At 71.7% G+C, this 55,571-nt stretch carries 55 protein-coding genes and 5 tRNA genes (1 of these 60 running past the window's edge); 18 read left to right on the forward strand and 42 right to left on the reverse strand.

Going from position 1 to position 55,571, the window contains the following annotated elements:
* The 3 genes from ACRWNP_RS09650 to nsdA form a co-directional block, all read right to left on the reverse strand.
* Window positions 1-312, reverse strand: a 312-nt coding sequence (locus ACRWNP_RS09650; RefSeq protein ID WP_431960642.1) for a P-II family nitrogen regulator, incomplete at its 3' end; no start/stop codon positions are given.
* Window positions 309-1,667 carry an ammonium transporter gene (locus ACRWNP_RS09655; protein WP_431960643.1) on the reverse strand — a complete coding sequence of 453 codons (1,359 nt, stop codon included), beginning with the start codon at window positions 1,665-1,667 and terminating at the stop codon, window positions 309-311. The genes ACRWNP_RS09650 and ACRWNP_RS09655, both read right to left, overlap by 4 nt.
* A gap of 405 nt (window positions 1,668-2,072) precedes the next feature.
* On the reverse strand, window positions 2,073-3,521 hold the full coding sequence (nsdA, locus tag ACRWNP_RS09660; protein WP_431960644.1) for a transcriptional repressor NsdA: 1,449 nt from the start codon (window positions 3,519-3,521) through the stop codon (window positions 2,073-2,075).
* Between the two features lie 298 nt (window positions 3,522-3,819).
* On the opposite strand from nsdA, the gene ACRWNP_RS09665 reads away from it, so the two are divergent.
* Window positions 3,820-4,494, forward strand: coding sequence for a bifunctional DNA primase/polymerase (locus ACRWNP_RS09665; RefSeq protein WP_431960645.1), 675 nt, complete (start codon window positions 3,820-3,822; stop codon window positions 4,492-4,494).
* Window positions 4,495-4,578: 84 nt separating this feature from the next.
* Here the strand turns inward: ACRWNP_RS09665 and ftsY are convergent, their stop codons facing one another.
* On the reverse strand, window positions 4,579-5,805 hold the full coding sequence (ftsY, locus tag ACRWNP_RS09670; RefSeq protein WP_431960646.1) for a signal recognition particle-docking protein FtsY: 1,227 nt from the start codon (window positions 5,803-5,805) through the stop codon (window positions 4,579-4,581).
* Between the two features lie 97 nt (window positions 5,806-5,902).
* Between ftsY and ACRWNP_RS09675 the strand changes: the two genes are divergently transcribed.
* The gene (locus tag ACRWNP_RS09675) at window positions 5,903-6,892 is read left to right on the forward strand and encodes an LLM class flavin-dependent oxidoreductase (RefSeq protein ID WP_431960647.1); all 990 of its coding nucleotides are present in this window, start codon (window positions 5,903-5,905) and stop codon (window positions 6,890-6,892) included.
* 81 nt (window positions 6,893-6,973) lie between these two features.
* Here ACRWNP_RS09675 and smc read toward each other — a convergent pair whose 3' ends face one another.
* The 3 genes from smc to ACRWNP_RS09690 all read right to left on the reverse strand — a co-directional run bounded on the left by smc (window position 6,974) and on the right by ACRWNP_RS09690 (window position 11,591).
* Window positions 6,974-10,531 (reverse strand): chromosome segregation protein SMC, encoded by a 3,558-nt coding sequence (smc, locus tag ACRWNP_RS09680; protein WP_431960648.1) that lies wholly within the window; start codon window positions 10,529-10,531, stop codon window positions 6,974-6,976.
* Window positions 10,532-10,707: 176 nt separating this feature from the next.
* Window positions 10,708-10,896, reverse strand: a complete 189-nt coding sequence (locus tag ACRWNP_RS09685) for a hypothetical protein (RefSeq protein ID WP_319131640.1) — start codon at window positions 10,894-10,896, stop codon at window positions 10,708-10,710.
* A gap of 413 nt (window positions 10,897-11,309) precedes the next feature.
* Complete coding sequence (locus tag ACRWNP_RS09690; RefSeq protein WP_431960649.1) at window positions 11,310-11,591, reverse strand: acylphosphatase; 282 nt, start codon at window positions 11,589-11,591, stop codon at window positions 11,310-11,312.
* Window positions 11,592-11,715: 124 nt separating this feature from the next.
* On the opposite strand from ACRWNP_RS09690, the gene ACRWNP_RS09695 reads away from it, so the two are divergent.
* Complete coding sequence (locus ACRWNP_RS09695) at window positions 11,716-12,621, forward strand: CAP domain-containing protein (protein WP_431960650.1); 906 nt, start codon at window positions 11,716-11,718, stop codon at window positions 12,619-12,621.
* Window positions 12,622-12,846: 225 nt separating this feature from the next.
* On the opposite strand, the gene ACRWNP_RS09700 is transcribed toward ACRWNP_RS09695, so the two are convergent.
* The 11 genes from ACRWNP_RS09700 to ACRWNP_RS09750 form a co-directional block, all read right to left on the reverse strand.
* A complete protein-coding gene (locus tag ACRWNP_RS09700) occupies window positions 12,847-13,725 on the reverse strand; it encodes a phosphotransferase (protein WP_431960651.1) in 879 nt (292 codons plus the stop codon).
* 260 nt (window positions 13,726-13,985) lie between these two features.
* Complete coding sequence (gene mutM / locus ACRWNP_RS09705; protein ID WP_431960652.1) at window positions 13,986-14,882, reverse strand: bifunctional DNA-formamidopyrimidine glycosylase/DNA-(apurinic or apyrimidinic site) lyase; 897 nt, start codon at window positions 14,880-14,882, stop codon at window positions 13,986-13,988.
* 95 nt (window positions 14,883-14,977) lie between these two features.
* Complete coding sequence (gene rnc / locus ACRWNP_RS09710) at window positions 14,978-15,727, reverse strand: ribonuclease III (RefSeq protein ID WP_431960653.1); 750 nt, start codon at window positions 15,725-15,727, stop codon at window positions 14,978-14,980.
* A 19-nt stretch (window positions 15,728-15,746) separates the two neighbouring features.
* Window positions 15,747-15,920, reverse strand: a complete 174-nt coding sequence (gene rpmF / locus ACRWNP_RS09715; RefSeq protein WP_026251550.1) for a 50S ribosomal protein L32 — start codon at window positions 15,918-15,920, stop codon at window positions 15,747-15,749.
* A gap of 2 nt (window positions 15,921-15,922) precedes the next feature.
* Window positions 15,923-16,549, reverse strand: coding sequence for a YceD family protein (locus ACRWNP_RS09720; RefSeq protein WP_431960655.1), 627 nt, complete (start codon window positions 16,547-16,549; stop codon window positions 15,923-15,925).
* A 91-nt stretch (window positions 16,550-16,640) separates the two neighbouring features.
* Window positions 16,641-17,720: a cell division initiation protein gene (locus ACRWNP_RS09725; protein ID WP_431960656.1), complete on the reverse strand. Its 1,080-nt coding sequence runs from the start codon at window positions 17,718-17,720 to the stop codon at window positions 16,641-16,643.
* 10 nt (window positions 17,721-17,730) lie between these two features.
* Window positions 17,731-18,210 carry a pantetheine-phosphate adenylyltransferase gene (gene coaD / locus ACRWNP_RS09730; protein ID WP_431960657.1) on the reverse strand — a complete coding sequence of 160 codons (480 nt, stop codon included), beginning with the start codon at window positions 18,208-18,210 and terminating at the stop codon, window positions 17,731-17,733.
* A 35-nt stretch (window positions 18,211-18,245) separates the two neighbouring features.
* Complete coding sequence (rsmD, locus tag ACRWNP_RS09735; RefSeq protein WP_431960658.1) at window positions 18,246-18,827, reverse strand: 16S rRNA (guanine(966)-N(2))-methyltransferase RsmD; 582 nt, start codon at window positions 18,825-18,827, stop codon at window positions 18,246-18,248.
* A gap of 67 nt (window positions 18,828-18,894) precedes the next feature.
* The gene (locus ACRWNP_RS09740; RefSeq protein WP_431960659.1) at window positions 18,895-19,440 is read right to left on the reverse strand and encodes a helix-turn-helix domain-containing protein; all 546 of its coding nucleotides are present in this window, start codon (window positions 19,438-19,440) and stop codon (window positions 18,895-18,897) included.
* 95 nt (window positions 19,441-19,535) lie between these two features.
* Window positions 19,536-21,734, reverse strand: coding sequence for an ATP-dependent DNA helicase RecG (gene recG / locus ACRWNP_RS09745; RefSeq protein ID WP_431960660.1), 2,199 nt, complete (start codon window positions 21,732-21,734; stop codon window positions 19,536-19,538).
* A gap of 222 nt (window positions 21,735-21,956) precedes the next feature.
* Window positions 21,957-23,639 carry a DAK2 domain-containing protein gene (locus ACRWNP_RS09750; protein ID WP_431960661.1) on the reverse strand — a complete coding sequence of 561 codons (1,683 nt, stop codon included), beginning with the start codon at window positions 23,637-23,639 and terminating at the stop codon, window positions 21,957-21,959.
* Window positions 23,640-23,909: 270 nt separating this feature from the next.
* Between ACRWNP_RS09750 and rpmB the strand changes: the two genes are divergently transcribed.
* Window positions 23,910-24,095, forward strand: a complete 186-nt coding sequence (rpmB, locus tag ACRWNP_RS09755) for a 50S ribosomal protein L28 (RefSeq protein WP_014628431.1) — start codon at window positions 23,910-23,912, stop codon at window positions 24,093-24,095.
* 94 nt (window positions 24,096-24,189) lie between these two features.
* Here rpmB and thiD read toward each other — a convergent pair whose 3' ends face one another.
* Window positions 24,190-24,978 carry a bifunctional hydroxymethylpyrimidine kinase/phosphomethylpyrimidine kinase gene (thiD, locus tag ACRWNP_RS09760; RefSeq protein WP_431960662.1) on the reverse strand — a complete coding sequence of 263 codons (789 nt, stop codon included), beginning with the start codon at window positions 24,976-24,978 and terminating at the stop codon, window positions 24,190-24,192.
* A gap of 19 nt (window positions 24,979-24,997) precedes the next feature.
* Window positions 24,998-25,957, reverse strand: coding sequence for a thiamine-phosphate kinase (locus tag ACRWNP_RS09765; protein WP_431960663.1), 960 nt, complete (start codon window positions 25,955-25,957; stop codon window positions 24,998-25,000).
* 155 nt (window positions 25,958-26,112) lie between these two features.
* Here ACRWNP_RS09765 and ACRWNP_RS09770 point away from each other — a divergent pair, with 155 nt between their 5' ends.
* Window positions 26,113-26,346 carry an Lrp/AsnC family transcriptional regulator gene (locus ACRWNP_RS09770; RefSeq protein WP_431960664.1) on the forward strand — a complete coding sequence of 78 codons (234 nt, stop codon included), beginning with the start codon at window positions 26,113-26,115 and terminating at the stop codon, window positions 26,344-26,346.
* A gap of 50 nt (window positions 26,347-26,396) precedes the next feature.
* Window positions 26,397-26,861, forward strand: coding sequence for a DUF3515 domain-containing protein (locus ACRWNP_RS09775; RefSeq protein ID WP_431960665.1), 465 nt, complete (start codon window positions 26,397-26,399; stop codon window positions 26,859-26,861).
* Window positions 26,862-26,895: 34 nt separating this feature from the next.
* On the opposite strand, the gene ACRWNP_RS09780 is transcribed toward ACRWNP_RS09775, so the two are convergent.
* The 3 genes from ACRWNP_RS09780 to ACRWNP_RS09790 are packed head-to-tail and all read right to left on the reverse strand — an operon-like array spanning window position 26,896 to window position 29,784.
* Window positions 26,896-28,032, reverse strand: a complete 1,137-nt coding sequence (locus ACRWNP_RS09780; protein ID WP_431960666.1) for a D-alanine--D-alanine ligase family protein — start codon at window positions 28,030-28,032, stop codon at window positions 26,896-26,898.
* A gap of 28 nt (window positions 28,033-28,060) precedes the next feature.
* Complete coding sequence (locus ACRWNP_RS09785; protein WP_431960667.1) at window positions 28,061-29,062, reverse strand: NAD(P)H-dependent glycerol-3-phosphate dehydrogenase; 1,002 nt, start codon at window positions 29,060-29,062, stop codon at window positions 28,061-28,063.
* On the reverse strand, window positions 29,059-29,784 hold the full coding sequence (locus ACRWNP_RS09790) for a lysophospholipid acyltransferase family protein (protein WP_431960668.1): 726 nt from the start codon (window positions 29,782-29,784) through the stop codon (window positions 29,059-29,061). Before ACRWNP_RS09790 ends, ACRWNP_RS09785 begins: the two co-directional genes overlap by 4 nt.
* Window positions 29,785-30,075: 291 nt before the next feature.
* Here ACRWNP_RS09790 and cofC point away from each other — a divergent pair, with 291 nt between their 5' ends.
* Window positions 30,076-30,801: a 2-phospho-L-lactate guanylyltransferase gene (gene cofC / locus ACRWNP_RS09795; protein ID WP_431960670.1), complete on the forward strand. Its 726-nt coding sequence runs from the start codon at window positions 30,076-30,078 to the stop codon at window positions 30,799-30,801.
* Between the two features lie 10 nt (window positions 30,802-30,811).
* A complete protein-coding gene (locus ACRWNP_RS09800; RefSeq protein ID WP_018562077.1) occupies window positions 30,812-31,030 on the forward strand; it encodes a hypothetical protein in 219 nt (72 codons plus the stop codon).
* A gap of 76 nt (window positions 31,031-31,106) precedes the next feature.
* Here ACRWNP_RS09800 and ACRWNP_RS09805 read toward each other — a convergent pair whose 3' ends face one another.
* From ACRWNP_RS09805 to leuC, 4 genes are all read right to left on the reverse strand, one after another.
* Window positions 31,107-31,706: an HU family DNA-binding protein gene (locus ACRWNP_RS09805; RefSeq protein ID WP_431960672.1), complete on the reverse strand. Its 600-nt coding sequence runs from the start codon at window positions 31,704-31,706 to the stop codon at window positions 31,107-31,109.
* Between the two features lie 123 nt (window positions 31,707-31,829).
* The gene (locus ACRWNP_RS09810) at window positions 31,830-32,063 is read right to left on the reverse strand and encodes a hypothetical protein (protein WP_361012465.1); all 234 of its coding nucleotides are present in this window, start codon (window positions 32,061-32,063) and stop codon (window positions 31,830-31,832) included.
* 132 nt (window positions 32,064-32,195) lie between these two features.
* Window positions 32,196-32,789: a 3-isopropylmalate dehydratase small subunit gene (gene leuD, locus ACRWNP_RS09815; RefSeq protein ID WP_431960674.1), complete on the reverse strand. Its 594-nt coding sequence runs from the start codon at window positions 32,787-32,789 to the stop codon at window positions 32,196-32,198.
* Window positions 32,790-32,794: 5 nt separating this feature from the next.
* Window positions 32,795-34,216 (reverse strand): 3-isopropylmalate dehydratase large subunit, encoded by a 1,422-nt coding sequence (gene leuC, locus ACRWNP_RS09820; protein ID WP_431960676.1) that lies wholly within the window; start codon window positions 34,214-34,216, stop codon window positions 32,795-32,797.
* Between the two features lie 159 nt (window positions 34,217-34,375).
* Here leuC and ndgR point away from each other — a divergent pair, with 159 nt between their 5' ends.
* Window positions 34,376-35,092 carry an IclR family transcriptional regulator NdgR gene (ndgR, locus tag ACRWNP_RS09825; RefSeq protein WP_431960678.1) on the forward strand — a complete coding sequence of 239 codons (717 nt, stop codon included), beginning with the start codon at window positions 34,376-34,378 and terminating at the stop codon, window positions 35,090-35,092.
* 16 nt (window positions 35,093-35,108) lie between these two features.
* Here ndgR and ACRWNP_RS09830 read toward each other — a convergent pair whose 3' ends face one another.
* A complete protein-coding gene (locus ACRWNP_RS09830; protein ID WP_431960680.1) occupies window positions 35,109-35,609 on the reverse strand; it encodes a DUF4188 domain-containing protein in 501 nt (166 codons plus the stop codon).
* A gap of 82 nt (window positions 35,610-35,691) precedes the next feature.
* Between ACRWNP_RS09830 and ACRWNP_RS09835 the strand changes: the two genes are divergently transcribed.
* The gene (locus ACRWNP_RS09835; RefSeq protein ID WP_431960682.1) at window positions 35,692-36,336 is read left to right on the forward strand and encodes a MerR family transcriptional regulator; all 645 of its coding nucleotides are present in this window, start codon (window positions 35,692-35,694) and stop codon (window positions 36,334-36,336) included.
* Between the two features lie 99 nt (window positions 36,337-36,435).
* On the opposite strand, the gene ACRWNP_RS09840 is transcribed toward ACRWNP_RS09835, so the two are convergent.
* The 10 genes from ACRWNP_RS09840 to ACRWNP_RS09885 all read right to left on the reverse strand — a co-directional run bounded on the left by ACRWNP_RS09840 (window position 36,436) and on the right by ACRWNP_RS09885 (window position 41,269).
* A tRNA-Glu gene (locus tag ACRWNP_RS09840) sits at window positions 36,436-36,508 on the reverse strand.
* Window positions 36,509-36,526: 18 nt separating this feature from the next.
* Window positions 36,527-36,598: transfer RNA gene (locus tag ACRWNP_RS09845), tRNA-Gln, on the reverse strand.
* Between the two features lie 12 nt (window positions 36,599-36,610).
* Window positions 36,611-36,683, reverse strand: a tRNA-Glu gene (locus ACRWNP_RS09850).
* 27 nt (window positions 36,684-36,710) lie between these two features.
* A tRNA-Glu gene (locus tag ACRWNP_RS09855) sits at window positions 36,711-36,783 on the reverse strand.
* A 17-nt stretch (window positions 36,784-36,800) separates the two neighbouring features.
* Window positions 36,801-36,872, reverse strand: a tRNA-Gln gene (locus ACRWNP_RS09860).
* Window positions 36,873-36,960: 88 nt separating this feature from the next.
* On the reverse strand, window positions 36,961-37,680 hold the full coding sequence (locus tag ACRWNP_RS09865) for an HAD family hydrolase (RefSeq protein ID WP_431960683.1): 720 nt from the start codon (window positions 37,678-37,680) through the stop codon (window positions 36,961-36,963).
* A gap of 9 nt (window positions 37,681-37,689) precedes the next feature.
* Window positions 37,690-38,658, reverse strand: coding sequence for a pseudouridine synthase (locus tag ACRWNP_RS09870; RefSeq protein WP_431960684.1), 969 nt, complete (start codon window positions 38,656-38,658; stop codon window positions 37,690-37,692).
* A 68-nt stretch (window positions 38,659-38,726) separates the two neighbouring features.
* Complete coding sequence (gene gltX / locus ACRWNP_RS09875) at window positions 38,727-40,211, reverse strand: glutamate--tRNA ligase (RefSeq protein ID WP_431960685.1); 1,485 nt, start codon at window positions 40,209-40,211, stop codon at window positions 38,727-38,729.
* Window positions 40,204-40,995, reverse strand: a complete 792-nt coding sequence (locus tag ACRWNP_RS09880; protein ID WP_431960686.1) for a fumarylacetoacetate hydrolase family protein — start codon at window positions 40,993-40,995, stop codon at window positions 40,204-40,206. The genes gltX and ACRWNP_RS09880 overlap by 8 nt, the downstream gene beginning before the upstream one ends.
* An 85-nt stretch (window positions 40,996-41,080) precedes the next feature.
* Entirely contained in the window at window positions 41,081-41,269 is a 189-nt protein-coding gene (locus ACRWNP_RS09885) for a hypothetical protein (protein WP_354795788.1), read from the reverse strand.
* 566 nt (window positions 41,270-41,835) lie between these two features.
* On the opposite strand from ACRWNP_RS09885, the gene ACRWNP_RS09890 reads away from it, so the two are divergent.
* The 8 genes from ACRWNP_RS09890 to ACRWNP_RS09925 all read left to right on the forward strand — a co-directional run bounded on the left by ACRWNP_RS09890 (window position 41,836) and on the right by ACRWNP_RS09925 (window position 52,016).
* Window positions 41,836-45,321, forward strand: coding sequence for a sensor histidine kinase (locus tag ACRWNP_RS09890; protein WP_431960687.1), 3,486 nt, complete (start codon window positions 41,836-41,838; stop codon window positions 45,319-45,321).
* 9 nt (window positions 45,322-45,330) lie between these two features.
* A complete protein-coding gene (locus ACRWNP_RS09895) occupies window positions 45,331-45,744 on the forward strand; it encodes a roadblock/LC7 domain-containing protein (protein ID WP_431960798.1) in 414 nt (137 codons plus the stop codon).
* A 76-nt stretch (window positions 45,745-45,820) separates the two neighbouring features.
* Window positions 45,821-46,228, forward strand: coding sequence for a DUF742 domain-containing protein (locus tag ACRWNP_RS09900; RefSeq protein WP_431960688.1), 408 nt, complete (start codon window positions 45,821-45,823; stop codon window positions 46,226-46,228).
* Complete coding sequence (locus ACRWNP_RS09905) at window positions 46,209-46,820, forward strand: GTP-binding protein (protein ID WP_431960689.1); 612 nt, start codon at window positions 46,209-46,211, stop codon at window positions 46,818-46,820. The genes ACRWNP_RS09900 and ACRWNP_RS09905 overlap by 20 nt, the downstream gene beginning before the upstream one ends.
* Before the next feature lie 462 nt (window positions 46,821-47,282).
* Complete coding sequence (locus ACRWNP_RS09910) at window positions 47,283-50,396, forward strand: nitrate- and nitrite sensing domain-containing protein (protein ID WP_431960799.1); 3,114 nt, start codon at window positions 47,283-47,285, stop codon at window positions 50,394-50,396.
* A gap of 9 nt (window positions 50,397-50,405) precedes the next feature.
* Complete coding sequence (locus ACRWNP_RS09915; protein WP_018562059.1) at window positions 50,406-50,819, forward strand: roadblock/LC7 domain-containing protein; 414 nt, start codon at window positions 50,406-50,408, stop codon at window positions 50,817-50,819.
* Window positions 50,820-50,890: 71 nt separating this feature from the next.
* Entirely contained in the window at window positions 50,891-51,457 is a 567-nt protein-coding gene (locus tag ACRWNP_RS09920; protein ID WP_431960690.1) for a DUF742 domain-containing protein, read from the forward strand.
* Window positions 51,438-52,016 (forward strand): GTP-binding protein, encoded by a 579-nt coding sequence (locus ACRWNP_RS09925; protein ID WP_360911084.1) that lies wholly within the window; start codon window positions 51,438-51,440, stop codon window positions 52,014-52,016. The genes ACRWNP_RS09920 and ACRWNP_RS09925 overlap by 20 nt, the downstream gene beginning before the upstream one ends.
* Window positions 52,017-52,184: 168 nt before the next feature.
* Here ACRWNP_RS09925 and ACRWNP_RS09930 read toward each other — a convergent pair whose 3' ends face one another.
* From ACRWNP_RS09930 to ACRWNP_RS09945, 4 genes are all read right to left on the reverse strand, one after another.
* A complete protein-coding gene (locus ACRWNP_RS09930) occupies window positions 52,185-52,403 on the reverse strand; it encodes an acyl-CoA carboxylase epsilon subunit (RefSeq protein WP_089224994.1) in 219 nt (72 codons plus the stop codon).
* A 16-nt stretch (window positions 52,404-52,419) separates the two neighbouring features.
* The gene (locus ACRWNP_RS09935) at window positions 52,420-54,042 is read right to left on the reverse strand and encodes an acyl-CoA carboxylase subunit beta (RefSeq protein WP_431960691.1); all 1,623 of its coding nucleotides are present in this window, start codon (window positions 54,040-54,042) and stop codon (window positions 52,420-52,422) included.
* A gap of 167 nt (window positions 54,043-54,209) precedes the next feature.
* The gene (locus tag ACRWNP_RS09940; RefSeq protein WP_431960692.1) at window positions 54,210-55,082 is read right to left on the reverse strand and encodes an HpcH/HpaI aldolase/citrate lyase family protein; all 873 of its coding nucleotides are present in this window, start codon (window positions 55,080-55,082) and stop codon (window positions 54,210-54,212) included.
* A protein-coding gene (locus tag ACRWNP_RS09945) for an HpcH/HpaI aldolase/citrate lyase family protein (protein WP_431960693.1) crosses the window boundary here: on the reverse strand, window positions 55,079-55,571 show its 3' portion. Its footprint extends 584 nt past the window's final position; only the last 493 of its 1,077 coding nucleotides appear in the window; its start codon lies off the right edge, out of view; the stop codon is at window positions 55,079-55,081. The genes ACRWNP_RS09940 and ACRWNP_RS09945 overlap by 4 nt, the downstream gene beginning before the upstream one ends.

The following is a 55,571-nucleotide window of genomic DNA, read 5'->3' on the forward strand; positions in this document are numbered from 1 at the left end:
GGTCCGGACCCGTACGGCGGTGTCGACGGGGATGCTCCAGACCTTGCCGTCACCGATCTTGCCGGTGCGGGCCGCCTTGACGATGACGTCGATCAGCTGGTCGGCGTAATCGTCCTCGACGAGCACCTCGATACGGATCTTGGGCACGAGGTCGACGGTGTACTCGGCACCGCGGTAGACCTCGGTGTGGCCCCGCTGCCGGCCGTAGCCGCTGGCCTCGGTGACCGTCAGACCCTGGACGCCGAAGGCCTGCAGGGCCTCCTTGATCTCGTCCAGCCGGTGCGGCTTCACGACCGCGGTGATGAGCTTCACGCGTCCACCTTCTTCGACGGGGCGTCGGTCACCTGGGTGCCGGTGCCACTGCTGCTGTCCAGGGAGGTCAGGGCGGAGCGGACCGCGCCGGCCACGCCCGCGAAGTCGTAGCCGGTCTCCGCGTGCTCGGCCTGGTCGATGCCCGCGACCTCGGTGTCCTCGCTGACGGTGAATCCGATCACCAGGTCGATGAGCTTGGCAAGGATCGCCGACGCGACCAGCGAGTAGGCCAGGACCACACCGACGCCGAGGAACTGCTTCCACAGCTGGTCGAAGCCGCCGCCGTAGAACACGCCCTTGGCCGTCTGGCCGACCCCGCCGGTGGCGAAGAAGCCGATGAGCAGCGAGCCGATGATGCCGCCGACCATGTGGACGCCGACCACGTCGAGGGAGTCGTCGTAGCCGAACTTGTACTTCAGGCCGACGGCGGCGGCGCAGCCCACACCGGCGATGACACCGACGGCGATGGCGCCGAGCGGGCTGACCGAGCCGCAGGCCGGGGTGATGGCGACCAGACCGGCGACCGCACCGGAGGCGGCGCCCAGGGTGGTGAAGGAGCCGTGCTTGATCTTCTCGTAGGCGAGCCAGCCGAGCATCGCGGAGGCGGTGGCGACCTGGGTGTTGGTGAAGGCCACGGCCGCGACGCCGTCGGAGGCGAGCCAGGAGCCGGCGTTGAAGCCGAACCAGCCGAACCACAGCAGACCGGCGCCGAGCATGACCAGCGGCAGGTTGTGCGGCCGGAACGGGTCCTTCTTGAAGCCCACGCGCTTGCGGATGACGAGGATCACGCCGAGCGCCGCGGCACCGGCGTTGATGTGCACCGCGGTTCCGCCGGCGAAGTCGATCACGCCGCGGGTGAACAGGAAGCCGTCGGACGCCCAGACCATGTGGGCGACCGGGAAGTACACGACCGTCGCCCACAGGGCCACGAAGAGCGACCAGGCGGTGAACTTCACCCGGTCCGCCAGGGCACCGCTGATCAGGGCGGGTGTGATGATCGCGAACATCAGCTGGAAGACGGCGAAGACGTACACCGGGATGGTGTAGCCGTCCCACAGCTGGGCGATCCCGATGTTGCGCATGCCGGCCCACTCGAAGCCGCCGAAGAAGGCGTTCCCGGAGTCGAACGCGACGCTGAAGCCGTAGAGCGTCCAGAGCACCGTGACGATGCCGATGGCGATGAAGCTCATCATCAGCATGTTCAGGACGCTCTTGACCCGGACCATGCCCCCGTAGAAGAAGGCCAGGCCGGGGGTCATCACGAGCACCAGTGCCGCGCTCAGCAGCATGAACGCCGTGCTACCGCTGTCGAGCGTGGGCGTGTCTGCGGCAAGCGTCAAAAAGCCTGCTGCCATCGGCGTCTCCTCGTCATCCGAACGGCCCGTGCGGGATGCGGGCTCGGTGGGCCGGTTTTCGCCACGAGGTTGTCCCAGCCGGGTTTCCGTCGACGCCATCGGGTGTTTCGGAACCGTGACGAAGAAGTCGTCCGTGTTACGGGGCGATGAACCGCCACCCCAGCGGACGCCGCCATGACGACACCGTCATGACTCCGTGACCCCTCGGGCGGGCCGACGAGCTGTATACGTGCCGCGCGGGCCGGGGTGTACAAACCTCGCCACGCCGTCGAAGGCAGGCGTGGGTGATCGAGGAGATGCACGAGGACCGGCCGCGGCGAGCCACCCGGTTGACCTGGCATGGGGGAGCCGAGTCGGGCTGTCGGGATGGCCGGCCGCGGCCGGGGTGCGGGGTGGACCGCCGGGTCAGGCGGTCGCGGCGACCTCGGGGAGGTCGGACGCCAGGCGCTCGCTGAGCTGGGCGACCTCGGCGACCTTGCCGTAGTCGCGCAGCGCGCTGTCCGCGGTCTTGCGGATGCGGGTGTTCACCCGCTCGGAGCGGACGTGCTTGGCGACGTCGATGGCCTGGACGGTGAGGCTTGCGGCCTCCTCCGGGTTGCGCTGGAGCAGGTGCACTGTGGCCATGCCGATCAGGTTGAGGGCGTAGGCGCGCTGGTGGACCCCGTCCCCGGCGAAGAGTTCGACCGCCCGCTGCATCACCGGGTGGGCCAGCGAGGCGTACGTGGGGCTGCGGCCGGCCACGTACGCCAGGTCGCGGTAGGAGTGGGCGTTCTCCGCGTTGAGCTCGGCCTCGTTGAAGAAGCTGATCCAGTCCGGGTCCTCGGCGGGGCGGGAGTCGGTGTAGGAGTCCTCGGCCAGCCGCACGGCGCGGTGGCACTTGCTGACCTGGCCCATGTTGGCGTAGGCGCGGGCCTCCATCGCGTACAGCATCGCCTGGGTGGTGGCGGTCGCGCTGTCCCTGCTGCCGTACTGCGCGAGGTGGATGAGCTCCAGTGCGTCGTCGGGCCGGTCCAGGTGGATCATCTGGCGGCTCATGCTGGACAGGATGAAGGCGCCCAGCGGGCGGTCGTCGGCCTCCTTGGCCGCGTGCAGGGCCAGGACCAGGTACTTCTGCGCCGTGGGGTGCAGGCCGACGTCGTACGACATCCAGCCGGCGAGCGCGGCGAGCTCGGCGGTGACCCGGTAGAGCCGCTTGGCGACGGGTTGCGGATGGGTCTCCTGGAGCAGGTCGGTGACCTCGTGCAGCTGACCCACCACGGCCTTGCGGCGCAGGCCGCCGCCGCACTGGTTGTCCCACTGCCGGAACATCACCGTGGTGGCCTCCAGCAACTCCAGCTCGGGCTCGGAGAGCCGGACCCTGGCCCGGGCGTCGCGCGGCGGGGGGACATCGGCACCGGACGCGGGGGTGGGCACCAGCCAGCGCTGCATCGGCTCGACGAGGGCGGGGCCGGCGGCCAGCGCCAGGGAGGTCCCGAGGAAGCCGCGGCGGCCGAGCATCAGGTCACTGCGGGAGAACTCGTTGATCAGCTGGACCGTCTGCGGCCCCGCCCACGGCAGGTCGACTCCGGTCGAGGCGGGCGGCTGGTGGGCGGGGCGCAGCCCCAGGTCCTCCACGGGGACGACGGTGCCGAAGCGTTCGGAGAACAGCTCGGACAGGATGCGCGGAATGGGTTCGCGCGGCTGCTCGCCGTCCAGCCAGCGGCGCACCCGTGAGGTGTCCGTGCTCACGTGCAGCGCACCCATCTGGCGTGCTCTGCGGTTCACCTGACGGGCGAGTTCGCCCTTGGACCAGCCGCTGCGCACAAACCAAGAGGTCAACTGCGCGTTGGGCTGCTTGTCCTGTGTGCCGCCCACCGTGACGCCCCCATTCCGTCGCCCAACACCTCCGGGGATGAGGGCCGTTGCCTGCCTGGCCCCCAGTGCCTCAGTGTCCTGTGAGTCTTGCCTCCGGCATACCCGCCGGCCCGCACACTTCCGGGGCTTGCAAACCGAAAGTAATCCTACGATCACCCATCCGGCGATGCCTCCAGCGAAAACGCCACCATTCGCCACCCCTTCGAATGAACTACATGTGCACACGGCGCGATTCACTTGACACATGCCGATCAGGCACGGGCGTAACCATCGGCAACTGCGACCCGTTGGGGGTGTCATGGGCTTCACGATCGGCAGCATGCGGGAGATGCGTCACATCCGCTCCGGCGCGCGCCGCCGGACGCACGCCTCGGCGTGCACCACCGTGGCGGAGTACACCGGGTTGTGCGGATGGGCGGTGGCGCCGGGTGCGCGCGCCACGCGCGGGGGCGGGCACTGCTCCTGCGGTGACCCGGGGTGCGAGGCACCGGGCGCCCACGCACTGGAGTTCGCCGGCGAGGTGCCGGCCGGGGCCACCCTCGAGGAGGCCGTGGCCGCCTGGGAGCGCGTGCCGGGCGCGGCGCTCATGCTGCCCGTGGGGCGCGCCTTCGACGTGATCGACGTGGCGGAACGATCCGGCGTGCGCGCTCTGGTGCGCCTGGAGCGCATGGGACTGCGACTCGGCCCGGTCATCGCCACCCCGGACGGCCGGGCCCAGTTCTTCGTCGCGCCGGGTGCCGCCGCCGAGCTCCCGCACCTGCTGTACCGCATGGGCTGGGACGACGCCGACCTCGACCTGCGCTGCCTCGGGCCGGGCGACCACGTCACGGCCCCGCCCTCCGACCTCGGCGGCCTCGGCCCGGTCCGCTGGCTGCGGCCGCCGGCCCTGGACGCCGCCCGCCAGCCGCCGGAGGCACGGCTGCTGCTCGGCACGCTGGCCTACGTCTGCCACCGGGACCGCGCGCACGCGTGAACAACGGGCAAGGGGCGCACTCCCGTGAGTGCGCCCCTTGCCCGCTTGACGTCCCCTCGGCCACGTGCCCGCGGCCGCCGCCGGCTACGAGCCGATCAGCGCGTCCACGAAGGCCTCGGGCTCGAACGGCGCGAGATCGTCCGCTCCCTCGCCCAGGCCGATCAGCTTGACCGGTACACCCAGCTCCCGCTGGACGGCGACGACGATGCCGCCCTTGGCGGTGCCGTCGAGCTTGGTGAGCACGATGCCGGTGATGTCGACGACCTCGGCGAAGACCCGGGCCTGCACCAGGCCGTTCTGCCCCGTCGTGGCATCCAGCACCAGCAGGACCTCGTTCACCGGGCCGTGCTTCTCCACGACGCGCTTGACCTTGCCCAGCTCGTCCATCAGGCCGGTCTTGGTGTGCAGCCGGCCCGCGGTGTCGATGAGCACGACGTCCGCGCCCTCGGCGATGGCCTCCTTCACCGCGTCGAAGGCCACCGACGCGGGGTCGCCGGCCTCGGGCCCGCGCACGGTGCGGGCGCCGACGCGCTCGCCCCAGGTCTGCAGCTGGTCCGCGGCCGCGGCACGGAAGGTGTCGGCGGCGCCCAGCACGACGCTGCGGCCGTCGGCCACCAGGACGCGGGCGAGCTTGCCGGTGGTGGTGGTCTTGCCGGTGCCGTTGACGCCCACCACCATCAGCACGGCCGGCTGGTCGGCGCCGTCCGCGTTCGGCAGCCCGTCCGTGTGGAGGGTGCGGTCCAGGTCCGTGCCGATCAGGGCCAGCAGTTCCTCGCGCAGCAGCTGCCGCAGGTCGGCGGGGGTACGGGTGCCGAGCACCTTCACCCGGGTACGCAGCCGTTCCACCAGTTCCTGGGTGGGGGCGACACCGACGTCCGCGGTGAGCAGGGTGTCCTCGACCTCCTCCCACGTCTCCTCGTCGAGGCGCTCGCGCGAGAGCAGCGTGAGCAGCCCCTGCCCGAGCGCGTTCTGCGAGCGCGAGAGCCGGGAGCGCAGCCGCACCAGGCGGCCGGCGGTGGGCTCGGGCCGCTCGATCTCGGGGGCGGCCGGGCGCTCCTCGACGAGGACACCGCCGGCGGGGGCGTCCTCGGACTCGGGGAGCTCGACCTCTTCGATGGTCCGGCGGGGCTCGTCCCGCGGGGCCTCCGCCTCGTCGCCGACGTGCGGTTCGGCGGGGGGCGCGGTGATCGTCGGCTGCTCGGTGGGCGGCGCGGGGGGCAGCTGCTTCCTGCGGCGGCTGCCCACCACCAGCCCGCCGGCCGCCAGGATCACGACCAGGGCGATGACTACGGCAAGAATGACGGTTTCCATAACCCGTCCAGTATCGGTCACGCGACCCGCCCTCCCGGGAGCCACCCGGCGGGCGTCCGCGACTCTGTTCTGATGATTCCTCAGCTAACGTCGGCGCATGCCCGCCACTGTCGTACGCTTCAACCTCGTCGACCCCACGGCCTCGCCCGGGGCGCTCGGCCACCGCTACCGGGCGGCCCTGGACATGGCCGCGTACGCCGACGAGCACGGCATCGCCACCCTCCAGACCGAGGAGCACCACGGCTCACCCGACGGCTGGCTGCCCTCGCCGCTCACCTTCGCGGGGGCCGTCCTCGGCGCGACCCGCAGGATCGCGGTCACCGTCTCCGCCCTGATCGGGCCGCTGTACGACCCGCTGCGGCTGGCGGAGGACCTCGCGGTGCTCGACCACATCGGCGGCGGACGCCTGGTCACCGTCGCCGGCATCGGCTACCGACCGGAGGAGTACCAGGCCCTCGGGGTGGACTGGCACCGGCGCGGCGCGCTCCAGGACGAGCTGCTGGAGACGTTGCTCACGGCGTGGACCGGTGAGCCCTTCGTCTTCCGCGGCCGGACCGTGCGCGTCACACCCCGCCCCCACAGCTCCCCGCACCCGCTGCTGATCGTGGGTGGCAGTTCGCGCGCCGCGGCGCGCCGGGCGGCGCGGTTCGGACTGCCGTTCTTCCCCAGCGCCCACCTCCCGGAGCTGGAGACGTACTACCGCGGGCAGCTCGCCGAGCACGGCACCGAGGGCTGGTGCCTGATGCCCGCGCCGCAGGTGCCGATGCTGCACCTGTCCGAGGACCCCGACCGCGCCTGGGCCGAGTACGGCCGGCACCTGTTCCACGAGGCCGCCACCTACGCCTCCTGGCAGTCCTCCGGCATCCGCTCGGCGGTGCGCTCCACGGCGGCCTCACCGGAGGAACTGCGCCGCGAGGGCGTCTACCGCGTGGTCACCCCCGAAGAGTGCCTCGCCTTCGCGGAGGCGAGCACCGAGCCGGCCATCGCCCTCGTGCTGCACCCGCTGTGCGGGGGCATGCCGGTCGAGGAGGGCTGGCGAAGCCTGCGCCTGTTCGCGGAGCGGGTCCTGCCCCGGCTCAAGGACTGACCGGGCCCGGCCGCGAGCGGCCCGGCGCGCCCTTGGAGATCCCCTCCATGCGTTCACCACATGAAGCCTGGCCTCGCTCGATCAGGCCTTGAGCCGCTGGCTGATGACCTTCGACACGCCGTCGCCCTGCATGGACACGCCGTACAGCGCGTCGGCGACCTCCATGGTGCGCTTCTGGTGGGTGATCACGATCAGCTGCGAGCTCTCCTGCAGCTCCCGCATGATGCCGATGAGCCGCTGCAGGTTGGTGTCGTCCAGCGCGGCCTCGACCTCGTCCATCACGTAGAACGGGCTCGGCCGGGCCTTGAAGATCGACACCAGCAGCGCCACGGCGGTCAGCGAGCGCTCGCCGCCCGACAGCAGCGACAGCCGCTTGACCTTCTTGCCCGGCGGACGGGCCTCCACCTCCACGCCGGTGGTGAGCATGTTCTCGGGGTCGGTGAGGATCAGCCGGCCCTCGCCGCCGGGAAAGAGCCGGGAGAACACGCCCTCGAACTGGCGGGCCGTGTCGTGGTAGGCGGAGGTGAAGACCTGCTCGACCCGCTCGTCGACCTCCTTCACCACCTGAAGCAGGTCGGCCCGGGTCTTCCTGAGGTCCTCCAGCTGCTCGGAGAGGAACTTGTGCCGCTCCTCCAGCGCCGCGAACTCCTCCAGCGCCAGCGGGTTGACCTTGCCCAGCTGCTGGTACGCCCGCTCCGCCGCCTTCAGCCGCTTCTCCTGCTCGCCCCGGTGGTAGGGGCGCGGTGTGTTGCGCGGGTGCTCCGGGTCCTCCGGCAGCACCTCGCCCTCGGCGGGCGGGGACGGCGGCACGAGCTGGTCCGGTCCGTACTCCGCGACCAGGCCCTCGGGCTCGACGCCGTACTCCTCCAGCGCCTTGCCCTCCAGCTGCTCGATCCGCAGCCGCTTCTCGGCGCCCAGCACCTCACCCTTGTGGACGGAGTCGGTCAGCCGGTCCAGTTCGGACTTCAGCTCCCGGCCCCGGCGGCGCGCGGTGTCCAGCTCCGCCTCACGTTCGGCCTTGGCGCGCTCGGCCGCTCCCCGTTCCTCGTCCGCGCGCCCCAGCGAGACCTGAACATAGGCCAGCAGGCCCTGCGCGCCCGTCAGCACCGCTGAGGCGACCTGCGCCTCGTACTCCAGGCGTGCCTTGCGGCGGGCGGCCCGGGCCCTGGCCTCGCGCTCGGCGCGGGCGGCGCGGTCCAGGCCGTCGGCGCGGCCGGCCAGGCCCTTGACCCGCTCCTCGTGGGTGCGGACCTGGAGCCGCGCCTCCATCTCGGTCTGGCGGGCGTTGGCGCCGTCGGCGGCCAGCCGGTCCCGCACAGTGGTGTCCGGCTCCTCCTCGGCGGGCGCGGCCTCCGCCTCGCTCAGCCGGAAGGAGAGCTCCTCGAGCTCCTCCATGGCGGCCGCCATGGACTCCTCGGCGCGGCCCACGGAGGCGGCAGAACGTTCCGCCTCCCCCGCCGCGGCACGTGCCTGGCCGCCCAGCCGGCCCAGTTGCTGGGCCACGGCCGACTTCTCCTTCTCCGCGGCCCGGCGACGCTGCGTCAGCTCGTCGACCACGCGGGCGGCGGCGGACCGGCGTTCCTTGGCGGCGGCCTGCTCCTCCGCGAGCGCCTCGCAGCGCCCGGCCAGTGCCTCCAGCTCCGCGGCTGCCTCGTCGACGGCGGCCTGGACCTCCAGCAGGCTGGGGGCGCCGGCCGAGCCGCCGTGGGCGAAGTGGGCGCCGAGGACGTCGCCTTCCGCGGTCACCGCGGTCAGCCCCGGGTGGGCGGCGACCAATGACTCGGCGTCGGCGAGGGTCTCCACGACGACGTAGTCCCGCAGCAGACGGCGCACGGCCGGGAGCAGTTCGTCGGGACCACCGACGAGCGCGGCCGCCGCGCGTGCGCCCGCCGGCACCTCGGCGGCCGCCCGCGGGCCGGCGTCGCCGGCGACGAGCAGCGCGGCGCGTCCCGCGTCGTCCTTGCGCAACAGCCGCAGCGCCTCGGCGGCGGCGGCCGGGCCGGAGACGGCGACGGCGTCGGCGGCGGCGCCGAGCGCGGCCGCGACCGGCACCTCGTGGCCGGGGGCGACGGTGAGCAGTTCGGCGGCGGGGCCGAGCAGTCCGGTCAGGCGGTCGCCCGCGGCGAGCAGGGCACCGGTGCCGTCCTTGCGGCGCAGACCGAGGGCGAGGGCGTCGTGGCGCGCGGCGAGGGCGGCCCGCTCGCGTTCGGCGGCGGTGGCGGCATCGCGGGCGGCGGAGTGGGCCTCGTCGGCGCGTGCCTGCTCGACCTTGGCCGCTTCGAGGCGCTCGTCGAGCTCGAAGTCGCCGGCGTCCAGGTCCTCGACCCGGGCGCGGAGTTCCTCGTACTCCTCCTGGGCGGACTCGGCGCGCTCGCGCGCCTCGTCGCGGGCGGCGGTCAGCCGGCCGATCTCGGCCTCGGCCGAGCCGGCCTTGGAACGGGCGGCGTTGACCTGTCCCTGCAGCCGGGCCAGGCCCTCGCGGCGGTCGGCGATGGCGCGGGCGGCGGCCTTGAGGGCTTTGTCCTCCTCCGCAAGGCGGCGTTCCAGTTCGGCGCGATGGTGGACCGTGTCGTCCAGCGCGCGCTGGGCCGCCTCCAGGGCGTCGGTGAGTTCCGCCTCCTGCTCGCGGATGCGGGCGGCCTCGCGCTCCATGTCCTCCGGGTCGCGGCCGCGCCGCTCCTCCGCGGGCTGCGCGGTGGCATGGCGTACGCGCTGCTCGGCCAGGCCGATGGTGCCGCGCACCCGCTCGGCCAGCTGCGACAGCCCGTACCAGGTGGCGCGGGCGTCGGCGAGCCGCGGCGCGAGGGCCCTGACCTGCTCCTCCAGCCGCGCCTCGCGCTGTATCGCGGCCGCCAGGTCCGTCTCGACGGCGTCGCGGCGCTCCTTGAGCGCGGCCTCGTCGGCGACCTCGGAACGCAGCGCCTCCCGCAGGGTGACCAGGTCGTCGGCGAGCAGCCGCAGCCGGGCGTCGCGCAGGTCGGCCTGGATGACCACCGCGCGGCGGGCCACCTGTGCCTGCCGTCCCAGCGGCTTGAGCTGACGGCGCAGCTCACCGGTCAGGTCCTGGACGCGAGCCAGGTTCGCCTGCATGGCGTCCAGCTTCCGCAACGCCTTTTCCTTGCGCTTGCGGTGCTTGAGGACGCCGGCCGCCTCCTCGATGAAGGCGCGGCGGCCCATCGGATCGGCGTGCAGCACCGAATCCAGCTGTCCCTGGCCGACGATGACGTGCATTTCGCGGCCGATACCGGAATCGGAGAGCAGTTCCTGGATGTCCAGCAACCGGCAGGTGTCGCCGTTGATCTGGTATTCGCTGCCGCCGTTGCGGAACATGATCCGCGTGATGGTGACCTCGGCGTATTCGATCGGGAGGGCACCGTCGCTGTTGTCGATCGTGAGCGACACCTCGGCACGGCCGAGCGGCGGCCGCCCCGTCGTGCCGGCGAAGATCACGTCTTCCATCTTGCCGCCGCGCAGCGACTTGGCGCCCTGTTCGCCCATGACCCAGGACAGCGCGTCCACGACGTTGGACTTGCCGGAACCATTCGGACCGACGACACAGGTGATTCCGGGTTCGAATCGCAAGGTCGTCGCCGAGGCGAATGACTTGAACCCGCGCAGGGTCAGGCTCTTGAGGTGCACGCCGCTGGACTCTACCTCCCGCTCCCGGTTTCACCGAGGAATGCGGGGGGCACATGCAATGCAAGGGCGGAGATCATGGGAGGGCGAACGGGGCGGCAAAACGACGAAGGGACGCCGGGGCGTCCCTTGCACATTCCCAAACGGAGTCGTTTCCACTGATCGGCCGAAAGGCCGGGTCAGGCGAGAACCGGCTCCGCGTGAGGTACGTCGACGAGCTCGTGCGAGGCGGCGGCCAGCGCATCGTTCTCGGCCTGGATCCGTACGAGCTCGGTTTCCAGGTCCTGGACACGCTGCTGCAGCCTTCGCATCTCGGCGAGGAGTCGAGGGTCGGGGCCGCCGACGTAACCGAGAAGCGCCTTTGCCATGATGGATGGTCCTCCACGCTGAGTGACCGACCGGGGAGCGGTGTGGGTCGTGAGTGAGGGGTTAGAGGCACCCGCGCCGTGTGCGCCGAAGCTGCCCTTCGCCATGCCTACAGCTGCGGTGCGCGGGGCTTCCAGCGTCTCACCAAATAGTTGGACGGTCAACACGATCACAGCCCGGTCGTCGGGTGCGCCTAAGAAAACACGGCGCGAGAAGGGCGCCGCGGGCGTCCCGCGTGGCGTGGAGGACGGGGCCGTCGATCGCTCCCCGAAGATCACCGCGTCCTCGATGTCGGCAGCCTCGCACGCGGTACGCGAAATGGCAACCTCCTTGTCGCTCTTGCCACGTGAGATTGCCGGTGATCTGTCACCTCGGCCCTCACCTGCGAGGACGAGGCGGTGTGCCGGGCAGTGCGTCAGCGGATCGCGAACCCGTCGTAACCGCCGCGCGGCTCGCCCCAGATTTCGGTGACGCCGTCGACGCGTCCGGGCGTGTCGCCGGTCCGCAGCCAGTCGAGCAGACCGTCGCAACGCGACCGCTCGCCTTCGGCCACGATCTGCACCCGGCCGTCCGAGAGATTGCTCACATAGCCGTCGAGTCCACCGATCTCCAGCGCGTGCACCCGTGTCCACCAGCGGAAACCCACTTGGTGTACGCGGCCTCGCACCCAGGCGGTGAGTCTGACAGCGTCGTTCATGAAAGCACGCTAACCCGTCAGTTGCCCAGGCTTCACACCGGCCCCTCCTGTCTTTCGGTACAGTCGCGCCGCAACAGGACTCACCCGTTCGGGTGAACACCGTCGACATAAAGGACTGCACCGGATGGGCCGCCACAGCCGTAAAGCCTTTGAGCCGGCGCCGTTCTCCGAGGTGGCGCCGCGCCACCGCGGGCAGAGCAGCAGGGCCCGGCGGCGCAAGCAGAACCCGGTGCGCACCGGGCTGCTGGCCTCGTCCGCCGCGCTGGCCGTCGGCGCGATCGGCGTCTCCAGCGGGCTGCTGCCCTCGCCGGACGGTTCCGGCGGGTTCGCGTACCACGACGACGCTCCCGGCCAGGTGCAGGCCGCCGGGCTGCCGAACACCGCGAGCCCCCAGGACGTCGGCGCCGTCCCCGCCGACCGCGACACCTCGGCGCCCGCCAGCCGTGGCGACGCCCGTACGACCGCGCCTCCCGCGGCCCCGTCGGCACCGGCGACCACCACGACGCCGGCCCCCTCCGCATCGACCCCGGGCGAGCGCGCCGGCACCCCCGCCGCGCCGCAGGCCTCCGCGAGCTCCACGCCGGCCACCGTCCCGTCCCCGCCCGCGGCCACCACCGTGCCGGGCGACGACGACGCGGTGCAGGACCCCGACCAGAGCGTCGCCGAGGTCTCCGTCCTCGCCCTGGTGAACACGGTCCGGGCCACCGCCGGCTGCCAGCCGCTGCACGCCGACAAGAAGCTCTCCGAGCTCGCCTCCGACTTCAGCGCCGACATGGCCGCCCGGGGCTTCTTCGACCACACCGACCCCGACGGCGACGACCCCTGGGACCGCGCCGCGCAGTCCGGTGTCAACAAGCTCGGCGGCGAGAACATCGCCCGCGGCCAGGCCACGGCCCAGGAGGTCATGGACGCCTGGATGAACAGCGAGGGCCACCGCGCCAACATCCTCAACTGCGACTTCAAGAAGATCGGCGTAGGCGCCGTCTTCGGCGAGGGCGGCCCCTGGTGGACGCAGGACTTCGGCTACTGAGGCAGGCACCGCCCGCCGGTGCTCCGTTGAGCGCCGACGGCTCCGCGCACGTAAAGGTGGGCGTGGTCGCGAAGGACGCGCCGCCGCAGGGCGGCCCAGTGGCACCCCGGGGCGGGGCGCTTCCTGGCGTGGTCAGCGGGGCCGGCGCTCGAACTGTACGGCGTCGGGCCCGGCCGCGGGCAGCGGCCCCGGGACTGGAAGGACCGAGGGGCGCTGCCCGCGGGCCTACGGAGCGGTCAGCGCCGCCTCCAGCGAGGAACCGTGGCGCTCCAGCCACGCCTCGCGGCGTTTGATCCGGTCGCCGACCCCCTCGTGCCACATACGGGCCCAGCCGCCGCCCTCAGTCTCGGCCATCCGCTTCATGGAGAACCACGCGCGGCGGGTCCGCAGCACGGCGACCTCCAGCAGGCGGCCGCGGTCGGTACCGGACATGCCGTACGCGTCGGCGAGGAGCCGGCAGCGGCGGGGGACGTCGACGTCGCACAGGTGGGGGTCGGCGTCGGCAGGATCGCCGATGGGGGCCCAGTAGAGCATCGCGTTGTGGATCTCCTCGACCCTGGGGACCGGCCTGGCCAGGTCGAAGTCGATGAGCGCGGCGGCCCGGCCGTCGCGGAAGACGATGTTGTCGGGCGTGAAGTCCATGTGCCCGATCACCTCGGTGGGATGGGCGGGCGCGGGAGGCATGTCCGGGTGCGGGTCGGGACCGGAGGGCGCCCGGACACCGTCGGGCGGCGTGAAGCCCGCGACCGCGTCGTCGTAGGCGCGGACCAGGCGGCCGACCGAGACGAGGCGCTCCTCGTCGGCGATCCAGGTGGGCCGCGGACGTCCGGCGACCTCGCCCGTGACATAGGTGAGCACCTCGCGGCCCGCGGCGTCGATGCCGAGAAGGCGAGGGGCACCGGGGAAACCGACGTCCTCCAGGTGACGGAGCAGGGCGTGCACCAGGGGGCTGTGGGCTCCGGTCGGACGGCGGACCGTGTCACCGACGCGGACGACGCCCTCGGTCACGTCACCGCCGATCAGGGGTATCTCCGGCTGCGGCTCGGCGGCCTCGGCGTACGTGGCGGCGGGGGCGGGCGAAGCGGGCGGGCCGTCGGGAAGCATCCGCCCATTGTGCGCCGTACGGCCCCGGTCGCGCCGGGGGTTCACGAGGCGAGCTCACCGCCCGCGCAGACGCCCGTACTGGCGTACGACGCCGCCGGCGAAGGTGCAGGGGCGGCGGCCCCGGAGCTCGGCGTGTTCCGGGGCCCCCGCCGCGACCCGCGCTGGAGCACGTGACCGGTCGGTGGGGGCGGCCGAGCGGCTGTCTCGCTGATCGGGTTTGTGGAGTCGCGGATGCCGGAAGTGCCGGCGGCGCAGGGTCGCTACGACGAGCGGACGACGGCGGCCGTGCCGGCCGGTCCGCGCGGCGGTCGCTGACAGCGCGGGCAGAAGTAGCTGGACCGGTTCATCCAGGGGCGGCGGCGGATCGGGGTGCCGCAGCGGCGGCAGGGCTCGTCCTCGCGGCCGTAGGCGTCCAGGGAGCGGTCGAAGTAGCCGGACTCCCCGTTGACGTTGACGTACAGGCTGTCGAAGCTCGTGCCGCCGGCGGCGAGGGCGTCCGTCATGACCTCGCGGATGTGGGTGAGCAGTTCGGTGGTGACCGGCCGGGTCAGGTTCGCGGTCGGCCGCTCGTAGTGCAGCTTGGTGCGCCACAGCGCCTCGTCGGCGTAGATGTTGCCGACCCCGCTGATCAGGGACTGGTCGAGCAGCGCCCGCTTGATCGTGGTGCGGCGGCGGCGCAGCGCGGTGTGGAAGGCCGCGTCGTCGAAGCGGGGGTCGAGCGGGTCGCGGGCGATGTGCGACAGCGGGACCGGCAGCCGCTCGGGGTCGCCGGGCACGCACTCGTGCAGCGACAGGCCGCCGAAGGTGCGCTGGTCGACGAAGCGCAGCTCCGTGCCGAGGTCGTCCTCGAAGCGGATCCGGATCCGCAGATGGGCCTCGGCCGGCGCGTCCTCGGGCTGGACGAGCAGTTGGCCGCTCATGCCGAGGTGGCCGAGGAGCGCGAGCGGCGAGTCCTGGAGTGGCAGCCACAGGTACTTGCCGCGGCGCAGGGCGGGACCGAGGGTCTGCGCCTCCAGCCGGGCGGCGAAGTCCGCGCCGCCGGCGAGGTGACGGCGCACGGACCGGGCGTGCAGCACCTCGGCCCGGGCGACGGTGCGGCCGCTCACCCAGCGGTCCAGGCCACGGCGTACGACTTCGACCTCGGGCAGCTCCGGCACGCGGCGCGCTCCTCTCGGAAGGCGGTTCCCCGCCCGGGGGAACCGCAAGGCCCGCCCGGGCGGCCTCTGGGGCCGGCCGGGCGGGCCTGACGGACTCAGCTCGCGACAGTGCCGTTCGCGTCGCGCTTGGCACGGATCCCGCGCCAGGCGGCCTCGGCGGCCTGCTGCTCTGCTTCCTTCTTGCTGCGGCCGGTGCCGGTGCCGTACTGGACACCACCGACGCGGGCGGCAGCCGTGAAGGTCTTCTCGTGGTCGGGTCCGGTCTCGGAGACCACGTACTCCGGTACACCGAGGCCCTCGCCCGCGGTGAGTTCCTGGAGGCTGGTCTTCCAGTCCAGTCCCGCCCCGAGGTTGGAGGACTTCTCGATCAGCGGATCGAAGAGCCGGTGCACCAGCTCCGACGCGGCGTCCAGGCCCTGGTCCAGGTAGACCGCCCCGATCACCGCCTCGAGGGTGTCCGCGAGGATCGACGCCTTGTCCCGGCCGCCCGTGCCCTCCTCGCCCCGGCCGAGGCGGATGAAACTGCCCAGGTCGAGGCCGCGACCGACATCGGCCAGGGCACGCGAGTTGACCACCGCGGCGCGCAGCTTGGCGAGCGTGCCCTCCGGGAGGTCCGGGTGGGTGCGGTAGAGCGTGTCCGTGACCACCAGGCCGAGCACGGAGTCCCCGAGGAACTCCAGCCGCTCGTTCGTAGGCAGGCCGCCGTTCTCGTACGCGTACGAGCGGTGGGTCAGCGCACGCACCAGAAGGGCGGGTTCGAGTGTGTACCCGAGCCGCCCTTCCAGAACCGCGGGGGACGAGGCTGCCTTACCGGCGTCCGTCGACGTTGCGCCGTCTGACGACATGGAGCCCCTCACCCGCCGATCAGACCTCGAGGACCTGACGACGGTTGTAGGTGCCGCAGCTCGGGCACGCGATGTGCTGCTGCTTCGGCTCGTGGCAGCGCTCGCACGCCACCAGGCTCACGGGCGCAGCCTTCCACTGCGAACGGCGGTGGCGCGTGTTGCTGCGCGACATCTTCCGCTTGGGAACAGCCACGGCTACTTCTCCTGGTTCTCGTCGGCGCCGTCCTCGGCACCGCTCAGCTGGATTTCCTGCAGGGCCGCCCAACGGATGTCGGTGACCTCATGGTGGTGGTCCGGGTCGTCCGCCAGCCGCGCCCCGCACTCGGAGCACAGACCGGGACAGTCGTCCTGGCACACCGGCTGCAGCGGCAGTTCGAGAACCACCGCGTCCCGCAGCACGGGCTCGAGGTCGAGCAGGTCGCCCTCGAGGAAGAGTGTGTCCTCCTCCTCGGCGTCGTCACCGGCGTCGGCGGCACCATGGTGCCCACCGGTCCGGGTGTCGGCGTCGGGGTAGGAGTACAACTCCTGGAAGTCCGTCTCGAGCTCACGCTCGAGCGGCTCCAGACACCTTACGCACTCCCCCGAGAGCGGCGCGCGGGCGGTGCCCGTGACGAGCACCCCCTCCATCACCGACTCCAGGCGGAGGTCCAGCGTGATCTCCGCGCCCTCGCGGACACCGATGACCTCGATGCCCATGTCCCTGGGGGCCGGGACCGAGCGGGAGACCTTCTTCATCGCCCCAGGACGACGACCCAGCTCGTGCGTGTCGAACACGAGCGGGTTGCGGTGGTCGAGGCGGGTGTTCAGGGCTCCTGCTTTCATCGGTCCGGTGCGTGCCCGTCGGTACGACGGCGGGCACGCCAAAGCGCCGGGGATCACACGGCTGAGGGATCAGGATACCGGTCCCCGGGGCTCAGCCCAAACCGCGCTCCTGCTCCAGCTCCCGCAGCCGGTTCAGGTCGATCATGCTGGTGTCGAAGAAGCTCGTCTCGTCCAGCGCCGCGCCCTGACCCTGCTGGTGCTGCTGCGGGATGTACTGCTGGTGCTGCTCATACCCGGTCTGCTGCGGCTGCTGCGGCTGCTGCCATCCGTAGTTCGGGTCGTAGTACGCCTGCTGCGGCTGCGCCGCGTACGGGTCGGCGTACTGCCCCTGCTGCTGGTAGGGGTCCGGCTGCTGGACCTGCTGCTGGTACGGGTCGTGCTGCTGGTAGCCGTAGTCGGGCTGCTGCACGGTGTTCGCGTCGTACTGGTAGTCGCCCGGCGCCGCGGGGGCGGCCAGCCCCGCGAGGTACTCGGCGTCGGACTGCCCGGGCATCTGGCCCTCGGGGTCCGCGTCGGTCATGTGGGCGCCGAGCTCGTCGATGGGGCGGTGGCCGGTGAGTTTCAGCCGGCCCCGTCCGACGGCCTCCAGGGTCTTGCTGAGCACCGCCTCGAAGGCGCCCAGCTTGGCGTCCACGTACTCGTCGGCGCGGCGGCGCAGGGTTTCGGGGTCGGCGCTGCGCTCCGGTACGTCGTCCTCGTACGGGTAGCCGTTCTCGTCGAGGGCCGGGCCGTGGCCCAGCAGCTTCTCGCGGCCGCGGTCCACCGAGCCGATGGTCTTGGTCAGTACGACCTCGAAGTTGGCGAGCTTGCTGTCGACGTAGTCGTCGGCCTCGGCCCTGATCTCGTCGGCCTCGCGCTGCGCTTCGGTGACGATGCGCTCGGCCTCCTGCTGGGAGCGGCGGGCGATCTCGGTGTCGGAGATCAGCGAACCGCGTTCCGCGTGCGCGGCCTCGATGATCCGGCCGGCCTCGGCCCGGGCCTCCTCGACCATCTGCTCGCGCCCGCCCAGCAGCTGCTGGGCCTGGGAGAGCGAGTCGGGCAGCGCCGACCGCACGTCTTCGAGCATGGCGAGCAGCTCGGCACGGTTGACCACGCAGGAGGCCGACATCGGCATGGACCGGGCGGCCTCCACGGCGGCCACGATCTCATCGAGCTTCTTCTGGACGTCCACGTCCCAGACTCTACTGCTGCTCGAGCTTCTTCTTGAGGGCCTCCAGCACGACGGGGGGCAGCAAGTGCGCGACGTCGCCGCCCCATTGCGCCACCTCCTTGACGAGGCTGGAGGACAGGAAGCTGTAGGTGGGGTTGGTGGGGACGAACAGGGTCTCCACGCCGGTCAGCCCGTTGTTCATCTGGGCCATCTGCAGCTCGTAGTCGAAGTCGCTGACCGCGCGCAGGCCCTTCACGATGGCGGGGATGTCGCGCTGCTTGCAGAAGTCCACCAGCAGGCCGTGGAAGGACTCCACGCGCACGTTGCCGTACTCGGCGGTGACCTCCTCGATGAGGGCGATGCGCTCCTCGATCGAGAAGAGACCCTTCTTCGACTTGTTGATCATCACGGCCACGTAGACCTCGTCGTACAGGCGCGAGGCTCGGGCGATGATGTCGAGGTGTCCATTGGTGACGGGGTCGAAGGACCCCGGACAGACTGCGCGGCGCAACGGTGACTCCTCGCTCTGAGGGTTCTGCGGGTGGTTCATGACGCGTCAGTAACGTCGGCGGCGCGACCGTACCAAAGCGTCCCTTCTCCGTACCGCCGGGCCCTGATCCCTTCGTACCCCTCGGGCCAGCGGAATTCCCCGCCTCGGGTGGCCCTTTCCACGGTGGCGACGGCGTCCGCGTCGAGCCAGCCCTGGGTGCGGAGTGTGAGCAGGATCTCGCGCAGCTCGTCGTCCGTGACGGCGTACGGCGGGTCCAGGAACACCAGGTCGTACGGGTCCGCCGGGGGCTCTCCCGCGATCACCTTCTCGGCCTTGCCGGCCCGCACCTCGGCCCCGGGCAGCCCGAGAACGCGGACGTTCTCCCGGATGACCCGTGCGGCGCGGGGGTCGGCCTCGACCAGCAGCACGTGTGCCGCGCCACGCGACAGCGCCTCCAGGCCGACGGCGCCCGACCCCCCGTACAGGTCGATGACCCGCGCCCCGTGCAGAGCGCCGCGCAGCGACTCCCAGGTGGAGAACAGCCCCTCCTTCGCCCGGTCCGAGGTGGGCCGGGTTCCGTTGCCCGGCGGCACGGCCAGGCGACGGCCACCGGCGGCTCCGGCGATCACGCGGGTCATCTGCGGCTCACTCGTCTCGTGGGCGGGAACGGCGCCTGCGCGGCGCCGCTCCCCCACGATACGTAGGTCAGTCCCGGCCCTGCTCGCCCCTGGTCTCCGGCAGAGGGGACCCCGTCACGGTCCCGACGAGCGTGGGCGAGGCGTAGCGCGACCAGGACAGGCAGCCGTCGGGCGGGCAGAACTCGGGGCGGCGCGGGTCGTGACCGAGCTCACGCAGCTTCGTCCGGACGGAGTCGGGCGTGCGGCCGAAGCGGGCGGCTATCCGGGCGATGGACTCTCCGTCGTGGAACCGGCGGACCAGCTCCTCCTCGTGCTGCGGCACCCAGGGCGCGCCGTGCCCCGGGAAGAGCTCGCGCAGCACGTCGCGGTCCGGAATGGGCTCGGCGACGTCCGCCACGAGCGCGAGGGCGCGCAGGGCCCGGTTGAGGGCGATGCGCAGGGACGGGACGTCGGTCAGGGGCAGAGCGAGCGTGCCGGAGGCGAGGAGGCTGTCCGGGTCGCCCTCGGACCAGCCGGCCAGGGTCAGGGTGACGGTGGTGTCGTCGTCGCTGGAGAGCTCGATCCGGAAGACCTTCTCGCCGAGCGGCAGTTCGTTGAGGTGACGGAACGACATGAAATCAGCCCCCAAAGGTCCAACTACGCCTATTCCCGAGCGGATCGGCGCGGACTGTGTCCATTCTCCCAGGGGGCACTGACAATGAGGGCCCGTCAGCCCTTGTCGAGGTACTGCTCGCGGTCCGCGTCGACCAGACTCTCCAACGCGCTGCGCAGATCCGGCTGACCGGCCAGTTCCGGGTCCGCGGCGACCAGTGCGGTGGCCTCCTCGCGGGCGGCCGCGATCACGTCCTCGTCGTCGATCACCGTGAGCATGCGCAGCGACGAACGCGTCCCGGACTGGGCCTGCCCCAGCACATCGCCCTCGCGCCGCTGTTCCAGGTCGATGCGGGAGAGTTCGAAACCGTCCAGCGTCCCGGCCACGGCGTCCAGCCGGGCGCGGGCCGAGGTCGCCTCGGGCATCTCGGACACCAGCAGGCACAGGCCGGCCGCCGAACCCCGGCCGACCCGGCCGCGCAGCTGGTGCAGCTGCGAGACGCCGAAGCGGTCCGCGTCCATGATCACCATGGCGGTGGCGTTGGGCACGTTGACGCCGACCTCGATCACCGTGGTCGCCACCAGCACGTCGACCTCGCCCGCGGCGAAGCGGCGCATCACGTCGTCCTTCGCCTCCGGCTGCATCCGCCCGTGCAGCACCTCCACGCGCAGCCCCGCCAGCGGCCCCTTGGCCAGCTGCTCGGCGGTCTCCAGCACGGCCAGCGGCGGCCGCCGCTCCGCCTCGTCCTCCGCGGACTTCTTCTTCGCGTCCGGCTCCTCGTCGCCGATCCGCGGGCACACCACGTACCCCTGGTGCCCGTTCTCGACCTCCTCGCGCACCCGCTCCCAGGCGCGCGCCAGGAAGTGCGGCTTGTCCTTCGCCGGCACGACGTGCGTGGCGATCGGCGAACGGCCGGCCGGCAACTGGTCCAGCACGGAGGTCTCCAGGTCACCGAAGACCGTCATCGCGACGGTGCGCGGGATCGGCGTCGCCGTCATCACCAGCAGGTGCGGCGGCTGCTTGGCCTTGCTGCGCAGAGCGTCGCGCTGCTCGACGCCGAAGCGGTGCTGCTCGTCGACCACGACCAGGCCCAGGTCGTGGAACTGCACCTTGTCCTCGATCAGCGCGTGCGTGCCCACGACGATCCCGGCCTCGCCGGTCACCAGGTCGAGCAGCGCCTGACGGCGGGCGGCGGCCCCCATGGAACCGGTCAGCAGCACGACCTTCGTGCCCAGGTCCGAGCCGCCGAGCATGCCGCCCTCGGCGAGGTCGCCCATCATCTCCGTGATCGACCGGTGGTGCTGCTGCGCCAGCACCTCCGTCGGCGCCAGCATCGCGGCCTGGCCGCCCGCGTCGACCACGCCGAGCATGGCGCGCAGCGCCACCATCGTCTTGCCTGAACCCACCTCGCCCTGCAGCAGCCGGTGCATCGGGTGGTCTGTCGCGAGGTCCGCGAAGATCTCCGCCGACACCTTCTGCTGGCCCTCGGTGAGCGTGAACGGCAGCCGCGCGTCGAACGCCTTCAGCAGCCCGTCCTCCGCCGGCACGCGCGGCACGGCGGGCAGCGCGTCGTCCGCCGCCCGGCGCCGCGCGAGGGCCACCTGCAGCACGAACGCCTCGTCCCACTTCAGGCGCTCCTTGGCCACCATGATGTCGGCCTTGGACCGCGGGCGGTGGATCTTCTCCAGCGCCTCCGGCAGCGGCGCGAGCCCCCGCGACTCCCGGAGCGCGGCGGGCAGCGGCTCGCCCGTGCCGGCCCACTGCGTGGCCCCCAGGGAGGTCAGCACGGTGTCCACGGTCTTCGCGATCGTCCACGAGTTGACCTGCTTGACCGCCGGGTAGATCGGGATCAGCCGGCTCGCGAAGGCGTCCACGGCCTCCTTGCCGTCCTCCGCGTCCAGCAGCTGGTACTCGGGGTGCATCAGCTGCACGGTCCGGTGGAACACCGACACCTTTCCGGCGAACATGCCGCGGCGGCCCGGGAGCAGGTCGTGCTCCGGCTTGAACACCCCCCGGCCGAAGAAGACCAGCGTCAGCGAGCCGCTGCCGTCGGTGACGACCACCTCCAGGCGCGCCTTGCCCGGGCCGTAAGTCTTCTTCGTCGCCTTGGCGACGCGGGCGACGACGGTGACGTGCTCGTCGAGCGGGAGGTCGGACAGGCGGGTCAGCTCGCCGCGTTCCGCGTAGCGGCGGGGGTAGTGGTGCAGCAGGTCGCCGACCGTGCGCAGGCCGAGGTGGTCGGCGAACACCTTTGCGGTGCGGCCGCCGACGGATTTTGCGAGCGGTTCGTCAAGGGCAGCAGACATCCCGTCCATCTTCGCGCACGGCGCGGACATTGTGTGGGCGCGGCCGTTGTCGTGTGCGGGTCGCCTTGATGAACCCCCGCCCCGGCCGTCAGGCGCCCGGCGCAACAGGGGGGTGAGGCCGTTGGGGCGGGCGGGGGAGAAACCGCAACCGCAGCACACAGCGGCGCCGCACACAACCACCGGCCGCAGGGGGCACCCCGCGCACCACCGGAGGGCTACGTGTGGGGACGGCTACTCCACGCCGATCAGGAGGGGGCAGGTCTGCTGGCCGCCGTCGTAGACGACCGTGTCGACCGCGAGGTGGCTGTCGCGGACGTGGGCCTCGAGCCGGTCCGCCAGATCCGCGGGGGCGTCGGCCCCGATGACGAGTGTGACCATCTCCCCGCCCGCGGCGAGCATGCGGTCCAGGACGATGATCCCGGTCTCCACGAGGTTGCCGCCGATCACGGCGACGTCCCCGTCGATGAGGCCGAGGACGTCCCCGGCCTGGCAGACGCCGGCCATGGTCCAGGACTGGGCCTGCGCGACGGCGAGTTCGGCGTAACGCGTGGCGCCGGCCGCGGAGGTCATGGCGACGACGTCCTCGTCGAAGCGCCGGGTGGGCTCGTGGACGGCGAGGGCGGCGATGCCCTGCACCGCGGACCGGGTGGGGATGAGCGCCACGCGGACGCCCTCCGCGCGGGCCTGTTCGGCCGCGGCGCCCACCGCGTGCCGCAGTTCCACGTCGTTGGGCAGGAGCACGACCTCGCGGGCGTGGGCACGGCGGATGGCCTCCGCGATGTCGCCGCTCGCGGGCGGATCTCCGGGCCGTACGGCAACCACGGTGGCGCCGGCCTGGGCGCACAGCCCGGCGAGGCCGTCGCCGCGCACCACGGCGACGACGGCCCGCAGCGCGCGTTCAACCCGCTCGCCGGACGTCCCGCGGCGGTCCCGCTGGAGCGCGCGGGCCTGGTCGCCGAAATGCGTCACCTTGATGCGGTACGGCCGTCCCGCCTCGATCCCCGCCTCGATGGCGGCACCCACGTCGTCGACGTGGACGTGGACGTTCCACAGCCCGTCCCCGCCCACCACCACGAGTGAGTCGCCGAGCCGGTCCAGCCGCGTGCGCAGGGCGGGGACGGCGCGGTCGGGCGCCTCCAGAAGGTAGATGACCTCGAAGCCCGGGCCCCCGGGCACCGCGTGCGGGTCCCTGCCGTCCGCGGCGGCCTCGCCGCTCGCGCAGCCGTACGGCACGACCGAGGACGCGCCCCTGGGCAACGGCACCCGAAGGGCGTCGTCGAGCGGGCCCATCGGGGCCTGGCCGGAGACCGCGTCCGCGAGGGCGCCCAGGACGGCCACCAGGCCGCGGCCGCCGGCGTCGACGACACCGGCGTCGCCGAGGACGGCCAGCTGCCGCGGAGTCGCCGCCAGCGCCAGGCGCGCCGCCTCGTACGCGGCCCGGGACACCTCGTGAACGTCACCGTTCACCACGGAGGCGGCCTCCGCGGCCGCCGTGGCGACGGTCAGCATCGTGCCCTCGACCGGATGCGCGACCGCCTGGTACGCGGACTCCGCGGCCCGGCGCAGGGCCGGCCGAAGATCGCCCGCGTCCTCGGCGAGGACCTCGGCCATGCCGCGCAGCAGTTGGGCGAGGATCGTCCCGGAGTTGCCGCGCGCTCCTATGAGCGCGCCGTGCGCCATGGAGCGCAGGCACGAGGTGAGGTCCGGGGTGCTGCCGGAGGCGGCGTGGCCCTCGAAGACGGCGTCCACGGACTGGGTGGCGGACTCCACGGTCAGGAAGAGGTTCGTACCGGTGTCCCCGTCGGCGACGGGGTAGACGTTGATCGCGTCGATCTCCTCGCGTGCCCGGCCCAGCGCCTGGAGCGACAGCCGGCACCATGCGCGCACCGCGGGAGGGTCGAGCGTCGGCGGCACGTGTTCCTCCTGCGGGGGCGGCCGGGGACCTGGGGTGGGGAGGTGTCCGCACGCAGCGTACTGAGGGCCGCGACCCTCCGGGTGACCGCCCCGCACCGCTGACCATGGTAATTTCGAGGGACAGGAGCGGACGTAGTATGCTGCTCCGGTTGCCCGGGGCTGTCCCGGGCCGTCCCTCGGCACCACCGGTCTTCCTTCAATGCACTTGGACGGACGTCGGGCGCCGCCGGGATTTATCCGTAAGTGCATCTGAAGTCTTTGGAGTGACCCGTGGCTGCCAACTGCGACGTCTGCGGCAAGGGGCCGGGCTTCGGCAACAACATCTCGCACTCGCACCGCCGTACCCGCCGTCGTTGGAACCCCAACATCCAGACGGTGCGTGCTGTGGTCGGTCGGACGCCGAAGCGCCTCAATGTCTGCACCTCGTGCATCAAGGCCGGCAAGGTCGCGCGCTGACGCATAGGACGTCGTAGCGCAGCCTTTGCGGCTACCGGAGCCGGTCCACCCTCGTGGTGGACCGGCTTTCTGCTGTGCTCTCCCGTAGGCCCCGTCAGCGCTGCCGCCAGGCGTGGTCCACAGGGCCGATCCCGCCGCCCAGCGGGAAGCCCGCCGCGATGGCGCCGGTGACGTACTCCTTGGCGGCGCGGGCCGCATCCGGGACGTCCAGCCCCCGTGCCAGGAACGAGGCGACGGCGGACGCCAGGGTGCAGCCGGTGCCGTGGGTGTGCCGGTTGTCGTGGCGCGTGGCGCGCAACCAGTACTCACTGCTGCCGTCGGTGAACAGGTCGACGGCGTCGCCGCTCAGGTGGCCGCCCTTGATCAGCACCCAGCGGGGGCCGCACTTGAGGACGGCCGCCGCGGCCTCGCGCATGGCCGGCTCGCAGTCCACCACGACTCCCGTGATCTGGCGCACCTCGTCCAGGTTGGGGGTCGCGACGGTGGCCAGCGGCAGCAGCCGCGTCCGTACGACCTCGACCGCGTCGGCCGCCAGCAGCGGGTCGCCGTGCTTGGAGACGCCGACGGGGTCGACGACCACGGGGACGTCGAGTGGGGCGAGGAGTTCGGCGACGGCGGTGACGAGCCCGGCCGAGGAGAGCATCCCGGTCTTCACCGCCTGTACGCCGATGTCGTCCACGACGCTGCGGAACTGGGCCCGTACGGCCTCGACCGGGAGTTCCCAGGCGCCCTGGACGCCCAGCGAGTTCTGCGCGGTGACGGCGGTGACCACGCTCATCCCGTGGACGCCGAGGGCGAGCATGGTCTTCAGGTCGGCCTGGATGCCCGCGCCGCCGCCGGAGTCGGAGCCGGCGACGGTGAGCACGCGTGGTGGGATCGTCATACGGCGAATCTAGTCGCCGCTACTCGGCCCCGAAGTGGTCCCAGCCGCCCGCCTTGTCCCAAGGGGCGCCGTCCACGGTGACCTGGGGTGTCGTGGTGACCTTCACCACCCGGCCGATGACCCGCCAGCGGGCGGGCAGCTTCGCGTCCGGGGGGAAGGCCGCGACTATCGCGTGGTCCTCTCCCCCGGTCAGCACCCAGTGCAGCGGGTCGACCCCGACGGCCTGGCCGATGTCGGCCATCTGCGCCGGGATGTCGATGTCGGCGGAGGACAGGTCGATGGTGACGCCGCTGGCGGCGGCGATGTGGCCGAGGTCGGCGACGAGCCCGTCGCTGACGTCGGTCATGGCCGTCGCGCCGAGTTCCGCTGCGGCGGGACCGGCGTGGTACGGCGGTTCGGGACGGCGGTGCGCCTCGACGAAGGCGCGCGGGGAACGGAATCCCCGGGAGAGGACGGCGAGTCCCGCCGCGGACCAGCCCAGCCAGCCGGTGACGGCGACGACGTCCCCGGGGCGGGCACCGGATCGGGTGACGGGTTCCCGGTCGCGCAGGTCACCCAGTGCCGTGATGGACACCATGATCGTGTCACCGCGGACGACGTCGCCGCCGACCACGGCCGCGCCGGCCACCTGGCACTCGTCCCGGATGCCGTCCATCAGCTCGACCGGCCAGGTCACCGGCAGGTCGGCCGGGACCACCAGGGCCAGCAGCACCGCGGTCGGCACGGCGCCCATGGCGGCGATGTCGGCGAGGTTCTGCGCGGCGGCCTTGCGACCCACGTCGTAGGCGGTGGACCAGTCACGGCGGAAGTGCCGCCCCTCGACAAGCGCGTCGGTGGTGGCCACCACCCGCCGGTCCGGGGCGGCGACCACGGCGGCGTCGTCACCCGGTCCGAGCCGGACGGCGGGGCTGGAGGTGAGCCGGGCGGTCAACTCCCTGATGAGCCCGAACTCCCCCAGTTCGCCCACGGTGCCCTTCATCTGACTGTCCCCTTCACCTGGCCGGTCCCCTTCTGTGTGCGCTGGCGCGGCGGCTTCGGCACGGCCGGTACCGCGCGGGTCTCCCCGCGGCATGCGGCGACGCGGTACCGTGACGTTCCCTCCCACATGATCCTCGTAGCCGCCCTGGAGGTTCCGTGGTACAGGCGTACATTCTGATCCAGACCGAGGTCGGGAAGGCCTCGGCAGTAGCGGAGGTGATCTCCAAGATTTCCGGGGTCATCCAGGCCGAGGACGTCACCGGGCCGTACGACGTGATCGTGCGTGCCCAGGCCGACACGGTCGACGACCTGGGGCGCCTCGTGGTGGCGAAGGTGCAGCAGGTGGACGGGATCACCCGCACCCTGACCTGTCCGGTCGTCCATCTGTAGGCCCCCTGTAGGCTCGGCGGGTGATGTACCGCCGGGTAGCGCTAGTCTCCGTGTCCGCCGTCGCGTGCCTGTCCGCGGCGGCGGTCTGGATTTCCGCCTCCGACGGTGCCGCGGGCGGGGTCGCCGTCCCGTCGCCCTCCGCCGACGCCGCCCGGTTGTGCGGTGCCCTCCACGACGCGCTGCCCGGGAAGGTCGACGGCCTGTCGAAGCGATCGGTGAGCCCCGTCTCCGGCCTCACCGCCGGATGGGGGGATCCTACGGTGGTGCTGCGCTGTGGCGTGCCGCGACCGGAGATGCTGACCCCCGGCAACCCGGCGTACAACCCCACCGCGGAGGCGGTGGAGGTCAATGGCGTGAGCTGGCTCATCGAGAGGACCGACGACGGTTACCGCTTCACGACGACCGGCCGCAAGGCCTTCGTCGAGGTGACCGTACCCGCCAAGTACCGGCCCGAGGTCGACCCGCTGACCGACCTCGGGCACGCCGTGGAGACGACGATCCCCTCCGAGCTCTGACGGACCCGGCCCACCACTGCCGGCGGGCCCCGGCTCAGCGCAGGCCGGTGGGGCGCCGCAGCGCGGCCTGGATCAGCCGGTCCACCAGTTCCGCGTAGCCGACGCCGCTCTCCCGCCACATGCGCGGGTACATGGAGATCGGCGTGAAGCCGGGCATCGTGTTGATCTCGTTGATCACGAACTCGCCGTCGTCCTGCAGGAAGAAGTCCGCGCGGACCAGGCCCTCGCAGGAGGCCGCGTCGAAAGCGGCCACGGCCAGCCGCTGCACCTCGGCTGTCTGCTGCGGGGTCAGCGGCGCGGGGACGACGCCCTCGGCGGAGTCGATGTACTTGGCCTCGAAGTCGTAGAAGTCGTGCGCCGTGACCGGCGGGATCTCCGCGGGGACGGAGGCGCGCGGGCCGTCCTCGAACTCCAGGACGCCGCATTCGATCTCGCGGCCCCGCAGCAGCGACTCCACGAGCACCTTGGGGTCGTGCCGACGGGCCTCCTCGATCGCCGCGTCCAGGCCGGCGAGGTCGTCCACCTTGCTGATGCCCATCGAGGACCCGGCGCGGGCCGGCTTCACGAAGACCGGCCAGCCGTGGTCGGCGGCGAAGTCCACGACCTTCTTGCGGGCCGCGGCCGGGTCGTGCTCCCACTCCCGGGGGCGGATCACGACGTACGGGCCGACGGGCAGGCCGAAGGAGGTGAAGACGCGCTTCATGTACTCCTTGTCCATACCGACGGCGGAGGAGAGCACGCCGGAGCCCACGTAGGGCACGCCGGAAAGCTCCAGCAGGCCCTGGAGGGTGCCGTCCTCGCCGTACGGGCCGTGCAGCATGGGGAAGACGACGTCGACGTCGCCCAGGACCTTGGGCACCGAGCCGGGCTCGCTGTAGACGACCTCGCGGCTGGCCGGGTCCACCGGCAGCAGCACCGAGCCGTCGGAGGACTCGGTGAGCTGCGCGACGCTCGGCAGCGTACGGTCGGCGATCGCCATCCGGGACGGGTCGTCGGCGGTCAGCGCCCAACGGCCGTCGGTGGTGATGCCGATCGGCAGCACGTCGTACTTGTCGCGGTCGATCGCGCTCAGCACGGCGCCTGCGGTGACGACCGAGATGGCGTGCTCGGAGCTGCGTCCGCCGAAGACGACGGCGACGCGCGGCTTGCGGGAAGAAGGCTGAATGCTCATGTCGCGTTGACCTTACCGGTTCCGGACGTCAGCGTTCCGACTTCGCGGACCGCGACATCAGCTCCTTGACCGCGACGACCGGCTGCTTCCCGTTGTGCACGATGTCGACGACGGTCTCGGTGATGGGCATGTCGACGCCGTGCCGGCGCGCCAGGTCGAGCACCGACTCACAGGACTTGACGCCCTCGGCGGTCTGCCGGGTGACCGCGATGGTCTCCTCCAGCGTCATGCCCTTGCCCAGGTTGAAGCCGAAGGTGTGGTTGCGGGACAGCGGCGAGGAGCAGGTCGCGACGAGGTCGCCCAGGCCCGCCAGACCGGAGAAGGTCAGCGGGTCCGCGCCGAGCGCGATGCCGAGCCGAGTGGTCTCCGCCAGCCCGCGCGTGATCAAGGAGCCCTTGGTGTTGTCGCCCAGTCCCATGCCGTCCGCGATGCCGACGGCCAGGCCGATCACGTTCTTCACCGCGCCGCCGAGTTCGCAGCCGACGACGTCGGTGTTGGTGTACGGACGGAAGTACGCCGTGTGGCTGGCGGCCTGCAGCCGCTTGGCGACGGCCTCGTCGCGGCAGGCGACCACGCAGGCGGCGGGCTGCCGCGCGGCGATCTCCTTGGCCAGGTTGGGGCCGGACAGCACGGCGACGCGCTCCGGGCCCGCCTTGGCGACCTCCTCGATGACCTCGCTCATCCGCTTGGCCGTGCCGAGTTCGACGCCCTTCATCAGGCTGACCAGCACCGAGTCGCGGGGCAGCAGCGACTGCCACTCGGCCAGGTTGCCACGCAGCGTCTGCGACGGTACGGAGAGGATCACGAACTCCGCGTCCCGGGCGGCCTCGGCGGGGTCGGTGGTGGCGGTGATCGTCGGGGGCAGCTCGACACCGGGCAGGTAGTACGGGTTGGTGCGCGTGCTGTTGACGGCCTCGACCACCTCGGGACGGCGGCCCCACATGGTCACCTGGGCGCCGGCGTCGGCGAGCACCATCGCGAAGGCGGTGCCCCAGGAGCCCGCGCCGTACACCGCGCAGCGCGTCGTCACTTGGTGATCCCCTTCTGCTTGCGCGGGTCGAAGCGCTCCGCGGGCGGGGTCGCACCGCGCAGTTCGCCCAGCAGTTCACTGATGGCGGCCATGATGGCGTCGGTGGCGTCCCTGAGCACCTCGGCGCTGGCGTCCTGCCCGTAGAAGGCCGACAGGTCCACCGGCGGCCCGGCGACGACCCGCAGGGTCTTGCGCGGGAAGAGGCGGAGCTTTTTCTCCTTGGCGTACGGGGGCATGACCTCGTTGGCGCCCCACTGGGCGACCGGGATCACGGGGGCCTTGGTCATCAGCGCGACCCGGGCGACGCCGGTCTTGCCCACCATCGGCCACATCTCGGGGTCGCGGGTCAGCGTGCCCTCCGGGTAGAAGGCGACGCACTCGCCGGAGTTGATGGCGTCCACCGCGGACCGGAAGGCGTTGGCGGCGTCGGTGCTCTCCCGGTAGACGGGGATCTGGCCGGTGCCGCGCAGGATCGTGCCGACGAAGGCGGGCTTGAACAGCGGCGCCTTCGCCAGGAAGCGGGGGACCCGCCCGGTGTTGTACTGAAAATGCGCGTACGACAGTGGGTCGAGGTACGAGTTGTGGTTGACCGCCGTGATGAATCCGCCCTCGGCCGGAATGTGCTCCATTCCGCGCCAGTCCCGCTTGAAGAGAACGACAAGCGGCGGTTTGGCGATGACGGCTGCGAGCCGGTACCAGAAGCCGATTCTGCGGCGGGACACCAGAACTCCTCCTCGTTCCGCCGCCGACCCGGGATCACCGGACCGCGGCCTGCTGTGGTCGACGGCACCGTACGGCCGGTGCGGCCGCACAAGTGTCGCCGGTAGGGGCACCGTAACGCCAGGGCGAAAGGCCCCCGGGTGTGCCCCTGACGCAAGCGCCGAGGCCAGGGGCCCGGGCGCGTACCGTCCGGGCACGTATCCGGGAGATCGTGCACCCGGAGGCGGACCGCCGGGAAGGGGGGTTGGGGGCAGGGTGGCGGTGGCCCCGGCGGACCCGAGCACAATAGTTCGGTGTCGCCACCCGTGGAATGGTCGCTCGTCGTCCCGCTGAAGCCGCTGACCGCCGCCAAGAGCCGCCTCGCGGAGGCCGTCGGCCCGGTGCGGACCGGGCTGGCACTGGCCTTCGCGCAGGACACCGTGGCCGCCGCGCTCGCCTGCGAGGCGGTACGAAATGTGACGGTCGTCACCGATGACCCGCTCGCCGGGGCCGCGCTGGGGGCCCTTGGGGCGCGCATTCAGCCGGACTCCCCGGCGGCCGGCCTCAACGCCGCACTGCGGCACGGCGCCGAAGCGGTCCGGCAGAGCCTGCCCGCGGCGGCCGTGGCGGCCCTGAACGCCGATCTCCCGGCCTTGCGGCCCGCCGAACTGGCCGCGGTGCTCCGTGCGGCCGGCCGGTGCCCTGGACGGTCGTTTCTGGCCGACGCGGCCGGAATCGGCACCACGCTGCTGGCGGCCACCCCCGGGGCCGCCCTCGCGCCGGCCTTCGGAGGTCCCTCGCGGGCCCGCCACCGGGCCTCCGGCGCCCATGAGATCGCCCTGCCGGACGTGGACTCCGTACGCCGGGACGTGGATACGGGCGAGGACCTGACCGCCGCCCTGGTCCTGGGGGTCGGGCCGCATACGCGGGCGCTGCTGCGGCCCGGACTTCGGGCGGCCACGCGGGACGGCGCCGCGGGAGCCGGGCCCGGCGGGTGCCCGGCCACGGGCGCACCGGCTCCGGGCAGCGGTGCCCGATAGGCTGAGACCCATGCAGGCCACCGCGTACACCTACGACCCCGAGACCCGCGCCGGCAGCGTGCTGCTGGATGACGGGACGCCGCTGCCGTTCGACGCGGCGGCGTTCGACGCCGGTGGACTGCGGCTGCTGCGGCCCGGCCAGCGGGTGCGGATCCGCACCGAGGGCAGCGGGGACGGGCGCCGGGTGGTGTTCGTGACGCTGCAGACCTTCCCCGACCCGGGGGCCTGAGCACATGACGACACGGGCCGGGTGCCCCTGACTCAGGGGTACCCGGCCCGTCGGCGTGTGCGGGTCCGCGGAATCGCTACCGCTTGGCGGTCCGCTTGGTGGCGGCCTTCCGGGCCGCGGACTTGGCGGGCGCCTTCTTGGCCGGGGCGGTCTTCTTGGCGGCCGCCTTCTTCGCCGTGGTCTTCTTGGCGGCCGCCGTCGTCGCCTTGGCCGCGGTGGCCTTCTTGGCCGTGGCCTTGGCGGCGGTGGTCTTCTTGGCGGCCGCCTTCGCGGTGGTGGCCTTCTTCGCCGTCGTCTTCTTCGCGGCGGCCTTCTTGGTGGTGGCTTTGGCGGTGACGCCTCCGCTCAGGCTGCCCTTGGGCGCCTTCTTGACGGAGACCTCTCCGGCCTTGGGGAGCTTCTTCGACCCGCTGACCAGGTCCTTGAAGCCCTGACCGGCACGGAAGCGCGGGACGGAGGTCTTCTTGACCCGGACCCGTTCCCCGGTCTGGGGGTTGCGGGCGTAGCGGGCGGGACGCTCCACCTTCTCGAACGAGCCGAAGCCGGTGACCGAGACCCGGTCCCCGCTCACCGTCGCGCGGACGATCGCGTCCAGGACGGCGTCGACCGCGTCCGCGGCCTGCTGACGGCCGCCGAGCTTGTCGGCAATCGCTTCAACGAGCTGCGCCTTGTTCACGTCTTCCCCTTCGGAAACTTGCCCGGCGATGAAGTTCGGGCTTTTTCGCACGCTAGGCGGATATATACCGCAAATCAAATACGAAACGGGCGAATCACCCTTGTGCCGCAACGAACTCGGGGCTCAGGAAGGCCTTTGATCGGGGAATCGGCCTTCGTCGAGGTCCTTCATCAGTTCCTCCAGACGCCTTGCCGCACCCGCGAGATCGTGCTTCGCGGCCGCGGTGATGACGAGCAGCCGCCGGGTCAACTGCATCCTGACGTCCTCCGGCACTTGCAGACCCGCCACACGGGTGTGGGCCTGCTTCAACCTGGCAGCGAGGAACCCGTACAGCTCGAGTTGGCCATCGTGTTCCATGTGCCGATTGTGTCATCTGCGGTGAGTTGTCACGAGGTGTGGAGCCGAACACGCCGCAGCGCCCCCCGCCCGGTGGGGCGGGGGGCGCTGCGGAGGTGGGCCGACGGGCGGCCGCGAGGGCCGCCGGACCGCTCAGACCTGCAGGGTCTGCGGCTTGAAGGAGGGGCGCTTGGCCTCGTACGCGGCGATGTCGGCCTCGTTCTGCAGGGTGAGGCTGATGTCGTCCAGGCCGTTGAGCAGCCGCCAGCGGGCGTTGTCGTCCAGCTCGAAGGGGGCGGTGATCCCCTCGGCGCGGACCTCGCGGGCCTGCAGGTCGACGGTGATCTCGACCGACGGGTCGGCCTCGGTCAGCTGCCAGAGCTCCTCGACCGTCTCCTGCGGCAGGATCACGGTGAGCAGGCCGTTCTTCAAGGAGTTGCCGCGGAAGATGTCGGCGAAGCGCGAGGAGATCACGGCCTTGAAGCCGTAGTTCTGCAGGGCCCACACCGCGTGCTCACGGGAGGAGCCGGTGCCGAAGTCCGGGCCGGCGACCAGCACGGTCGCCCCCTGGCGCTCGGGCCGGTTGAGGACGAACTCGGGGTCCTTGCGCCAGGCCTCGAACAGGCCGTCCTCGAAGCCGTTGCGGGTGACCTTCTTCAGCCAGTGGGCCGGGATGATCTGGTCCGTGTCGGCGTTGCTGCGGCGCAGCGGGACGGCGCGGCCGGTGTGCGTGGTGAAAGCTTCCATCGTTCTCAGGCCTCCAGGACGGCTGCGCCGGGAAGATCGGCGGGGGACGAGAGGCGGCCGGTGACCGCGGTCGCGGCCGCGACCTGCGGCGACACCAGGTGCGTGCGGCCGCCCTTGCCCTGCCGTCCCTCGAAGTTGCGGTTGGAGGTGGACGCGGAGCGCTCACCGGGGGCCAGTTGGTCGGGGTTCATGCCCAGACACATCGAACAGCCCGCGTGCCGCCACTCGGCACCCGCCTCCTTGAAGACCTTGTCCAGGCCCTCCTCCACGGCCTGCAGGGCGACCCGGACCGAGCCGGGGACGACCAGCATCCGCACGCCGTCGGCGATCTTGCGGCCCTTGACGACGGAGGCGGCGGAGCGCAGGTCCTCGATACGGCCGTTGGTGCAGGAGCCGACGAAGACGGTGTCGACCCGCACCTCGCGCAGCGGCGTACCGGGCTCCAGTGCCATGTACTCCAGCGCCTTCTCTGCGGCCAGGCGGTCGCTGGCGTCCTCGAAGCCGGCCGGGTCCGGCACGGAGGCGCTCAGCGGGGCGCCCTGGCCGGGGTTGGTGCCCCAGGTGACGAACGGGGACAGTGAGGCGGCGTCGATGACGACCTCGCGGTCGAAGACGGCGTCCTCGTCGGTCCTGAGCGTCTCCCAGTACGCGACCGCGGCGTCCCAGTCCTCGCCCTGCGGGGCGTGCGGACGGCCCTGCAGGTATTCGAAGGTGGTCCGGTCCGGGGCGATCATGCCGGCCCGGGCGCCCGCCTCGATCGACATGTTGCAGATGGTCATCCGGGCCTCCATCGAGAGCTTCTCGATGGCCGAGCCGCGGTACTCGATGACGTAGCCCTGGCCGCCGCCGGTGCCGATCCTGGCGATGATCGCCAGGATCAGGTCCTTGGCGGTGACACCGTCGGGCAGCTCGCCGTCGACGGTGATCGCCATGGTCTTGAACGGGGCCAGCGGCAGGGTCTGGGTGGCCAGCACGTGCTCGACCTGGCTGGTGCCGATGCCGAACGCCAGCGCGCCGAAGGCGCCGTGCGTGGAGGTGTGGCTGTCACCGCAGACGACCGTCATGCCCGGCTGGGTCAGGCCCAGCTGCGGACCGACGACGTGCACCACGCCCTGCTCGACGTCGCCCAGCGGGTGCAGTCGCACTCCGAACTCGGCGCAGTTCTTGCGCAGCGTCTCCAGCTGCGTGCGCGAGACCGGGTCGGAGATCGGCTTGTCGATGTCGAGGGTGGGGGTGTTGTGGTCCTCGGTCGCGATGGTGAGGTCCAGCCGGCGCACCTGGCGGCCGTTCATCCGCAGACCGTCGAAGGCCTGCGGGCTGGTGACCTCGTGGAGCAGGTGCAGGTCGATGAAGAGGAGGTCGGGCTCGCCCTCGGCGCGCCGCACGACGTGATCCTCCCAGACCTTTTCCGCGAGTGTCCTTGCCATCGCATTCCCTCCGACCGGCCGCTCTGCCGGCCTGTTCGTCGTTGCCCTGCGTGTCCGCCCCCTCGTGAGGGGTGGCCGCAGCGGCCTGTGCATCCAGCGTGCCGCGTCCGCCGGAAAATTGAACTTGCGTTTCACAGAGTGAGACGCAAGTATCGTTGCATGGACAACAGTAGTGGCGTCGGCGTTCTCGACAAGGCGGCTCTGGTGCTCAGCGCACTGGAGTCCGGCCCGGCCACCCTGGCCGGGCTCGTGGGTGCCACGGGTCTCGCCCGCCCCACCGCACACCGCCTCGCCGTCGCCCTGGAGCACCACCGCATGGTGGCGCGCGACATGCAGGGGCGCTTCATCCTGGGCCCTCGGCTGTCCGAACTGGCCGCCGCGGCGGGCGAGGACCGCCTGCTGGCCACGGCCGGCCCGGTGCTCACGCACCTTCGCGACATCACCGGCGAGAGCGCCCAGCTCTACCGTCGCCAGGGCGACATGCGCATCTGCGTGGCCGCCGCCGAGCGGCTGTCCGGACTGCGGGACACCGTCCCGGTCGGCTCCACGCTGCCGATGAAGGCCGGATCCGCCGCCCAGGCCCTGCTCGCGTGGGAGGAGCCGGAGCGGCTCCACCGCGGACTGCAGGGGGCCCGCTTCACGGCCACCGCGCTCTCCGGCGTACGGCGGCGCGGCTGGGCCCAGTCGATCGGAGAGCGCGAGCCGGGTGTGGCCTCCGTCTCGGCCCCGGTGCGCGGCCCGTCCAACCGCGTGGTGGCGGCGGTGTCCGTCTCCGGCCCGATCGAGCGGCTCACCCGGCACCCCGGGCGCATGCACGCCCAGGCCGTCGTGGACGCCGCCGCCCGCCTGTCCGAGGCACTGCGTCGCAGCGGCTGAGGCCGGGGCACCGGCCTCAGGCCGCCCGCTCCTCGCCCGCCTTCAGCCGCTGCGCCGCCGTCTCACCGCGGCGTCCCACCGGGACGACCCCCGTCGCGGCGCCCAGCCCGAAAGCGGGCATGTCGACGTACACGGACTCGTGGCCGCCCGCCGGCACGGCATACGTCTCGTGCCAGAAGCCCACTGCGCCCTTGCCGGCCCGCGCGCGGCGGTTGAACGCCGCCCACGCGGGCCGGTGCTGCTTGTCCTGCTGGGAGGCGTACGCGAAGAGCGCCTCCGTGGACTTCCAGTACTGGACGACGTAGATCACCCGGGGCCCGCCGAACAGCAGCCGGTACCCGAGGAAGCCGCTCCCGTCGTCCTGCGACAGCTCCCGCAGCATGCGCGGCATGGCCCGGAACACGGGGAGCCAGCTGCCCAGCGACCGGAAGCGGTTGATCCGCATCCCGATGAGGAACACGACGATGCCCCCCTCGGCGGCGGCGGTGCTGCGACCCGGAATCACCTGCGCGGACATGCTTCTCCCCCTGCCATCCGTATTGGATAGCGGCACTATCCATGCTTAGATAGTGCCACTATCCAATGGAGGGCGCAAGGGAATGCGACTGGCGGAGCTGAGCGAACGCAGCGGCGTGGCGACGGCCACGATCAAGTACTACCTGCGCGAGGGCCTGCTCCCGCCCGGCCGTCGCGTCACGGCCACGCAGGCCGAGTACGGGGAGGAGCACCTGCGCCGGCTGCGGTTCGTCCGGGCGCTGATCCAGATCGGCAAGGTGCCGGTGGCCACCGCGCGCGAGGTGCTCGCCGCGGTGGAGGACGAGTCGCTCAACCAGCACCTGCGGCTCGGCGCCGCCACCTACGTCCTGCCGCACGGCCCGGAGCCCGACGAGGACGACCCCGCGACCGAGACCGCCCGACGCGAGGTGGACGGGCTGATGGCCGAACTCGGCTGGCAGTACGGCGGCGAGGAGCACGGCCCCGCCCCCGCGTACCGGATGCTCGTCACGGCGGTCGCCGCCCTGACCCGCCTCGGATACCCCAGCAGCACACGGCACTTGGCGCCCTACGCGCGGCTCGCCGCCCAACAGGCCGTCCACGACCTGGATCTGGTGGAGACCTACGACACCCCGCTGGAACAGGCGGCCGCCGCCGTGACGCTCACGGTGCTCTACGAGCCGGTACTGCTGAGCCTGCGCCGGCTCGCCGAGGCCGAGGAGTCCCGGCGCCGCTTCGGAGTTGGGTGAGGCGTGGCACCGCAGTACACCAGGCGCGGAGGCGGGGCATGGGGACGGGGGGAGAAACGGAAGAGGCCCCCCGCCGAAGCGGAGGGCCACTCCTCGATGTACCCCCGACCGGATTCGAACCGGCGCTACCGCCTTGAGAGGGCGGCGTGCTAGGCCGCTACACAACGGGGGCAAGCCTTGTGGAAATGCGCTGGGGTACCAGGACTCGAACCTAGACTAAATGAACCAGAATCACTCGTGCTGCCAATTACACCATACCCCATGGTGTGTCAAGTACCCCCGACCGGATTCGAACCGGCGCTACCGCCTTGAGAGGGCGGCGTGCTAGGCCGCTACACAACGGGGGCCCTAGCGATCCCTGCCAGAGAGATCAGTACCCCCGACCGGATTCGAACCGGCGCTACTGCCTTGAGAGGGCAGCGTGCTAGGCCGCTACACAACGGGGGCTTTGCAGAAGATCTGCGCTGGGGTACCAGGACTCGAACCTAGACTAACTGAACCAGAATCAGTCGTGCTGCCAATTACACCATACCCCACCAAAACTCAACCCCCCGCGGGGGGTTTTGTTTGGCCGCGCTCCCCGTGCCAGCCTTTTCGGCCCGCCCGGGCGGCGCAGGAAGAACATTACCCGATCGGTGACGGGGCTCCAAAACGAGTATCCGCCGCCAGAAGCGCGGGCAGCTCCGCGAGCCCGGTGATCCGCCGCAGGTCCGGCTCGGTCACCGAATCCGTACGGTCCAGCCACACTCCGTACAGGCCCGCCGCGTCCGCGCCGCGCGCGTCGGTGTCGGCCTTGTCGCCCACGTAGGCGACCTCCTCCGGTGGCAGCCCCAGTGCCCGGCACCCTCCCAGGAAGGCTTCCGGCGCGGGTTTGGCGTGCCCCAGTTCCTGCGAGCACACCAGGCACTCGAAGCGGTCGCGCAGCCCCAGCCGGGCCAGCTTGCGCTCCTGGTGGGCGGTGCTGGAGTTGGACAGCAGGCCGTGCCGGTAGCCCGGGGTGAGGGCCTCCAGCGCCGGCACGACATCGGGGAAGACCGACCAGGCGGCCTCGAAGTGCACGTAGTAGGCCGCGAACCAGGCGTCGGCCACGGCATCACCCACGGACGGCCCCAGGAAGGCCCGGACCCGCTCCCTGCGGTGTTCGGTGAAGGTCAGCTCCCCGTTGAGGAAGCGCGCGTAGTGCGTCTCCATCACCTCGCGCCACATCCGCAGCGCCCGCTCCTCGCCGCCGAGCGCGCCGAGCAGACCCTCGGCCTCCAGGTGACGCAGCGCTCCGGCCCGCTCGGCGGCCGAGTAATCGAAGATCGTGTCGTCGATGTCCCAGAGCACGGCGCGGATCGGCATACGTCGACTCTAGTCCGGTGCTCCGTCCGGAGTACCGGTGTGTGGCGGCCACGGGGTGAACAGCGTCCGGCGGCTCTCGAAACGGCGCCGTTCGCCCGTCACGGGGTCGTCGAACTCCAGCACCCGGGCCAGCAGCCGCAGCGGGCGGGAGAAGTCTCCGGGCGCGGCCGGCGGCAGGACGTGCGGGTAGAGGGGGTCGCCGAGGATCGGCACCCCGAGGGCGTTCATGTGCACCCGCAACTGGTGGGTGCGACCGGTCTCGGGACGGAGCCGGTAGCGGGCCGGCCCGCCGAGGTGGTCAGGCACTTCCAGCAGTTCCACGTGACTGCGGGCGTTGGGCTCGCCGGGGACCTCGCGGGCCGCCATCTCACCGCGCTCCTTCACGATCCGGCTCTCCACCGTGCGCGGCAGCGCCAGGGCCGGGTCGTACCGGGCGACGGCCTCGTACTCCTTGCGCACCAGCCGGTCGCGGAAAATCGTCTGGTAGGCGCCGCGCAGCTCGGGGCGGATCACGAACATCACCACGCCCGCCGTCAGCCGGTCGAGCCGGTGGGCCGGGCTGAGCCCGGGCAGCGCGAGGTCGTGGCGCAGCCGGCTCAGCGCCGTCTGCACGACGTGGCCGCCGCGCGGCATGGTGGCGAGGAAGTGCGGCTTGTCGACGACGAGCAGCCGGTCGTCCCGGTGGAGCACCTCGATCGCGAAGGGCACCGGGACCTCCTGCGGCGGCTCCCGGTGGAACCAGACGTGGCCGCCCGGGCGGTAGGCGGCGTCAGGCGCGAGCGGTCCGTCGGCGCCGTGCACCTCCCCCGCCGCGAACATGGCGTCCACCCGCTCCGGGGGGACGGCCGCGCCCAGGCGGTCCACCAGATGGTCGCGGACCGTCGCCCACGCCCCGGTGCCGGGCAGCCGTACGCGCACGGGATCGACCCCGCGGCGCTGGGGCAGCGGGGCTGTCGGGGGGCTGGTCCTGCGGCGCATGGGACGGTCCGGGAAGCGTGCCGCCCCGGGCTTTTGGCCAAGGCCCGGGGCGGATCGGTGTACCGCGGTCAGCCGGCCAGCTTCGCCAGGGCGGCGTCGACGCGGGCCAGGGTGCGCTCGCGGCCGAGCACTTCGAGGGACTCGAAGAGCGGCAGTCCGACGGTGCGGCCGGTGACGGCGACCCGGACCGGCGCCTGGGCCTTGCCGAGCTTGAGGCCGTGGGTCTCACCGGCGGTGAGGACGGCGTTCTTGAGGGCTTCGGCGTTCCAGTCGGCGGCCGCCAGGTTCTCGCGGGCGGTGGTGAGCAGCGCCGCGGCCGCGGCCTGGTCCTTCATCGCCTTCTGCCAGGACGCCTCGTCCTCCGCCGGCGCGTCGAGGAAGAGGAAGTCGACGTTGTCGGTGATGTCGGAGAGCACGGTCAGACGGGTCTGCGCGTGCGGCGCGATCGCCTCGAAGGCGGCCTGGTCGAACGCCTCGGGCGCCCAGGGGGCGAACGGGGCCCTCAGCCACGGGCCACAGGCCTCGACGAACGCCTTGACGTCCAGCATGCGGATGTGGTCGGCGTTGATCGCCTCCGCCTTCTTGAGGTCGAAGCGCGCCGGGTTGGCGTTGACCGCGTCGATGTCGAAGGCGGCCACCATCTCCTCGACGGTGAAGACGTCGCGGTCGGCGGAGAGCGACCAGCCCAGCAGCGACAGGTAGTTGAGCAGGCCCTCGGGGAGGAAGCCGCGCTCGCGGTAGAGGTTGAGGGAGGACTGCGGGTCACGCTTGGAGAGCTTCTTGTTGCCCTCGCCCATGACGTACGGCAGGTGACCGAAGAGCGGGGTGGTGCCGTTGCCGACGCCGATCTCGGCGAGCGCGCGGTAGAGCGCGATCTGGCGCGGGGTGGAGGACAGCAGGTCCTCGCCGCGCAGCACGTGCGTGATCTCCATCAGCGCGTCGTCGACCGGGTTGACCAGCGTGTACAGCGGGGCGCCGTTGGCCCGGACGATGCCGTAGTCGGGCACGTTGTCCGGGGTGAAGGTCAGCTCGCCGCGGACCAGGTCGGTGAAGGTGATCGTCTCGTCCGGCATGCGGAAGCGGACGATGGGCTCGCGGCCCTCGCGCTCGTACGCGTCGACCTGCCCGGCGGTGAGGTCGCGGCAGTGGCCGTCGTAGCCGGAGGGACGGCCGGCGGCGCGGGCGGCGTCGCGGCGCTCGTCGAGCTCCTCGGTGGTGCAGTAGCACTTGTACGCGTGCCCGGACTCGATCAGCTTCGCGGCGACGTCCTGGTAGACGTCCATGCGCTGCGACTGCCGGTAGGGCGCGTGCGGGCCGCCGACCTCGGGGCCCTCGTCCCAGTCGAAGCCGAGCCAGCGCATGGCCTCCAGCAACTGCTGGTACGACTCCTCCGAGTCGCGGGCGGCGTCGGTGTCCTCGATGCGGAAGACCAGGCTGCCCCCGTGGTGGCGGGCGAACGCCCAGTTGAACAGGGCGGTGCGGACCAGGCCCACATGGGGGTTGCCGGTCGGCGAGGGGCAGAAACGTACGCGTACGGGTGCTGCGCTAGTCACGCTTGATCACCTTGTTGGTGAGAGTGCCGATGCCTTCGATGGTGACGGCGACCTCGTCGCCGACGTGGAGCGGTCCGACACCCGCCGGGGTGCCGGTGAGGACGACGTCGCCCGGGAGCAGCGTCATGGCCTCCGTGATGTGCACGATCAGGTCCTCGATGGAGCGGATCATCTGGCTCGTGCGGCCGGACTGGCGCAACTCGCCGCCCACGGTCGCGGTGACGGCGAGGTCGTTCGCGGCGGCGAGGTCGAGGTCCGTCTCGATCCAGGGGCCGATGGGGCACGAGGAGTCGAAGCCCTTGGCGCGCGCCCACTGCTTCTCGGCCTTCTGGGCGTCCCGCGCGGTGACGTCGTTGGCGCAGGTGTAACCGAGGATGACCTCGGCCACGCGCTCCCGCGGGACCTCGCGGCACATCCGGCCGATGACGACGGCGAGCTCGGCCTCGTGGTGCACCTCGTGCGAGAAGGAGGGGTACACGATGGGGTCGCCCGGGCCGATCACCGAGGTGGACGGCTTGAAGAAGGCGACCGGGACCTCGGGCACCTCGTTGCCCAGCTCTGCGGCGTGCTCGGCGTAGTTGCGGCCGATCGCGACGACCTTGCTGGGGAGCACCGGCGGCAGCAGCCGGACCTTGCTCAGCGGCACCTTGGTGCCGGAGCGCTCGAACTCGGCGAACGGGATGCCCTTGATGATGTCGAGGACGAGTCCGTCGGGGACGGACTCGTCGCCCTCGACGACGCCGAAGGCGACATTGCCGTCGATGGAGAACCTGGCGATGCGCACGGGAAGCAGCTCACCTCACTGGCCGGAGACTGACGCTCCAGGTTATCCCGGGGGTGGCTTGCGGACCCGCCCGCCGAGCCGCGCCTCAGGCGGTCGGCAGCTCCGTCAGGACGGTGCGGCGGGGGTTGGCGGTCTGCCGGGGCAGCACAACGGCTTCCGCGCCCTCGACGGCCGGGGCGACCTCTGCGGTCCGCGTGTCCTCGGCGTCCGTGAGGTGCGCGAGGGTGGTGCGGCGCGGGTTGGCTATGGGTCGCATGATCATGGTCGTCTTCATGGGACGGTCAGAACCTCGTGTGGTTACCGGGCGCCCGCCGGGGCGCGGTTGACGTAGTACACGGCTGTGTCAAACGTCAATCTATCGGCGCCCATTCCCCGATTCGGATGACCAATACAACGGCCAGCCTGTGATTTTCCTCACGAACGCAAGGACAAGCGGGGCGAATCGGTCGGCTCGTCGATACCACCGAAACCGACATCACGGCCGATCCGGACTCTTCACCCCCGGTTGGTGACAGCCGGGCACCGGCCGGGATGCCCCAACACCCCTGGAGAAAGCCCGGATTGCCGGAAGACATCCGAAAGCGCACCGACGCCGCGTGATCACCCGGACGCGCTGAGTCACGTGTTCCACTCGAAACCTGTCGGCCCTTGTTGGACGTGCGGCACTGTGCTGGAATTCCCCGGACCGCCGTATCAACAGATGCCGGCGCGCAGGGGGGAGCGTGCGATCGCCGAGCGGCGGCGGCCAATGGGTATCCGCCGGGGAGGGCGGGACTCCGAAGACTCGACACCGTCCTGCCGCCCGTGCGGGGGACGCCTGGTCCAGAGGTTGCGACGCTAGTGCAGGGACGTTTCAAGAGGGATGGCGGCGCTGCGGGCGACCCGGAACAGCGCGGTGGGACCGAACACGGCCCCACCCGCCGGGATGAGACCGCAGACGCCGGAACCGCGGGCGCGCAGAGCGGCGCCACGCCGGGGAGCGGTGTGCGCACCGGCCCGAAGCACGGCTCCCGAATAGCCATGCGCAACTGGCGCATCAGCACTCGTCTGGTGTCGCTGCTCGCGCTGCCGGTGGTCGCCGCGACCACGCTGGGTGCCCTGCGCATCCAGAGCTCGCTGGAGAACGTGCAGCAGTTGGAGGCCATGACCTCGCTGACCGACCTCACGGAGCAGGCGACCAAGCTCGCCGCCGCGCTCCAGGAGGAGCGAGACGTCTCGGCCGGCCCGCTGTCCAGCAAGCCCCGGGACGAGAACGACGACAACATCCAGGCGGCCCTGCAGAAGACCAAGCTGGCGCGCACGGCCTTCGTCAACGCCTCCAACGAGGTCTCGCCGGACCTCACGGGCGTCAACGCCTCCCTGACCGCGATCAACCGTCAGCTCGGCTCCCTCAGCGCCATTCGTGAGGGTGCGTACGAGCAGGACGGCTACATCGCGCAGACGGTCAGCGAGTACGACGAGCTCATCCAGTCGCTGATCGACCTCTCCCAGGAGATGGCCGAGGCCACCGGTAACTCGGACATGATCGCCAGCACCCGCGCGCTGGCGGCGTTCTCCGCCGCCAAGGAGTACGACTCCATCCAGCGCGCCGTCGTCAGTGCCGCGCTGGCCAACGACCGCCGCCTCAGCGCCAACGACTACCGCTACCTGGCGGGCGCCCACCGCTCCGAGGGCACGGAACTCAAGCAGTTCAGCCAGATCTACGGCCGCGCGAACTCCGAGGACCTCCTCAAGGGCCTGAGCGGCGGCAACGACATCGTCACCAAGGTCGACGAGCAGGCCGAGCGCATCGCGGCCTCCGAGTCGAGCATCCAGAACTTCCAGGGCACCTACCTGGACTGGGACGACGACGCCAAGACCAAGCTCCAGCTCATGGGCCAGATCGAGCAGACCCTGCTGCAGCAGATGCAGCAGCAGGCCCTGAAGCTGCGCGACGAGGCCCAGCAAGAGGCGATCATCAGCGGTGCGCTGATCCTCCTCGTGCTCGGCATCTCGGTCGTCGGCGCCTTCGTCGTCGCCCGCTCCATGGTCCGCTCGCTGCGCCGGCTGCAGGACACCGCCCAGGAAGTCGCCCAGAAGCGACTGCCCGAGCTGGTCAAGCAGCTCTCCGAGTCCGACCCGCAGGACGTCGACACCTCGGTCGAGTCGATCGGCATCCACACCCGGGACGAAATCGGCCAGGTGGCCCGCGCGTTCGACGAGGTCCACAGCGAGGCGGTCCGCCTCGCCGCCGAGCAGGCGCTGCTGCGAGGGAACGTCAACGCGATGTTCACCAACCTCTCACGCCGCAGCCAGGGCCTGATCCAGCGTCAGCTGAGCCTGATCTCCGAACTGGAGTCCCGCGAGGCCGACCCGGACCAGCTGTCCAGCCTCTTCAAGCTCGACCACCTCGCGACCCGTATGCGCCGGAACGGCGAAAACCTCCTCGTCCTCGCGGGCGAGGAGCCCGGCCGCCGCTGGACCCGCCCGGTCCCGCTGGTCGACGTCCTCCGTGCCGCGGCCTCCGAGGTGGAGCAGTACGAGCGCATCGAGCTCACCTCGGTGCCGGCCGTCGAGGTCACCGGCCGCGTCGTCAACGACCTCGTCCACCTGCTCGCAGAGCTGCTGGAGAACGCGACCTCGTTCTCCTCCCCGCAGACCAAGGTCAGGGTCACCGGTCACGCGCTGCCCGACGGCCGCGTGCTGATCGAGATCCACGACACCGGCATCGGCCTCTCCCCGGAGGACCTCGCCGACATCAACGAGCGGCTCGCCAACCCGCCGACGGTGGACGTCTCCGTCTCCCGCCGCATGGGTCTGTTCGTGGTCGGCCGCCTGTCCCTGCGACACGGCATCCGGATCCAGCTCCGTCCGTCCGACTCGGGCGGCACCACCGCGCTCGTCATGCTGCCGGTGGACGTCACCCAGGGCGGCGCCAAGCCGCAGCCCGGCGCGGGCAACCGCGGCCAGCAGCCGGGCGGTGCCCCCGACGCGGTTCCGGGCGGTCCCGCGGCGGCCATGGGCGCCGGCGCCCCAGGCACGGGGCTGGCCGGCATGCACCGCGGAGGGCAGCGCGGCCAGGTGTCCGGTTCCGCCGCACGTCCGGCGCTCAACTCCGGTCCCGGTACGGGCCCGCAGGGCGGCCGTCCGGGCGGCCCCGGTGCTCCGGCGGCGCCCGGCCCGCAGCGCTCGGGCCCGAGCTGGGCCAACGAGCAGGTCCCGGGTGGCCAGGGCAGGCCGCAGCAGCAACCGCAGCGGCACGCGGCTCCGCCGCAGCGTCCGGCTGCGCCGCAGCCGATGGGCGCGGCCCACGGCCCCGAGGCCGACATGCCGCGCGGTCACGAAGACCTGGAGTCCACGGCGCAGTTCGAGCGTCCGGACTTCAACGCCATGCCGCACGCCCCGCAGGGGTACGGCGGTCCGCAGATGCCCCAGGCCCCGCAGATGCCGCAGGCCCCGCAGATGCCCCAGGCCCCGCAGGCGCCGGCGATGCCGCAGCACGGTGGACAGGTCCCGCAGCAGCAGGGCCAGTTCACCCGCAGCGACGTCTTCCAGCGCCCCGCGGCTCCGCCGCAGACCCCGCACGTCCCGCAGACCCCGCCGCCCGCCCCGGCAGCGCCGCAGGGGCCGCGGCACTCCGCCGCGTACGCCCAGGGCCCCGGTGCCGGCCAGCAGCAGCAACCCACGGCGCCGCAGGCCGACCGGCAGCCGCTGCCGGCCGCCAGTGAGCCTATGGCGCTGCCCCCGGCCCCCGTACGCGGGGACGAGGCGAGCCCGATCTTCGACTCCCTCGAGTCGGACTGGTTCCGCACCGGTCGCGCGGAGCGCATGCAGCAGGTGCACGTCGAAAGCGGCCCGGTCGCCCCTCAGCGCAACGGCAACGGCCCCGGTGCCGGCGCGCCGACCCGGCCGCCGCAGCGTCCGCAGCAGCCCGCGCCGCAGCAGCACCCCCAGCAGCCGCAGCGGTCCCGCGCCGCCGAGTACCCGGCGCCGCCCTCGCACCCGGCACAGCCGGCGCAGCCGCCGCAGCCCCCGCGACGCGAACCGGCGACGTGGCGTTCCTCACCGAACGACGAGGTGTGGGAGCGCGCCGGCCAGGTGCGACAGCCGTCCGCGGGCGGGGTCACCCCCTCGGGCCTGCCCCGGCGGGTCCCCAAGGCCAACCTCGTCCCGGGAGCCGGTGCTCCCCAGCAAGCCCCACAGGGCGGTCCGCAGGTTTCCCGGGCCCCCGACGACGTGCGCGGACGCCTGACCAACCTCCGTCGCGGTATCCAGCAGGGTCGCCAGGCCGGTACGGGAATGACCGACGGCCGCGGCTTTGGCACCACTCACCAGCAGGAGCGTTAGTTGAGTCAGATGAGCCAGGCGGCACAGAATCTGAACTGGTTGATCACCAACTTCGTGGACAACACCCCCGGGGTGTCCCACACCGTTGTCGTATCCGCCGACGGCCTGCTGCTGGCCATGTCCGAGGGTTTCCCCCGTGACCGTGCCGACCAGCTGGCGGCCGTGGCCTCCGGTCTCACTTCGCTGACCGCGGGCGCCTCCCGCATCTTCGAGGGCGGCAGCGTCAACCAGACCGTCGTGGAGATGGAACGCGGCTTCCTCCTCCTGATGACGATCTCCGACGGGTCCTCGCTGGCCGTACTGGCGCACCCGGAGTGCGACATCGGCCTCGTGGGTTACGAGATGGCCCTGCTCGTCGACCGGGCGGGCGCCGTTCTCACACCCGACCTGCGCGCAGAACTCCAAGGCAGCCTGATGGGCTGAGCTCCCCGGAGCCCAGCCGAATGCACGCCCCATGACTACTCGCGACACGCGTCCGCTCTTACCCGGAGGACCATTCATGACCCCGCCGCCCGCCTCGCCCGGCCCGTACGGCGCGCCCCACCATGCGCCGTACGGGGGCGAAGGCGACCAGCCGCTGGTGCGGCCGTACGCCATGACCGGTGGTCGCACCCGGCCGCGCTACCAGCTCGCCATCGAGGCACTGGTCAGTACCTCTGCGGACCCGGGAGCCTTCCAGGGGCTGCTCCCCGAACACCAGCGCATCTGCCACCTGTGCATGGAGATCAAGTCGGTCGCCGAGATCTCCGCACTGCTGGGGATCCCGCTGGGGGTGGCCCGGATTCTGGTGGCCGACCTGGCTGAGGCCGGTATGGTCGCCATCCACCAGCCGAGCAGTGGCGAGGCCGGCGGACAGCCTGATGTGACACTGCTCGAAAGGGTGCTCAGTGGACTTCGCAAGCTCTAGGCCGGGGCAGCAGCAGGCGGCGTACGGTGCGCCGCCCGCGGCCCGGTCCACCACCTCGGCGAAGATCGTGGTGGCGGGTGGCTTCGGCGTGGGCAAGACCACGTTCGTCGGAGCGGTCTCGGAGATCAACCCGCTCCGTACGGAGGCCGTGATGACCTCGGCGTCCGCGGGCGTGGACGATCTGACGCACGTGGCCGACAAGACCACGACGACCGTGGCCATGGACTTCGGTCGTATCACGCTCGACGACGACCTGATCCTGTACCTGTTCGGTACGCCGGGCCAGGACCGGTTCTGGTTCATGTGGGACGACCTGGTCCGCGGTGCCATCGGCGCCGTCGTCCTGGTCGACACCCGCCGGCTGGCCGACTGCTTCCCCGCGGTCGACTACTTCGAGAACAGCGGCCTGCCGTTCGTCATCGCCCTCAACGGCTTCGACGGCCACCAGCCGTACACGCCCGACGAGGTCCGGGAAGCGCTGCAGATCGGCCCGGACGCTCCCATCATCACCACAGACGCCCGGCACCGCGCCGAGGCGAAGAGCGCGCTCATCACGCTCGTGGAACACGCGCTGCTCGCTCGCCTCAAGTAAGCGTTCCAGCTTGCCACTTCGCGTATGGACCGGCTGTGTCTTTTGACATGGCCGGTCCTTCTGTTCATAACGTTTCGACCGCGAATCGGAACAACCCGAACACCGCCCGCGCCCAATCGGCTTCACTGCGCACACATCTACCCAGTGAATTGCCACCGCTTTATGCTTATGCCCCTTTTAACCGGCGCGTGATCATGACTTCACACTCCTCGCCGGACGTTTGTGGAGCACCCCCATGACGTGCTGGAATTCATCGAAACCCGAGAGTACGAACGGCGCCGCCCGCGCCGTCGCCGAGAGGTTGTTGGTCGAGTGAGGAACACGAGGCGAGCAGAGCCGGGTCCCGCGGACCACCCGCGTGGCAATTTCACCCCGCCTGCGCGACACGGCACGGTCGAGGCCGCCGCCCCCGAGGTCGCCACCGCTCCCGAGCCGGTGGCGAGCACGGGCAGCCGCTTCGCCATGCGCAACTGGCGGGTGGCCACCCGCCTGAACGTCATCCTCCTCATCCCGGTGCTCGTCGCCCTGGTCTTCGGCGGCTTCCGGGTGCAGAGTTCGGTGCAGACCTGGCAGGACGCCGACGACGCGGTGCGGACCGCCAACGCCGTGCGCGCCGCCGTGGACTATGCCAACGCCATTCTGAACGAACGCGACCTCAGCGTCGTTCCCCTGCTGGCCGGCGACACCGAGAACAAGAACGTCGTCGCGGCCCGCGCGGCCACCGACCAGGCCGCCGCGAAGTTCGACGCCGCCGCCGCCGAACTGCCCGTGAACGACCGGCTGCAGCGCCGCGTGGCGAACATCCGCGAGGGTGAGAAGGTCCTGACGAAGCTGCGCGACACCGCCTTCACCCGACAGCTCCCGGGCGTGCAGACCGAGGAGAAGTACGTCGAGGTCCAGCACCCGCTGATGGAGCTCGCCAACGAACTGGGCTTCGGCACCACCAGCGTCGCCTCCTACGGCCGCACCCTCTACGCGCTCGAGCTGGCCAAGGCCGCCGAGTCGCTGACCCGCTCCATCGGCACCCACCTCCTCGTCGAGGACCGCAGGAAGCTGGCAGGCGGCGAACTGCAGCTCCAGCTCACCGCTTTCACCTCGTACGCCTACCTCCAGCAGGTCGCCCTCGAGGAGTACCGGGGCGGCGGGACCGACGCCGACTACCTGCGTCTGCAGGACGAGCAGGCCGCGGCTCTGGAGAAGGGCAAGGAGCAGGTCGCCCAGGCCGCCCAGGCCGCCAAGCAGGCGGGCCAGCCCTTCAAGGCGCCGCCGGCTCTGGAGGAGATGATCAGGAAGATCGCCTCCGGCGCGAGCCCCGAGGAGCTCAAGGCCGACGGCGTGACCGCGGAGAGCTGGTTCGGTGCGACCACCCTCGCCTTCGACGCCTACAAGAACGTCGAGCAGCACCTGGCCAACCAGGCGTACAACGACTCGAGCGACATCGCCGACAGCGCCCGCATCGACGCCATCGTCAACTCCGCCGTCGTGCTGGTCGCGCTGATCATCGCCTTCATCGTGGCCGCGATGGTCGCCCGCTCCATGAGCAACAGCATGCGCCGCCTGCGCACCTCGGCCTTCGAGGTCGCCGAGCAGCGCCTGCCCGCCCTGGTCGACCAGCTCTCCCGCACCGACCCGGGCAAGGTCGACACCCGCGTCCAGGCGATCCCGATCACCTCCAACGACGAGATCGGCGAGGTCGCGCGCGCCTTCGACCAGATCCACCGCGAGGCCGTGCGGCTCGCCGCCGAGCAGGCGCTGCTGCGAGGCAACGTCAACGCGATCTTCACCAACCTCTCCCGCCGCAACCAGGGCCTCATCCAGCGCCAGCTGACGCTGATCACGGACCTGGAGAACAACGAGGCGGACCCGGACCAGCTGGAGAACCTCTTCAAGCTGGACCACCTGGCGACCCGTATGCGCCGCAACGGCGAGAACCTCCTGGTCCTCGCGGGCGAGGAGCCCGGCCGCCGCTGGAACCAGCCCGTCCCGCTGGTCGACGTGCTCCGCGCCGCGGCCTCCGAGGTGGAGGCGTACGAGCGCATCGAGCTGGTCGGCATCCCGGAGACCGAGATCCACGGCACCGCCGTGACCGACCTCGTGCACCTGCTGGCCGAGCTGCTGGAGAACGCCACCACGTTCTCCTCGCCGCAGACCAAGGTGCGGGTCACCGCCACCCGGCTGCCCGACGGCCGCGTCATGGTCGAGATCCACGACAAGGGCATCGGCCTCACCGCCGAGGACTTCGCGGACATCAACCACAAGCTGGCCGACCCGCCGATCGTCGACGCGTCGATCTCCAAGCGCATGGGCCTGTTCGTGGTCGGCCGTCTCGCCGACCGGCACGGCATCCGCGTCCAGCTCCGCCCGTCCGGTGAGCAGGCCGGCACCACCTCGCTGGTGATGCTCCCCGAGCCGATCACCCATGGCGGCGGCGGCGAGGAGATGCCGCTGGACGACGACTTCACCGTGTCCCGGATCGTGCCGGAGCTCGAGACCCCGCAGCTGGCCGCCTATGGGCCGACCGCCGCGGAGCTCGGCTTCGACGACTCGCGCTACGACCGCCCCGACGGCCCCGAGGACGCCCGCTCACTCGACCCCGTCGGCCGCTCGCTCATGCGCGACCAGCGCCGCGCCCAGCTCGGGGCCGCGGCCGGTGACCGTACCGCGGAGCGCGCGCCCTTCGAGGGGGACGCGCAGGAGCAGGACTTCCAGGGCGGCTACCAGGAGGCCGGCTCCGAGACCGCGTTCCAGGAGGCCGGCTTCCAGGAGGGCGGCTTCCAGGAGGGCGGCTTCCAGGCGAACGGCTACGCCGAACAGGGCTACCAGGAGCCGCAGGCCCAGCCGTTCCAGGAGCAGCACGGCTTCGACGCGCAGCCCGGCTTCCAGGAGCCGGCGTTCGCCGAGGGCGGCTACACCGAGCAGGGGTACCCCGCCCCGCAGAACGGCTACGCCCAGGACGAGTGGCAGCAGCAGAACGGCTACGCCCAGGAGCAGTGGACGCCGGCACCCGGCGGCGAGCTGCCGCAGCCGGCCCAGACCCAGGGCTTCCCGGCCCAGGCCGCGGCCGATTCCGTCACAGCCGCCCCCTTCGAGGCCCCCGAGCGCGTAGGCTTCGACCGACCGGGTCCGGCCACCGGCCCGCTGCACTCCTCGGTGACCGACGCGGGCCTGCCGCGGCGCGACCGCGGATGGCAGCAGTCCGGCCCCGCGGCCCCGGCGCAGCCGGAGCCCCAGTCGGCGGACGGCTTCCCGGCACAGCCGGCGCCCTCCGCACCGGCGTCGGACGGGGAGTCCACCGAGTGGCGCTCCACGAACGACGAGAACTGGCAGCGGGCCGAACAGGCCCGTAAGCCCAAGGCGGGCGGGGTCACCCCCTCCGGCCTGCCCCGGCGGGTCCCCAAGGCCAACCTGGTCCCGGGTACCGCACAGCAGACTCCGCAGGGCGGACCGATGGTCTCCCGTGCACCCGAGGACGTCCGCGGCCGGCTGAGCAATCTGCGGCGCGGCGTCCAGCAGGGACGCACTGCGGGAACTGACACGAACGGCCAGGGCTTCGGCCCCAAGCACCAGGAGCGTTAGTTGAGTCCGATGAGCCAGGCGGCACAGAACCTGAACTGGTTGATCACCAGTTTCGTGGACCAGACCCCGGGGGTCTCCCATACGGTTGTGGTCTCTGCCGACGGCCTGCTGCTGGCGATGTCCGAGGGATTCCCGCGGGACCGCGCGGACCAGTTGGCCGCGGTGGCCTCCGGTCTGACCTCGCTGACCGCGGGTGCCTCGCGCATCTTCGAGGGCGGCCACGTGAACCAGACCGTCGTCGAGATGGAGCGCGGCTTCCTCTTCATCATGTCCGTCTCGGACGGTTCCTCGCTGGCCGTGCTGGCGCACCCGGAGTGCGACATCGGCCTCGTGGGCTACGAGATGGCCCTGCTGGTCGACCGGGCGGGCAATGTGCTCACCCCCGATCTGCGTGCGGAATTGCAGGGCAGCCTGCTCAACTAACGGACAGGCATGCGGGCGCGTCTGGGGACCCGTAGGGTTTTCAGACGCGCTACCCAGCTGGAGGAGGAACCGTGGCAACGCCCCCAGGCGGAGATCAGTACGGCAATCACCAACAGCAGCCGCCCCTCAAGCGGTTCGACTTCCCCTCGGCACCGAGCCAGGAGCCGCCCCCCTCCTACGGTGGGGGGAACCCCGGTCCGGGCCCCATGCCGCCGCACCGGCAGCCGAGGATCCAGCCGTACGAACCTCCGCAGGCGCCACCGCCTCGGACAGCGCAGACCGGGCGTTCCAAGCCGCCGTCCGGTCTGGTACGCCCCTACGCCATGACCGGCGGCCGCACCCGGCCGCGCTACCAGCTCGCCATCGAGGCACTGGTCAGCACGACCGCTGACCCGGTCCAGCTGCGGGGCCAGTTGCCGGAGCACCAGCGGATCTGCATCCTCTGCCGGGAGATCAAGTCGGTCGCGGAGATCTCCGCGCTCCTCTCCATCCCCCTCGGCGTCGCCCGAATCCTCGTCGCCGACCTGGCGGAGGCCGGGCTCGTCGCCATTCACCAGCCCGGTGGCGACGACGCCTCGGGTGGACAGCCAGACGTGACACTGCTCGAAAGGGTGCTCAGTGGACTTCGCAAGCTCTAGCGGTCCAGCTCGCTCAACCACCTCGGCGAAGATCGTGGTGGCGGGCGGCTTCGGCGTGGGCAAGACCACGTTCGTCGGTGCCGTATCGGAGATCAACCCGCTGCGTACCGAAGCCGTGATGACCTCCGCCTCCGCGGGGATCGACGATCTGACGCACGCGCCGGACAAGACCACCACGACCGTGGCGATGGACTTCGGCCGCATCACGCTGGACGAGGACCTGATCCTCTACCTGTTCGGTACGCCGGGCCAGGACCGTTTCTGGTTCATGTGGGACGACCTGGTGCGCGGCGCCATCGGCGCGGTCGTCCTCGTGGACACCCGCCGGCTGGCCGACTGCTTCCCGGCCGTCGACTACTTCGAGAACAGCGGCCTGCCGTTCGTCATCGCCCTCAACGGCTTCGACGGACACCAGCCGTACAACCCCGAGGAGGTCCGCGAGGCCCTCCAGATCGGCCCCGAGGCCCCCATCATCACCACCGACGCCCGTCACCGCGGCGAGGCGAAGAGCGCGCTCATCACGCTGGTCGAGCACGCGCTGATGGCGCGGCTGCGGTAGCGGTTCCCGCTTCCGGTACGACGCGAAAGGCCCCGCACGCCATGTGCGGGGCCTTCGCGTCGTACCGGCTCGGCCGTGTGGCCCCGGGGATGGGACGACCGCTCCTGCGGTACGACGACGGCGGCGCGGCGCCCAGGGGGTGCCGCGCCGCCGTAGGTGGCCGGAGGGTCAGCTGCGCCAGCTGTGCGGCGCGCTGAAGCCGGACTGCCGCTCGAGGCGGCGCCAGCCGGCCGTGGAGCGGGGCTTGACGTAGTCGGTCGCGTCCTGGCCCTGGGCCGCGGCGCGGGCGAGCAGGACAGCGGTCAGGGCGGCCAGTTCCTCGTCGCTGGCGTGGCCGCGCTCCACGCGCACGAGCGCGGCGGAGGTGCTGTCGGCAGGGGTGCTCACGGGGTTCGTCTCTCCCTTACTGGGGCGGGTTGCCGTGCTTGCGGGACGGCAGGTCGGCGTGCTTGGTGCGCAGCATCGCGAGCGAGCGGATGAGGACCTCACGCGTCCCGGCGGGGTCGATCACGTCGTCCACCAGGCCGCGCTCGGCGGCGTAGTAGGGGTGCATCAGCTCGGACTTGTACTCCTTCACCATGCGGGCGCGCATGGCGTCGGGGTCGTCGGCCTCGGCGATCTGGCGGCGGAAGATCACGTTGGCGGCGCCTTCGGCGCCCATGACGGCGATCTCGTTGGTCGGCCAGGCGTAGGTCAGGTCGGCGCCGATCGACTGGCTGTCCATGACGATGTAGGCACCTCCGTACGCCTTCCGCAGGATCAGTGAGATCCGCGGCACGGTCGCGTTGCAGTACGCGTACAGCAGCTTGGCGCCGTGCCGGATGATGCCACCGTGCTCCTGGTCGACGCCGGGCAGGAAGCCGGGGACGTCCAGAAGGGTGATGAGCGGGATGTTGAAGGCGTCGCACATCTGCACGAACCGCGCGGCCTTCTCGCTGGCCTCGATGTCGAGGACGCCGGCGAGGGAGGCGGGCTGGTTGGCGATGATGCCGACGACCTGGCCGTCGAGGCGGGCCAGCGCCACGATGATGTTGGTCGCCCAGCGCTCGTGGATCTCCAGGTACTCGCCGTCGTCGACGAGCTCCTCGATGACCTGGTGCATGTCGTAGGAGCGGTTGCCGTCGGCCGGGACGATGTCCAGCAGGACGTCGCCGCGCCGGTCGGCCGGATCCGCGGCGGGGACCGACGGGGGGTTCTCGCGGTTGTTCTGCGGCAGCATCGACAGCAGGTAGCGGACCTCCTCCAGGCAGGTCTGCTCGTCGTCGTACGCGAAGTGCGAGACACCGGAGACCTCGGAGTGGACGTCGGCGCCGCCGAGCCCGTTCTGGGAGATCTTCTCGCCGGTGACGGCCTGGACCACGTCCGGGCCGGTGATGAACATCTGGGAGGTCTCCCGGACCATGAACACGAAGTCCGTCAGGGCCGGGGAGTACGCGGCGCCGCCGGCGCAGGGGCCGAGCATCACGGAGATCTGCGGGATCACACCGGAGGCGCGGGTGTTGCGCTGGAAGATGCCGCCGTAGCCGGCGAGCGCCGAGACGCCCTCCTGGATACGGGCGCCGGCCCCGTCGTTGAGCGAGACCAGCGGGGCGCCGGCCGAGATGGCCATGTCCATGATCTTGTGGATCTTGCTGGCGTGGGCCTCGCCCAGAGCGCCGCCGAAGATCCGGAAGTCGTGGGCGTACACGAAGACGGTCCGCCCGTGGACGGTGCCCCAACCGGTGATGACACCGTCGGTGTAGGGCTTCTTCGCCTCCAGGCCGAACCCGCTGGCGCGGTGCCGGCGCAGCGGCTCCACCTCGTTGAAGGAGCCTTCGTCGAGCAGCAGCTCGATGCGCTCGCGCGCGGTCAGCTTGCCCTTGGCCTTCTGGGCCTGGGTGGCCTTCTCGCTGGGGCCGAGCCGGACCTGCTCGCGGATGGCGTGCAGTTCCGCGACGCGCCCGCGGGCGTCGTTCGCCGGCTGCGCGGCCTCGTCGGCCCCTTCGGCCTCGGCGGGCTGGGTCGGCACCTCGTCCAAAACGCTCATGCCATCGACCATACGAGCGGAGGGCCGTCAAAATCGGCGTCGACTTCGTACAGTGTCCGGACCCGCTTCATGGAGCATCTGGACAGAACCAACACAAGAAAGGCCCCGCACGGCACGTGCGGGACCTTTTCTTTGTAGCGGTCGTCCACCCGGACTCAACGGGAGCGCTACCTTCCGGATACCGCCTCGGCCAGCGCAAGGACACGCCGGGCGTCATCCACATGGAGGTTCTCGATCATCCGGCCGTCCACCGTGACCACCCCGCGGCCCTCGGCCACGGCCTCCTCGAAGGCCTCGATGACGCGCCGGGCCTTGTCGGCTTCCTCCTTCGAGGGAGCGAACACCCTGTTGCAGATCTCCACCTGCCCGGGATGGATCAGCGTCTTCCCGTCGAAGCCGAACTGCCGGCCCTGGACGCACTCCGCCTCGAAGCCGGTCTCGTCGGTGACGTCGTTGTAGACGCCGTCCAGGATGACCTTGCCGGCCTCTCGGGCACCCAGCAGGGCCAGCGACAGCCCGGTGAGCAGCGGGGCCCTGCCGGGGATGTGCTCGGCGTGCAGTTCCTTGGCGAGGTCGTTGGTGCCCATGACGAGAACGCGCAGCCGCTCCGAGGCCGCCGCGATGGCTCGGGCGTCCAGCATCGCGCGGGGGGTCTCCACCATCGCCCAGATGGCGGTGTGGTCCGGGGCGCCGGCGGCCTCCAGGGCGCGCTCGATGGCGTGCACGGTGGCGGCCGAGTCGACCTTGGGAACCACCACGGCGTCCGGGCCCGCCTCGGCGGCGGCCCGCAGGTCGTCCTCGTGCCAGGGCGTGCCGGGCGAGTTCACCCGGATGGTGACCTCCCGGTACCCGTACGCGCCGGAGGCGGCGGCCGCGGCGACCCGCTTGCGGGCGTCGGGCTTGGCGTCGGGCGCCACGGAGTCCTCCAGGTCGAGGATGAGCGCGTCGGTGGGGAGGACCTTCGCCTTCTCCAGGGCGCGCTCATTGGCGCCGGGCATGTAGAGGACGGAGCGGCGCGGCCGCAGGATCGCGTCGGTCATCGGTTGTGCTCCTGCTCCTTGTACGCGGCCGCGTAGGCCTCGGCCAGCTCCGGGTCGCGGGCGGCCAGCGCCTCGGCGAGCTCGACGACGACGTGGCACTGCTTGACCGTGGCGTCGTCCTGCATCTTGCCGTCGATCATCACCGCGCCGGTGCCGTCGCCCATGGCGTCGATGACCCGGCGCGCCCAGGCCACGTCGGCCGGCGCCGGGGAGAAGACCCGCTTGGCGATGTCGATCTGTCCCGGGTGCAGGCTCCACGCGCCGACGCAGCCGAGCAGGAAGGCGTTGCGGAACTGGTCCTCGCAGGCGGTGGTGTCCTTGATGTCGCCGAAGGGGCCGTAGTACGGCAGGATCCCGTGCGCGGCGCAGGCGTCGACCATGCGTGCGATCGTGTAGTGCCACAGGTCCTGCTGGAAGGTCAGTCGCGGCAGCTCCATCCCGGGGTCCTTGGGGTCCTCCCGCACGAGGTACCCCGGGTGCCCCCCGCCG

The organism is Actinacidiphila sp. bgisy160 (assembly GCF_965342435.1).
GTDB lineage: Bacteria > Actinomycetota > Actinomycetes > Streptomycetales > Streptomycetaceae > Actinacidiphila.

Coding starts and splice junctions, on each gene's coding strand:
- ACRWNP_RS09685 (WP_319131640.1), bottom strand. CDS start 10,896: ATGGCAAAGGCGCTTCTCGGTTACGTCGGCGGCCCCGACCCTCGACTC.
- ACRWNP_RS09695 (WP_431960650.1), top strand. CDS start 11,716: ATGGGCCGCCACAGCCGTAAAGCCTTTGAGCCGGCGCCGTTCTCCGAG.
- ACRWNP_RS09870 (WP_431960684.1), bottom strand. CDS start 38,658: ATGCGCCGCAGGACCAGCCCCCCGACAGCCCCGCTGCCCCAGCGCCGC.
- ACRWNP_RS09720 (WP_431960655.1), bottom strand. CDS start 16,549: ATGAAAGCAGGAGCCCTGAACACCCGCCTCGACCACCGCAACCCGCTC.
- thiD (WP_431960662.1), bottom strand. CDS start 24,978: ATGACGATCCCACCACGCGTGCTCACCGTCGCCGGCTCCGACTCCGGC.
- ACRWNP_RS09940 (WP_431960692.1), bottom strand. CDS start 55,082: ATGACCGACGCGATCCTGCGGCCGCGCCGCTCCGTCCTCTACATGCCC.
- ACRWNP_RS09830 (WP_431960680.1), bottom strand. CDS start 35,609: ATGTCCGCGCAGGTGATTCCGGGTCGCAGCACCGCCGCCGCCGAGGGG.
- ACRWNP_RS09740 (WP_431960659.1), bottom strand. CDS start 19,440: ATGTCGTTCCGTCACCTCAACGAACTGCCGCTCGGCGAGAAGGTCTTC.
- ACRWNP_RS09895 (WP_431960798.1), top strand. CDS start 45,331: ATGAGCCAGGCGGCACAGAATCTGAACTGGTTGATCACCAACTTCGTG.
- ACRWNP_RS09780 (WP_431960666.1), bottom strand. CDS start 28,032: ATGAGCATTCAGCCTTCTTCCCGCAAGCCGCGCGTCGCCGTCGTCTTC.
- ACRWNP_RS09935 (WP_431960691.1), bottom strand. CDS start 54,042: ATGAGCGTTTTGGACGAGGTGCCGACCCAGCCCGCCGAGGCCGAAGGG.
- ACRWNP_RS09765 (WP_431960663.1), bottom strand. CDS start 25,957: ATGAAGGGCACCGTGGGCGAACTGGGGGAGTTCGGGCTCATCAGGGAG.
- rnc (WP_431960653.1), bottom strand. CDS start 15,727: ATGTCGTCAGACGGCGCAACGTCGACGGACGCCGGTAAGGCAGCCTCG.
- leuC (WP_431960676.1), bottom strand. CDS start 34,216: ATGGCAAGGACACTCGCGGAAAAGGTCTGGGAGGATCACGTCGTGCGG.
- ACRWNP_RS09655 (WP_431960643.1), bottom strand. CDS start 1,667: ATGGCAGCAGGCTTTTTGACGCTTGCCGCAGACACGCCCACGCTCGAC.
- leuD (WP_431960674.1), bottom strand. CDS start 32,789: ATGGAAGCTTTCACCACGCACACCGGCCGCGCCGTCCCGCTGCGCCGC.
- recG (WP_431960660.1), bottom strand. CDS start 21,734: ATGGACGGGATGTCTGCTGCCCTTGACGAACCGCTCGCAAAATCCGTC.
- ACRWNP_RS09915 (WP_018562059.1), top strand. CDS start 50,406: ATGAGCCAGGCGGCACAGAACCTGAACTGGTTGATCACCAGTTTCGTG.
- ACRWNP_RS09835 (WP_431960682.1), top strand. CDS start 35,692: ATGCGACTGGCGGAGCTGAGCGAACGCAGCGGCGTGGCGACGGCCACG.
- ACRWNP_RS09675 (WP_431960647.1), top strand. CDS start 5,903: ATGCCCGCCACTGTCGTACGCTTCAACCTCGTCGACCCCACGGCCTCG.
- ACRWNP_RS09665 (WP_431960645.1), top strand. CDS start 3,820: ATGGGCTTCACGATCGGCAGCATGCGGGAGATGCGTCACATCCGCTCC.
- ACRWNP_RS09700 (WP_431960651.1), bottom strand. CDS start 13,725: ATGCTTCCCGACGGCCCGCCCGCTTCGCCCGCCCCCGCCGCCACGTAC.
- ndgR (WP_431960678.1), top strand. CDS start 34,376: ATGGACAACAGTAGTGGCGTCGGCGTTCTCGACAAGGCGGCTCTGGTG.
- ACRWNP_RS09910 (WP_431960799.1), top strand. CDS start 47,283: ATGCGCAACTGGCGGGTGGCCACCCGCCTGAACGTCATCCTCCTCATC.
- ACRWNP_RS09690 (WP_431960649.1), bottom strand. CDS start 11,591: ATGAACGACGCTGTCAGACTCACCGCCTGGGTGCGAGGCCGCGTACAC.
- ACRWNP_RS09800 (WP_018562077.1), top strand. CDS start 30,812: ATGCAGGCCACCGCGTACACCTACGACCCCGAGACCCGCGCCGGCAGC.
- ftsY (WP_431960646.1), bottom strand. CDS start 5,805: ATGGAAACCGTCATTCTTGCCGTAGTCATCGCCCTGGTCGTGATCCTG.
- ACRWNP_RS09900 (WP_431960688.1), top strand. CDS start 45,821: ATGACCCCGCCGCCCGCCTCGCCCGGCCCGTACGGCGCGCCCCACCAT.
- ACRWNP_RS09865 (WP_431960683.1), bottom strand. CDS start 37,680: ATGCCGATCCGCGCCGTGCTCTGGGACATCGACGACACGATCTTCGAT.
- rsmD (WP_431960658.1), bottom strand. CDS start 18,827: ATGACCCGCGTGATCGCCGGAGCCGCCGGTGGCCGTCGCCTGGCCGTG.
- ACRWNP_RS09810 (WP_361012465.1), bottom strand. CDS start 32,063: ATGGAACACGATGGCCAACTCGAGCTGTACGGGTTCCTCGCTGCCAGG.
- ACRWNP_RS09885 (WP_354795788.1), bottom strand. CDS start 41,269: ATGAAGACGACCATGATCATGCGACCCATAGCCAACCCGCGCCGCACC.